We start from the raw sequence: 55,979 nt of genomic DNA, 5'->3' as shown, positions 1-55,979 counted from the left end.
GCGTCTGGCCGTTATCCCAGTTGATCAGCAGATAGTCGCTGACCTTGGAATAGAAGGTCGACAGCGAGCCCTGCCAGTCGCCGCGCCGCCAGTGGCCGCCAACGTCGAGCTGGCTGGTCTTTTCCGGGCGGGTGGCGAGGAAGGCGCTCTGGCCGGTGGCTGGGTCCTTTTCCAGCAGTTCCCAGTAGTCGGGCATGCGCTCGGCGTGGCCGAGGCCGGCGTAGACAGTCGCACCGAGTTCGGCGAGATCGCGCTCGTACCGCGCAAAACCGCTCGGCAACGTGTCGTGGCGCGTCGCACCCTTGGTCGTGTTGACCGGGCTCGTTGCCGCGCTGTAGCGGTCCGGTCGGCGGTCGGTCGCTTCGTGCCAGTCGACGCGCAGGCCGGCGATGGCGCGTGAGTCGGGCGTCAGGAATCGCGTTGCTTCGCTGAACACGCCGGTCTGCGTGAACTCGATGTCGTCGCGCCAGGGCAGCGATTCGTAGAGCGCAGTCGCGGCGGCGGCGCTGGCCTGCATCATCGCGCTGCGGTAACGGTGACGGTCGTTCTTGGCGTCGGCGCCGACGATGATCGACCACTCGCTGCTCGGCGTCAGCGTCAGCGCGAAGCGGCCGCCGACGGTCTTGCGGTCGGGGTTCATCGCCGCGTAGGACGTCGCCGTGTTGGCGTTCGGCCGCAGGCGGTAGTTGTCCATCACGTGGTCGACGTAGTTGTAGTAGGCAAGCGCCTCGACCTTGTCGACCAGCTCGGAGAGCCGGCGCCGCTCGAACTTGAGCGAGACGTTCTCGCGCGCGAACTTCGAGCCATCCATCGCTCGGTCGGCGTAGGCGGCTTCGCCGTCGCTGCGGCTGTAGGCCAGTTCGGCGAGCGTGTTGTCGTCGGGGGTGAGGCCAAAGGCGAAGTTGCTGCTCCAGCGCGTATAGGCGGAGTGGATGCGCCGGCCGTTGCCGTCCTTGTAGTCCTTGGCGTCGGCGCGCGTGGCGCCGGCGCGCAGGTAGTAGTCCGGCGTTCCTGCCCGTACCGAGAACACCTCGTCGTTGCGCCCGGCACTGCCGAGCGTCAGGCTGGCGTTGCCGCTGATGCCGGCTTCACGCAGGCGTTTCGCATCGCGCTCGAAGAGCACCACGCCGGCCGATTGCCCGGCGCCGTAGCGTACGCTCTGCGGGCCCTTGAGCACGGTGACGCGATCGTAGGCTTCGGGGTAGACGTAGGCCGTCGGCGGGTCCATGCGGCCGCCGCAGCCGCCGTAGATTTCCTGGCCGTCGAGCAGGATGCCGAGGCGCGATCCAGAAAAGCCGCGCAGCACCGGGTCGCCGTCGGTGGCGCCCTTGCGGATCACCGAAAAGCCCGGAATGCTCTTCAGGAAGTCGGCGCCGTCGTGCGCCGGTAGCGGCTGCCGCGGCGCCTTCGGGTCGGTGACGACCTTGAGCGGTTGTTCCATGCGCGGCGCAGTGACGACAACTTCGTCGAGTGGTGCCGCGTTCTGGTCTTCGGCGGCGATGGCGGAAAGGCAGGGAATCGCTGCCAGCGAGGCGGCGATGAGAGTCTTGTTCACGAGAATTCCTTTGTCTGGGGCGTGCACGCGCAGCCGCGGCCGCGTGCGGGCCGCGCTGGGCGCAACAATCGAATCGGGGGGTAAGTCGCAGGTGACGCCGGCACGCGCCGAGGTCCGCGTCAGGCGCGAAACCTGCGGCCGCGTGCGGCCCTGCTCAGGCGAGACTGGCGGGCGGGGCGGGCGGTGCGCGCGGCGAGTCTGGCCGGTGCTGCGTAAAACGCGGGCGCGGCGGGGCTTCGGGTGGCGTCGCCGGAATGCTGCGGGCAATCTCGCCGCCGAGGCAGCCCGGGTTTCCCGCGGCCAGTCCGGTGCAGACGTGCAGCTTGCACCACAGACAGTGGCTGCCGCGCTGGCCGCCGTCGTCTGAATCGGCGGGCGCCGACCCGCCGAGGGTGACCATGCCGGCGGCCGTGCATATCTGCACTGTGCCTTGTGCCGGATCGTCGGCGCTGGCTCGCCACTGCGCAATCGCCGGCGCCAGTACGGCGAAGACGAGTACGCAGGTTGCCAGCCACAGCCCGCAGCGGTGGCGGAAGGCGTGCATGTGCGCCGCTCGCATCAGCGGACGCACGCGATTGCAGGCAGGGCGCTGCGCAGATTTTTCAGGCGATTCACCAGCGAGCCCTTCCTGCCAGGGATTTTCTTCGATTCCGGCGGCACGCTTCACGACCACGCAGATGATGAGGATTGATGCCGTTTCATCGTATAACAGATGGAAACCATTCGCAACACGGTGGCCGCTGCGGCGGCAGCCGGGCGTCGACGACCGGGAAGAATCCGCTACACTGCAACAGCGTCGCCCTCATGACGGCTGCCTAGCGTTCCTGCATGGCCTGCAAGCCTTGCCAGCGGCTGTGACAGGGGGGGGATCGAACCTCGTCGCGATGCAAGGTTTGGAGAAGACCGATGCGTGCCCGTCAAACGATTCGACCCTGCGTGATCAGCCTGCTGGCCGCACTGTCGTGGCTGGTCTGCGCACAGCTGGCCTTGGCGCAGCCCGCGCAGAAAACGCTGCGCGTCGTCGGCGACGAGAACTACCCGCCCTACCTTTTCCTCAACGCCGACGGCAAGGAAGAGGGCTTCCTCGTAGACGTCTGGAAGCTCTGGGAAGCGAAAACGGGTATTCGTGTCGAGTTGAAGGCGCTCAAATGGGAGCTGGCGCAGCGAACGCTGCTCGACGGCGGCGCTGATGTCATCGAGAACATTTTCGCGACGCCGGGCCGTGCGCCTTATTACGAGTTTTCCAGACCCTACGCCGATCTGCCGGTGGCGATCTACCGTGACGTCTCGATCAGTGGCGTCACCAGCCTCAACGCGCTGCGCGGCTTCAAGGTCGGCGTCATGGAGGGCGACGCCTGCATCGAAACGCTCAAGGCCGCCGGAATCAGCAGCCTTGTCTTCTATGGCAACTACACCCGGCTGATCCAGGGCGCGATGGCGCAGGACGTCAAGGTCTTCTGCCTCGACGAATACCCGGCGAATTTCTACCTCTACCAGCAGCAGGCGAACCGGCAGTTCGCGAAGGCTTTCGAACTTGGCAAAGGCCAGTTTCACCGTGCCGTGCGCAAGGGCGATGTTGACACGCTGCGGCTGGTCGAGCAGGGCATGGCGGCGATCAGCGACGCCGAAATCGAGTCGCTGCGCGAGAAGTGGCTGCGCACGCCGACCGATTACCAGCGCTATTACGAATACGCTGGCATTGCGGTCGCCGTACTCGTGGCGGCGGCGGCTTTGCTTGCCTTGTGGATATTCACCCTGCGCCGCACGGTGGCCGAGCGTGTTGCCGACATCCGGCGTGCCGAAGATGCGCTGCTTGAGCGCGAGGAGCAGCTGCGTTCGGTCGGCAACAACCTGCCCGGCGGTTTCGTTTATCAGTACGAGCTGAGCGATTCCGGCGCAGGTTTTCGTTACATCAGCGCCGGGGTTGTCGGTCTGCTCGAATTGACGCCCGAAGCGGTGCTGGCAGATCCGGCGTGCCTGTTCGCTTGCGTCGAGCCCGAAGCCGTCGCCGGTTTGGCCGAGGCCGAACAGCGCAGCGCGCAGGAACTGACCGACTTTTCGGCGATCCTGCCGATCCGGGTGCCGTCGGGCAAGCGCAAGTGGCTGCACGTCCAGTCCCGGCCGCGCCGCCTGGCGGCCGGCGGTGTCGTCTGGGACGGGGTGGCGCTCGATGCCAGCGAGCGTATGGAAGTCCAGAACCGGCTGGCCGAGAGCGAGTCGCGCTTTCGCCGCTTGTTTGAAGACACGCGGCAGCCCATCCTGATCTACGAGGGCGAGTGTTTCGTCGCGGCCAACCGGGCCGCCCTTGATACGCTGCGCCTCGACGGGCTCGAGCAGTTTCTTGGCCAGTCGCCGGCCGACATCTCGCCCGAGTTCCAGCCGGACGGGCAGCGATCCGCGGAAAAAGTGCGGCAGGTGGTCGAGGTCGCCTATGCCAAGGGATCGAACGAGTTCGAGTGGGAACACGTTCGCGCTGACGGCGAGCCCTTCACCGTCTGGGTGCTGGTCACGCCGATCCGCATGGGCGGCAAGGATGTGCTGCATGTCGTCTGGCGCGACATCACCGGGCAGAAGAAAACCGAGCAGGAACTCGCCGACTACCGGCGCACGCTCGAGCAGCGGGTGGAGGAACGTACCGCCGAGCTCGAGGCGGCGACGGCCAGACTGAACGAGAGCAACACTCGCCTGCAAGCCATTTTTGACGGTGCCAGCGCCGGCATCATGCTGACGCGCGAGCGGCGGATCGAACAATGCAATCGCCGTCTCGAACAGATGTTCGGCTACGACTGCGGCGGACTCGACGGCCAGTTCACCCGCGTACTGTTTGCTGGCGACCGCTCCTGGGAGGAGGTCGGGGCCGAGCTTTACGCGGCTCTCGCGGCCGGCGAGGCTTACGTCAAGGAACAGCAGTCGCGTTGTCGCGACGGCAGCATGCTCTGGGTGCGCGTTTCTGCCCGAAGCCTCGTCGCCGGCGATCCGGGCCAGGGCGTCATCGGCATGCTCGAGGACATCACCGCTGCGCGCGAGTCCGCCGAAGCCCTGCGCAAGGCGACCGACGAACTGCAGGCGGTCTTCGACGCGGCCACCGTCGGCGTCATGCTGTCGCGGAATCGCGTGATCCAGCGCTGCAACCGCACCATGGAGACGCTTTTCGGCTACGCGCCGGACGAACTGCTGGGCCGGAACACGCGGATTTTCTACCCGGACGAGCAAAGCTATGCCGAGATCAGCGAGCGTCTGCTCGCCGGTGTCAGCGAGCACGGTTACTTCCGCGAAGAAAGCCAGCTGGTGAGGAAGGACGGCAGCCGCTTCTGGTGTCGCAAAATGGTGCAGGCCGTCGACCGCCTCGATCCGGACAAAGGCCTCGCCGGCACCTTTGAAGACATCACCGTCGAGCGGCAGGCGCTCGATGAAATCGTCAAGGCAAGACGGCTGGCTGAAGACGCGGCGAAAACCAAGTCCGACTTCCTGGCGACCATGTCGCACGAGATCCGCACGCCGATGAATTCGGTGATCGGCATGACGCATCTGGCGCTCAAGGCTGCGCCGCCAGCCAAGGTGCGCGACTATCTGTGCAAGATCGAATCGTCCAGCCAGATGCTGCTCGGCGTCATCAACGACATCCTCGACATCAGCAAGCTCGAGGCGCACGGCATGACACTGGAACAGATCGACTTCGATCTGGAAAAGCTGCTTGATGACGTTGCCGGACTGTTCTCCGAAAAGACCGCCAGCCGGGGCGTCGAGCTGATCATTGATGTCGATTCGCGCTTGCCGCTGCTCTTCGTCGGCGACGCCTTGCGCCTGCGCCAGGTCCTGGTCAATCTGACCGGCAATGCCGTCAAGTTCACCGAACGTGGCCAGATCAGCCTGAATGTCTTGCCGCAGGAGCTATCGGCCGACAGCGTGCTGCTGCGTTTTGAAGTGTGCGATACCGGCATCGGCATCCGGCCCGAGCAGCGCAAGAAGCTGTTCCAGGCTTTTCAGCAGGCCGATACCTCGGTCACCCGCAAGTACGGTGGCACCGGGCTTGGCCTTGCCATCGCCGAACGCCTCGTCCAGCTGATGGGCGGAACGATCGGCTTCGACAGCACGCCCGACGTCGGCTCGCGCTTCTGGTTTAGCGTCCGGCTGGACGTCAGCAAGGCACCGGAGAAGGTGCAGCGCAGGCTGCTGCAGCCCGATTTGTGCGGCCTCAGGGTGCTGGTCGTCGATGACAACGATATGGCGCGGCAGGCGATCGGCGAGATGGTGCGCAGCCTTGGCGTCGACACCGAGCTGGTCGACAGCGGCGCCGCCGCGCTGCAGGAAATCGATTTGGCCGACGCGGCCGGAAAGCCGTACGCGCTGATCCTGCTCGACTGGCAGATGCCGGGCGGTGATGGCGTTGCCGTCGCCAGGGAGATTCAGCGCCGGCAGTTGCACTCGCCGCCGGTGGTGCTGATGGTCACTGCCTTTGATCGCGCCAGAGTGATGCATGCCGCCGCCCAGGTTGGCATCCGCGATGTCCTCGTCAAACCGGTGACGCCATCGGCGCTGTTCGATGCCCTTACCGCGCAACTCGGCGGCGAGCGCGGCGCAGCGGCTGCGCTTGTGCCGTCCAAGGCTTCGCCGCTGGTTGTCATCGAGGAGCTGGCCGGAGCACGTGCGCTGCTGGTTGAAGACAACGAACTCAATCGGGAAGTCGCGACGGAATTTCTCAGCGAACTCGGGTTGCACGTCGACTACGCAGAGAACGGCGAGGTGGCGCTGCACAAGCTGCAGCAACAGGCTTACGACGTGGTCCTGATGGACTTGCAGATGCCGGTCATGGACGGCATCACCGCCGCGCGCGAAATCCGCAAGCTGCCTCTGCTGCGTGATCTGCCGATCCTGGCGATGACCGCCAACGCCATGCCCGGCGACCGCGCAATCTGCCTTGAGGCGGGGATGAACGAGCATATTGCCAAGCCGATCGATCCGGCCGATCTGGTCGATAAACTCAGGAAATGGGTCAAACCCGCTCAGCCAGGCGGGAAAGCGGAGGCGACGCACGCGCCGGCAGCCAGCCCTGAGGTGGATGCAATGGCTGCGCTCCTGCGCATCGAAGGCCTGGACGTTCGACAGGGAGTGCACAACGCGCTCGGTCGGGAGTCTCTGTATCTCCGTCTGCTCGCCCACTACTGCGCAGGGCAGTACGCTGCCGCCGAGAGTGTCGAGCAGGCGCTGCAAGCCGGCCGGATCGACGATGCCCAGCGCGTCGCCCATACGTTGAAGAGCGTGTCGGCACAGATCGGTGCGACCCGTATCAGTGATCTGGCCGGGCATCTTGAATCCTTGCTTCGCCAGAACAGCAGCGAAACAGCGATCCGCGCCCCACTCGAAGAGATTGCCCGAATCCTGCCGGGATTAATCGGCGCGATTAGCAGCCGCTTGCCGCAGATGCCCGCTCAGCCCGCCGCACAAGCGCTGGCACCGCAAAGCTGGCAAGACCTGCGGGAGAAACTGAGCGCGGCACTGATTGACGGAGACTTTTCCAGCCTGCAGCTGTTCGATGACAACGCCGGTCCGCTGCGCGCAGCCCTCGGCATTCGCTACGCTGAGGCAGCTGCGGCGGTGAGCGATTTCCGCTTTGCCGAGGCGCTGGCGATCATCGACAGCGCCGATCCCCGATTCAGCTGAGTTCGCGATCGGCCGCCATGCCGCGCATCGCCGGCGCCGGGGAGTATCCGTGGCGCCAAAGCAAAAGCCCATGTCGCAGGGACATGGGCTTTGTGAGACTTGAACCTCGGCGCTCCGGGCCAAGGCAATCGGCTATTCGCCGCTTGGGACCTACTCAGTCATCTGTTCCTGCAGTTGAGTATCAGCCATTCAACCTCCAGTCGCGTTGTTGCTATTGGGCCTGAACCAGTGATCCGGTCCCGACGCAACTCAACACTACGCCTTTAAACGGCCGTGTCTACTGCTGGATGAACGTTTTTTTGAAACGCCAGAATTAGCAGTGACTTAGCTTGAGCCCGGCTTATTGCTTGCGCGTCTGGCCGCACTCAGGGCGCCAGACAACAGCGATGCGCCGTCGTCCCCCGTTCGATCTGCAGTGTGCTGTGCTGTATGCCGAAGCGCATGCGCAGGTTTGCCGTCACCTCGTCGATGAAGGCGTCGCCGGGGTGGTCGTCGGCAATGACCAGGTGCGCGGTCAGCGCATTCTCGGTGGTACTCATCGCCCAGATGTGCAGATCGTGCACGTCGCTGACGCCGGGGAGCTGGCGCAGGCAGGCGTCGACTGCCTGCGCGTCGATGTCCGCCGGCACGGCGTCGAGCACCAGATGCACCGACTCGCGCAGCAAGCCCCAGGTGCCGGCGACGATCACGGCGACGATGACCAGGCTGACCACCGGGTCGAGCCAGTGCCAGCCGGTGAACATCATCGCCACACCGGCGACGACGACGCCCAACGAGACGGCGGCGTCGGCGAGCATGTGCAGATAGGCGCCGCGGATGTTCAGGTCGCCCTTGCTGCCCTTGACGAACAGCCAGGCCGAAATGCCGTTGATCGCGATCCCCACGCCCGCCACCAGCGTCACCGTCAGCCCGTTGACCACCGGCGCCTGGCTGAAGCGCTGCACGGCCTCCCAGGCGATGCCGCCGCAGGCGACCAGCAGGAACATGGCGTTGGCCAGCGAAGCGAGGATCGAGGTGCCGCGCAGGCCGTAAGTGAACCGTCCTGCCGGCGCGCGGCGGGCGAGGATCGCCGCGCCCCAGGCCAGCAGCAGGCCGAACACGTCGGAAAGATTGTGTCCGGCGTCGGCTATCAGCGCCGTCGAGTTGGCGATGAAACCGAAGGCAAACTCGGCGACGACGAAAGCCGTATTGAGAAAGACGGCGATGAAGAAAGCGCTGCCGGAACCGCTCGCTCCGGCGCCGTGAACATGTCCATGCCCGGCGTGGTTGCAGGTGTGCGAATGATCTGCCGTGTGAAGATGAGCCATGACGGTTTCGCCTGTCTGTGCGCTAAAGGTACTTCGTCAGTTCCCTGAACTCGCGGACGGTGTCGTCGGCCGACAGTGCGCCTTCCTTCACCGAGCGTTCAAGGCAATGGTCGATATGGTCGTGGACCAGCGCCTTCTTGGCGTTGGCGATGGCCTTTTCCACCGCCAGCAGTTGCTGTGCGATCTCAAGGCAGCCGCGCTCTTCCTCAAGCATCGTGATGATGCTTTTCAGATGGCCTTGCGCGCGTTTCAGCCGCTTGAGCACGTCCGGGTGGGTGGCATTGGTCGTCATGGTTCGACTATCATATCCTCCCGGGGGGGATATCGCCAGTGCTGCACCGAACCCGGCAAACCGAAAAGGAGATGGCAAGTGAACAGCGTCGAGGCAGTCGATCTCAAGAAATCCTACCTGCTGCTCAATCATGGCCCGGTGACGCTGGTTTCGAGCGCGCATGCCGGGCGGACGAACGTGATGGCGGCTTCGTGGGCGATGCCGCTCGATCTCGATCCGGCGAAGGTGGTCGTCGTCATCGACCGGCAGACGCTGACGCGCGAACTGATCGAAGCCAGCGGCGAGTTCGTGCTCAACGTTCCGGCGCGGGCGATCGCCGAACAGGTACTCGCCGTCGGCTCGAACTCCGGTCGCGAGCTCGACAAGTTCGCCGCCTTCGGCGTGCGCACGGCGCCGGCAAGCCGCGTCGCCGCGCCGCTGATCGAGGGCTGCGTCGGCTGGCTCGAATGCCGGCTCATTCCCGAAGCGCACAACCAGCAGCGCTACGATCTGCTCATCGGCGAAGTGCTCGCCGCCTGGGCCGACCCGCGTGTTTTCCGCAAAGGGCGCTGGAGCTTCCCGGACGACAGTCTGCGCACGCTGCATTACGTCGCTGGCGGCAGCTTCTTTGCCACCGGCGAGATGTTCGATGTGGCTTGAGCGGCTACCGCCGCCAAGGAGGCGGGCGGTGCGCGCGGCGCGGGTGGCGGAAGCGACGCAGCGCGCGTGCTAGCCTTGGTGCATGGCCACCATCTTCGACATCCTCGCCGAGCGGCGCATCGCCGATGCCGTCGAGCAAGGTGATCTCGACAACCTGCCCGGCAGCGGCAGACCGCTCGACCTCGACGACGATCTGCTCGTCAGTCCCGAGCAGCGCATGGTCAATCGCGTGTTGAAAAACGCCGGCTTCACGCCGCGCGAGATATTGCTGCGCAAGGAGATCAGCGCCTTGCGCCAGGAGATCGAAGCGACGCCGCCCGGCGAACGGCGCGCCGCTTTGCGCCGGGAGCTGATGCTGCTGCTCGTGCAGGTGAGCGGGAAAGGCTGATTAGGCGTCTCGGCTGCCTGAGTGTTCAGCTTCGTGCCCACAGTATCCAGTCGCTCACCTGCGCGCTGACCCAGGCGCCGGCGTCGAGTGGCAGGTCGTGACCGGCGCTCGGGTGTTCGGCAAAGGCGGTCTGCCAGTGGCGCGCCAGCTGCCGCGAACATTGGGGATCGACGAGTTGATCGGCGGCGCCGGCTAGCACCAGCATTGGCACCGGCGGCTTTTGCTCTGGCGCGCGGAAACGGCTGGCGGCCCACAGCTGACGCAGTGTGTTGGCGCCGGAAACGGGCCGCTGCAGATGCCAGTCGGTCCATTCCTCGACGATCTGTGCGCGCGTCGGCTCGGTGGCGTTGTTGGCAACGCCTTGGTCGATGCCGGCGAGCCGGCTGGTCAGGCGCAGGATGGCTTCTTCGCGCGCACGGGCGCTGCGGCCGGGCAGCAGAAAGCCGAGCAATGTCGGGTAGTTGCGCGGCTGCAGGCGCTGCCAGAAGGGATTGAACGGGCGCATGCTGGTGTTGATCAGCACGCAGCCGCGCAACTCGCCCGGATACTTGTCGGCCCAGGCCACGGCCACCATCGCGCCGAGCGACATCGCCAGCAGCTGGTAGGGCGGCGCGACGCCGCGCGCCAGCAGTTCGTTCCGGCACGCCTCGGCCATCGCGGCGACGCTGGCCGGGCTTTGCCGGTCGTTGAACTCGCCGTTGCCGGGCAGATCGAGCAGCGTGATTTCGGCATCGGCAAGCTCGCGGCGGAAGCGCGCGGGAAAATCGCCCCAGTGCCGGCTCTCGCGCGTCAGCCCGCGCAGGAAGATCCAGCGGCTCATGCCGGCGTCCTTCGGTACCAGAGTTTCAATGCCATTGCGCGGTGCTCGGCCAGCGCATCGCCGCTCGGCAGCCAGCGCTGGTAGGCGTTGGCCGAGCGCGCGAGGAAATCGAGCCAGGAGAGGTGGCGGCGGAGTACGCGCTGCTGGCGATGCGCGATCAGCGGGTTGAAGATGCCGTGGCGCGAGAAGAGCTGCCGCGGATTCTTCTTGATCCACAGCCACGACCCCATTTCCAGCGTCAGCGGCAGGAAGATGCGTTGCCCCGGCCCGGCTTGCGCACTGGCCTGCTGGTAGAGGTGGTCCCAGACGTCGCCGTGTGTCAGGTACTGGCGGCTCTGCGGCTCGAAGACGTAGCTGTGGTGCGCGTAGGTCTCGTCAAAGATCGACTTCAGCGCATGCACCTCGGCCAGCTGCTCGATCGGCGCCGCGGTATGCGCGTAGGGAAACCAGATGCGGTCGAGGACGCCGAATCCCGAGTGACAGTCGACAGCCAGGCTGAACGGCCGCGGCAACATCTCCTCGGCGACAACGTTGCACACCGCCTGACTCTCGATCTCCATCGGCGCGTTGAGTGGACCGCGATACCAGGGCAGGCCGCCGCTGATGCGCTGGCCGCCGACCATGAACGGTACCGGCTCTCTGGCATCGACCGGCGCGTTGCGCATCAGGTCGACGCCGCTCGGGTTGGCGCGCGTGCCGCGCCACATGCCACCCGGGTTGACCAGCGGCATGAACACCAGACGCAGCGTTTCGAGTTCGCGGTGCAGCAGGCTGTCCCAGCGCAGGCGTGCGAGTAGGCTGCGCATGTAGACGAGGACCACTTCGCTGCCGATGCGCTCGAGCCCGTGAAAACCGCCGAAGTAGCCGACCGCCGGCAGCGTCGGGTCGGGGTTGCCGAGCGTTACCGCGTAGACGGGAAAGCGCCGCTGGTCGACGCTCACCTCGCACACCGTCCGCGCGGTGAAGAGGCCCGCGCCCTCCTCGATGATGCGTTCGAGTTCGGCCAATTCGGGCAGTTCGCGATTGGGGGAGGGAGTCACGAGCATTACGCCGGAATAAGTCGGGCAAGCATACTCCCGGCGAGGCTTCGGCTTTATTACAGTGCCGCCGGTCCGCGCTGTCGCATCACTGAAACGCTGGCGTAACCTTGCCCAACTACGATGCAACACTGGCTGGAGGCTGGGGTGTCAGCGGTGCCGATGGTGGCCGACCATGTCGGCTTGTTGCGGGCTTGCCGTCATTCGCGCCGGACTTCCGGCCCGTCAGTCCTTTTGCACCATCGCCGCGGCAGGGGGTTCCCATGAGTCATCTCATCGTCAGGGCCGTTTCGCATCCGCTGGTGGCGCTCGCCGCCGCACTACTCGGCGGGCTGTTCGAATTCATCGCCCTGCAACGTTCGCGTCTGGGCACTTTCGGCGCCACCGGCAAGCGGCGCGTCGGCTAGCCCGCGGGCAGGTGTCGGCGAGGGCGTTCAATGCGCTGACGATTTGCGGCGCGCCTTCGTTGCCAGTTCTTCGAGCGCGTGAGCGAGCAGACTGCGCAGGGCGGGCACGCAGGTTTCCGGGTCCAGTTGCGGGTTGCGCACCAGCCGCATGGCAAGGCCGTCGAACAGTGCCGACAGCGCTTCGAGGGTGCCGACGCACTCTTTTTCATCGATCTCCAGGCCGCGCAGTTGCATCGCTTCGGCGAGCAGTTCGCGGAAGCGTAGCTGCACGGTCTGGTCTGCTGCCTGAACGATTGCGGCGACCGCCGGGTTGCGCGCGGCTTCGGCAACGACCTCAAGCGTCAGCGGAATGTCCTGTTCCTGCATATCCTGCTTGAAGTGCCTGAGGTCATCGACCATCGCCTCAATCAGGTCGCCACCGGCACTGTTCTTGCGGATGCGTTCGCAAAACATCAGCACCTGCTGCAGATCCTGCTCGACGATGCCGGCGATGATCGCTTCCTTGTTTGCGAAGTAGTGATAGATGTGGCCGACGCTCATGCCGGCCGCCTTCGATATCTGGACGATGCTGGTGCTGTGAAAACCGTGCAGCCGGAAGCACTCGGTCGCGGCTTTCAGGACCTGCGCCCTGCGCACTGCTGCACGCGACTGTTCGTGGTGGGTATCCGGTGTCTGGGTCATCACTTTTCTCCGACGGCATTGCGCGAGGTGTTGCCAACTGACGAGAGCATAGCCTAGAATGAACGTTCTATCTAGAATGAACGTTCATTTTGGTGCGGTCTTCGAGAACTCTTTGTCGGTGTTCTTGCCCTATCCGGCCAAATTGTCGAGTCTCTGTCGAAGGTTTCAAGCACCGAGCGTTGCGTGCTGCTTTCCCGGAAAGAAAGGCCTGTCATGAAGTTCAAGCTCAATGGAAGCTTGTCGTCCGCCATTACGCTGCTGTTTCTCGGTAGCACCCTGTTAAGTGCCTGCAGCCAGCACGACGCCGCCGCGCCGGACGCGGCGATGGCCGCGCCCGAGGTTGGCGTGCTTGAAATCCGCCCCGAGTCGCTGGCGCTGAGCACCGAGCTTCCGGGGCGTACCGTCCCCTATCTGGTCGCCGAAGTGCGGCCGCAGGTCGGTGGCATCATCGAACAACGGCTGTTCACCGAAGGCGCCAACGTCAAGGCCGGGCAGCCGCTCTACCAGATCGCCGCGACCACCTATCAGGCCAGCTACGACAGCGCCAAGGCCAGCTTGGCGAAGGCCGAAGCCAATCTCGAGACGACGCGCAACAAGGCGGCGCGCTACGAAGAACTCGTCGCCATCAAGGCGGTGAGCAAGCAGGATTACGACGACAGCCAGGCGGCGCTGAAACAGGGACAGGCCGATGTGGCGATGGCCAGGGCGGCGCTGGAAACGGCGCGCGTCAATCTCGCCTACACCCGCGTCGCTTCGCCAATCGCCGGACGCATCGGTCGCTCGACGGTAACGCCGGGCGCGCTGGTCACGGCGAGCCAGGAAACGGCGCTGGCGACGGTGCAGCAGCTCGATCCGATCTATGTCGATGTGACGCAATCGAGCGCCGATCTGCTGCGCCTGAAGCAGGATTTCGCCGCCGGCCGATTGAAGCGCTCGGGCGACACGCAGGCGGCAGTCAGCTTGCTGCTCGAAGACGGCAGCACCTATGCGCAGAGCGGCAAGCTGCAGTTCTCCGACGTGACCGTCGACAAGGGCACCGGCACGATCACGCTGCGCGCGGTCTTCCCCAATCCTCACGGCGATCTGCTGCCGGGGATGTACGTGCGCGCGGTGCTCGAAGAGGGCGTCGACGAGCAGGCGATCCTCGCGCCGCAGCGTGCGGTGAGCCGCGATACCAAGGGCAATCCGACAGCGCTGGTGCTCGATGCCGAGGGCAAGGTCGAGCAGCGCATGCTGACGACGCGCCGCGTGGTCGGTGACAAGTGGCTTGTCAGCGATGGACTCAAGGCCGGCGACAAGCTGATCGTCGACGGCCTGCAAAAGATCGCGCCGGGAATGCCGGTGAAAGCCGTTCCGCTGGCCGGTAGCGACACGAACGCCCCGGCAGCGCCGGCGGCCGCCGTGCAGCGCTGAGGAAACAGCCCATGTCCCGCTTCTTCATCGACCGGCCGATTTTTGCCTGGGTGATCGCGATCGTGATCATGCTCGCCGGCGTGCTCTCGATCCGCTCGCTGCCGGTCGCCCAGTATCCGCTGATCGCGCCGCCGGCGATCTCGATCACCGCCAACTATCCCGGCGCCTCAGCCGCGACGCTCGAAAACACCGTGACCAAGGTGATCGAGCAGAAGATGAAGGGGATCGACCACCTCGTCTACATGTCGTCGACCAGCGAATCGTCGGGGGTCACCACCATCAACCTGACTTTCGCCGCCGGTACCGACCCGGACGTCGCGCAGGTGCAGGTGCAGAACAAGCTGGCGCTGGCGACACCGGTCCTGCCGCAGGAGGTGCAGAAGCTCGGCGTGCAGGTAACCAAATCGTCGACCAACTTCCTGATGGTGATCGGTTTCGTCTCCGAGGACGGCAGCCTCAGCGACATCGACCTGAACGACTACGTCGCCGCCAACGTGCAGGACCAGATCGCGCGCGTCAATGGTGTCGGCGAAACGCAGCTGTTCGGCAGCCAGTATGCGATGCGCATCTGGCTCGACCCGGCCAAGCTGCAGAACTTCCGCCTGACGCCGGCTGACGTCAGCGCGGCGATCACCGCGCAGAACGCACAGGTGTCGGCCGGGCAATTGGGCGGCGTGCCGACGGTGCGCGGACAGCAGCTCAACGCGACGATCACCGCGCAGACGCGGCTGCAGACGCCCGAGCAATTCGGCGAAATCTTCCTGCGTACGACGAGCAACGGCGCGACGGTCAGGTTGCGCGACGTCGCGCGAATCGAAATCGGCGCCGAATACTACGACGACATTTCGCGCTACAACGGCAGGCCGGCCGCCGGCCTCGCGGTCAAGCTCGCCACCGGCGCCAACGCGCTCGAGGTCGCCGGTGCGGTCAAGGCCAGGCTTGCCGAGCTGGAGAAATTCTATCCGCCGAGCATGAAGTCGGTGCTCGCCTACGACACGACGCCCTTCGTCAAGATCTCGATCGAAGAAGTGGTGAAGACGCTGCTCGAGGCGATCGTCCTCGTTTTCCTGGTGATGTACCTGTTCCTGCAGAACTTCCGTGCAACGCTGATTCCGACCATCGCCGTTCCCGTCGTCCTGCTCGGCACCTTCGGCATCCTTGCCGTTGCCGGCTACTCGATCAACACGCTGACCATGTTCGGCATGGTGTTGGCGATCGGCCTGCTGGTCGACGACGCGATCGTCGTCGTCGAGAACGTCGAGCGCTTGATGAGCGAGGAAGGGCTGTCGCCGAAGGAGGCAACGAGGAAGTCGATGAGCCAGATCACCGGCGCCTTGATCGGCATCGCGCTGGTGCTGTCGGCGGTGTTCGTGCCGATGGCTTTCTTCGGCGGCTCGACCGGCGTCATCTACCGCCAGTTCTCGATCACCATCGTTTCATCGATGCTGCTGTCGGTGGTCGTCGCCTTGATCCTGACGCCGGCGCTGTGCGCAACGCTGCTCAAGCCGGTCGACAAGGGGCATACGGCGGGCGAGGGCGGCATGTTCGGCGGCTTCTTCGCCTGGTTCAATCGCGTCTTCGACCGCACCAACAGCGTCAGCCAGTCGGCGGTTGGCCGCATCCTCGCCGGCAGCAAGCGCTACCTGCTGATCTACGGCCTGATCGTGGTCGGTATGGGGCTGCTCTTTGCCCGCCTGCCGACGGCTTTCCTGCCCGACGAGGATCAGGGCTTCCTGATGGCCGAGGTGGCGCTGCCGGCAGGGGCGACTGCCGAGCGCACGCTTGCGGTCATGCAGCGCGTCGAGCACCATTTTCTCGAGGAGCAGAAGGATGCGGTCGATTCGATCTTCACCGTCACCGGTTTCAGCTTCAGCGGCAGCGGTCAGAGCACCGGTCTTGCCTTCATCAACCTCAAGGACTGGAGCGAGCGCAAGCAGCCGGACCTGAAAGCGGCAGCGGTAGCCGGCAAGGCGATGGCCTACTTCGCCAGCTTCCGCGACGCGCTGGCCTTTGCCTTCGCGCCGCCGGCGGTGGTCGAACTCGGCAACGCCAGCGGCTTCGACTTCCAGCTGCAGGATCGCGCCGGCCTCGGTCACGAGGCGCTGATGAATGCGCGCAACCAGTTGCTCGGCATGGCCGCGCAAAATCCGGCGCTGGTCGGCGTGCGCCCCAATGGTCAGGAGGATCGGCCCGAATACCGGATCGACGTCGATCAGGCCAAGGCCGGTGCGCTCGGACTCGAGCAGGCCGACATCAACAATGTGCTGACCACTGCCTGGGGCAGTTCCTACGTGAACGACTTCATCAACAAGGGGCGCGTCAAGCGCGTTTTCGTGCAGGGCGACGCGAGTTCGCGGATGAATCCGGAAGACCTCAACAAGTGGTACGTGCGCAACAGCGCCGGCGAGATGGTTCCCTTCTCGTCATTTGCCACTGCCCACTGGACCTACGGCTCGCCGCGGCTTGAGCGTTACAACGGGCTGGCGTCGGCCGAGATTCTCGGTCAGGCGGCGCCGGGCCTGAGCAGCGGTGACGCGATGCGCGAAATGGAGACGATGGCGGCGAAGCTGCCGCCCGGAATCGGTTTCGAGTGGACCGGCCTCTCCTACCAGGAGCGCATGTCGGGCTCGCAGGCGCCGGCGCTGTATGCGATCTCGCTGCTGGTCGTCTTCCTCTGTCTCGCCGCTCTGTACGAGAGCTGGTCAATCCCGTTCGCGGTGATGCTGGTGGTGCCGCTCGGCGTTGTCGGCGCGCTGCTGGCAACGACGCTGCGCGGGCTGTCCAACGACGTGTACTTCCAGGTCGGTCTGCTGATGACGATCGGTCTCTCGGCAAAGAACGCGATCCTCATCGTCGAATTCGCCAAGGACCTGATGGAGCAGGGAATGGGCGTCGTCGAGGCCAGCATCGAGGCGATCCGCCTGCGTCTGCGCCCGATCATCATGACTTCGCTCGCCTTCATCTTCGGCGTGCTGCCGCTGGCGCTGGCCAATGGCGCCGGCTCGGCAGCGCAGAACGCGATCGGCACCGGCGTCATCGGCGGCATGCTGAGCGCGACGCTGCTTGCCGTGCTGTTCGTGCCGCTGTTCTTCGTCAGCGTGCGGCAACTGTTCAGGAACAAGGGGGAACAGCCGGCACCGATGCCCGCCCCGGCCAGCGGCGATGCGCACAAGGAAAACTGAGATGCATAGAACACTGATAGCCAGCCTGCTCGTTGCCATGTTCAGTTCCGGCTGCGCGATGCTCGTCCCCGACTACGCCACGCCGGCCGCGCCGATTTCGCAGCAGTGGCCGGAAGCTCCGGAGAATGCCGCCGCAAGCGGCACTGTGGTGCCGGCCGAAGGCGCCGCCGCTGCGGCAGTGCAGCCGGCCGGATCGCCAGCGGCCGCCGCGATCGGCTGGGAGAGTTTCTTCACCGATCCCGGGCTGCGTCAGTTGATTGCGCTGGCGCTGGCCAACAACCGCGACCTGCGCGTCACCGGGCTCAACATCGAGAAGGCGCGCGCGCAGTACCAGATCCAGCGCGCCGATCTGTTCCCGAGCATCAACGCCTCGGTCAGCGGCAGCAACCAGCGCACGCCGGCGAGTCTGTCGGCGACCGGCAAGGTGGCGGTGACGCAGCAGTACAGCGCCGGGCTCGGTTTTGCCGCGTATGAACTCGACTTCTTCGGCCGCATCAGCAGCCTCAAGGAGCAGGCGCTCTACCAGTTCCTCGCCACCGAGGAAGCGCGGCGCAGCGCGCAGATCAGTCTCGTCGCCGAGGTGGCGAACGCCTGGCTGACGCTGGCCGCCGACAGCGAGCACCTGCTGCTGGCCGAGGACACGCTGCGCAGCCAGAGCGAGTCGTATCAGATGAGCCAGCGGCGTTTCGAACTCGGCGCGGCTTCCGAACTCGATCTGCGCCAGGCGCAGACCAGCGTCGAGTCGGCGCGCGCCGACGTCGCGCGCTACACGGCGCAGCTTGCGCTCGACCGCAACGCGCTGCTCCCGCTCGTTGGCAACGACATTCCGCCGCAGCTGTTGCGGAACCGCTCGCTCGGCAGCATCTCGGCGCTGGCGCCGATTCCGGCGGGTATCCCCTCGGCGCTGTTGCAGCAGCGCCCCGACGTGCTGCAGGCCGAGCGCCTGCTGCAGGCGGCCAATGCCAATATCGGCGCGGCGCGCGCCGCTTTCTTCCCGAGCATCACGCTGACGGCGAGCGGTGGCAACGCCAGCAACCAGCTGTCGGAGCTGTTCGCCGCCGGCTCGGGCAGCTGGAGTTTTGTCCCGAAAATCAATCTGCCGATCTTCAATGCCGGCCGCTTGAGCGCCAATCTGGCGGTGGCCAGGGTCGATGAACAGATCAGCCTTGCGCAGTACGAAAAGACCGTCCAGACGGCTTTTCGCGAAGTGGCCGACGCACTGGTCCAGCTCGCGCCGCTGAACGAGCAGCTGGCGGCGCAGCTGGCGCTGGTCGAGGCGAGCAGCGCCAGCTATCGCCTGTCGCGTGCGCGCTTCGACAGCGGCGTGGACAGCTATCTGGTGGTGCTCGACTCGCAGCGTGCGCAGTACGCGGCGCAGCAGAACCTGATCAGCGTCCGTCAGTCGTCGCTGGCCAATCAGGTCACGCTGTACAAGGTGCTCGGCGGCGGCGCGTTCTGATCGCTGTCGCGGTTTTGCCTGCGGGAGCGGCTGGCGGATTCCGCCCGCCGCCTGTCCGACAGGCTCCTGTCCGGTCGCGAAAATGCCGGCCCTTCGGGCTGCAAAGATATGCAAGCGGTGGCTCGGGCAGGCGCTTTTTCCGGCTTCTGCATGAGCTGCGCAGCGGTGTACTTGAGCCGTTTGCATATTTGCTATCATCATCGAAATAAGCGTTTCGGACAGTTTTGTTTCTTCCCGCCATGGCAGATTCTCCGCAGTCGCGCAGCGTTCCGGGCAGCTTCATTTGCCGGGAAAATGTCGCCATGACCGCCGCCGCTTGCCGGCGCAGGCAGGTCTTGAGCGCATTCCGGCAGCGCGCATCGCGTGCTTTCCTGATCGACGGTGGAAGGCGATGAAACGCCGCGACTTTCTCGGCGCTCTGGCGCTGGTGGTACTGCTTGGTGGCTGCGGCAAGGAGATCCGCTTCCCTCCCGTCGCGCCCGGCAAGACGGTGCTGGCCTTCGGTGACAGCGTCACTTTCGGCACCGGAGCCGCGCCCGGCGAGGACTGGCCGACGCTGCTCGCGCTGCAGACCGGCTGGAAGGTCGTCAATGCCGGCGTTCCCGGCGATACCGCCGAAGCCGCGCGCGAACGCTTGCGGCCGCTGCTCAAGCGGCACAATCCGGCGCTGCTGATCATCGAGATCGGCGGCAACGACTTTCTGCGCCGGCGCTCGCCGAAGGCCGTCAAGGAAGACATCCGGCGCATGATTCACGCCGCCAATCAGGCGAGCATTCCCGTCGCGCTGGTCGCTGTGCCGGAACTGTCGGTGCTCGGTGTCGTTACCAGCCGGCTATCCGATGCGCCGATCTATCAGGAACTCTCCGAGGAAGAGCTGGTACCGCTGATTCCCGGCGTTTTCGCCGACATCCTCGCTCGTCCCGAGCTTTGCGCCGACCGGATTCATCCCAACGCACTCGGCTACCAGCAGATGGCCGCCGGCATCTACGCCAGCTTGCAGAAGGTCGGGCTGACGCCGGTAGCCCGATAGTTGGGCGCGCGGCAGGCCGCGTGCGTTGCCGTTGGCGGGGGCAAATCCTTTTGTGCTTGGACGAAGCGACGGCATTTGCCGCGCATTGAGGCGCCGGCCGTGTCGGCGGCTGGTTCAGGAGCAATCGCCGACGTCCTCTTGTATGCTTCGTCTGGTCCGCCACTCCAACCGCCCGCCATGTCCAGCACGCTTCAGCAAGCCCGCACCGCCGCCGAGGAACTGATCGCCTTCATCGACGCCAGCCCGAGTCCGTGGCACGCCGTCGCCAGCTGCGAGGAGCGCCTGCGCGCCAACGGTTTCTCGCGACTGATCGAGGCAGACCGCTGGCAACTGGCCGCAGGGGGCCGCTATTACGTGGTGCGGGGCGGTGCGTCGATCATCGCCTTCGTGCTTGGCAGTCAGCCGCTGGCGGAAGCGGGGCTGCGCATCGTCGGCGCGCATACCGATTCGCCGGGCCTGCGGCTCAAGCCGAACGCTGCGCAGGCCAGCGACGGTCTGCTGCGGCTGGCGGTCGAAGTCTATGGCGGGCCGATCCTCGCCACCTTCACCGACCGCGATCTGAGTCTGGCCGGCCGCGTCGTGCTGCGTAGCGGGTCGGGCGTGGAAACGCGCCTGCTGCGCTGCGAGCGGCCGCTGCTGCGTCTGCCCAACCTCGCCATCCACATGAACCGCGAGGTCAACGAAAAGGGGCTGAAGCTCGACAAGCAGAGCGAACTGCCGCTGATCCTCGGCATGGCGGGCGCTGCGGCGTCTGCCGAAGAGGCTGGCGCGCAACTGCGCAGCCTGCTGGCCGGTGCCTTGCACGCCGAGGCGAGCGATCTGCTGAGCTGGGAACTGGCCGCCTACGACGTGCAGAAAGGCGCTTTCTGGGGTGCCGAAGAGGAATTCATCGCCGCCAGCCGGCTCGACAATCTTGCGTCCTGCCACGCCGCGCTGGCCGCGCTGCTGGCGACCGGCGTCGCTGAGGGCACCACCATCGCGGCTTTCTTCGACCACGAGGAGGTCGGCAGCGAAAGCGCTACCGGCGCCGGCGGCAGTTTCATCGCCGACGTGCTGGCGCGCATCGCCGACCAGTGCGGGCTGGACAGCGAAGACCGGCGGCGCTGTCTGGCGCGCAGCTTCTTCATCAGCGCCGACATGGCGCACGCTTACCAGCCGAACTTCCCGGCCGCCTACGAGCCCGGCCACAAGCTGCTGGTCAATGGCGGCCCGGCGATCAAGAGCAACGCCAACCAGCGCTACAGCACCAATGCCGAGACGGCGGCGCATTTCATGTGCCTGTGCGAGCAGGCCGGCGTTCCCTGCCAGCAGTATTCGCACCGCAGCAATCTCGGTTGCGGCAGCACCATCGGCCCGCTGCTCGCCGCGCAACTGGGCATTGCCAGCGTCGACGTCGGCTCGCCGCTGTGGGCGATGCACAGTCTGCGCGAGAGTGCCGGCGTGCTCGACCACGCCTGGATGATCGCCGCGCTGGCGGCGCATTTCAGCAGTCCGTCGCCGCTGCGCTGAAGGCGGGAGACTGGCGCGCCGCCGGCGTGCCCGGCAGGAGATCACTAACTTGCCGGCTGGCGCGGGCCTTTAACGAAGTTATTTACAGCTTTCACAAGCAGCAACATCTCGGCAAAGGCGCGGCACACAGGCTTACATTCTCGCTGACATCGCTTCTCCTCCGGCCCGCGTTATTCGCCTCAAGGTGCTGCACTTTGCCGGCACCGGTAGCCAGACGAATTAACCCAAGGAGAAACGAAATGCTGAAGAATGTCATCGCTCTTGCTGTTGCCGCTGGTTTTGCCACCGTTTCTTTTGCGCAGGGCACGACGCCCGCCACACCGGCGACGCCGGCAACTCCCGCTGCCAAGGTAAGCGCACCGGTGCCGGCGGCTGCTGAAAAGAAGGTCGAGGCGCCGAAGGTTGCCGAACCGGCCAAGGCTGAAGCGAAGCAGGACGCGAAGCACGAGGCCGGCGAAGCCAAGACCGAGAAGCATCACCCAGCTAAGCATGTGAAGAAGGCCGCGCATGAAGGCAAGACCGAGACGCCGGCCGCAACTTCCGCGACGCCTGCCACTCCCGCCAAGTAATTCCACGCCGCTGCTGCGGCAAAAGCAAACCCCCGGTTGAACCGGGGGTTTGCTTTTGGCTCAGTTTGTATTTCCTGCTGACCGATCAAGGCTTGGCAGCCAAATGGAGGAACAGCGCTGGCTTCGATGTCTGGCGGCCCGTGCAGTACAATGCATGCATCATTTCTTCCTGATGCCGTATGCGCACCTTACTTGTCTGCCTCCTTGCGCTGTTCAATATTCAAGCTAGTGCTGAGAACTGGCAGCAAATTGACACAGGTTTTGCTTTCGATACCGACAGCCTCAGTCAGGTCAAGGATGACGGAAGCGAGTGGGAGGCAACTTGGCGAATCTCCCGCTATGGAAGGACAACCACCACTACAGGTAGGCTCCAGTGTGGGCTGGAAATGGTCTCACCGCTGCGCTCGTTCGCTAATTGGGATGATCCAGTCATGGCCAAACTCGGTGGCACAGCCATCGACTACCTTTCACGCACCCAGCAACAGGGCAGCAAGCCGCCTAGTCCGTTGAGCGAGCAGGACACGCGTGCGGCCAATCAGTTTCCGACGCCCAGCAGCTCAGAAGGTAAACTGCTGGCCCGATTGTGTCAGTTTGATCAAGGCCCCAAGATTAAAGCGGTGAAAGAACTCCTGCGTCGTGGCTGTAAGGAGGGATCAGCCGCGTATTTGTGCCGGATGACTGACGCCGATTTTCTGGAGTATGCCAACCTAGTTTCGCGAATCCAGCTCGCCGAGTACGCGTGCAATATGGGTCGTGAGCGGCTAAGTAGCATCTCCTACGGCTGGCTCCGCGCGCTTGCGCGTTGTCAGGACAGCGCGGGAGGGTGTCGGGGCCTGCTGTCTTTGCAAGTCAGCGGGGTTTCGCAGGATCTGTCTGCCGCCATGCAGGGCGGTACTTGCGCTTATTTAGCGGGGGCGCAGGCACAGATTGACGCAGATGAAGCCAAGAATGCCGCTTGGGACACGTATCGCAAGTGTGTCAGTGCGAAAATCATCACGTTGGATGACGGTCGCTCGCCTGCGGACGTCATCGCCCGCGGCGTATTTGCGCAGTGTCGTAGCCAGTCGCCGGTTAGTAACATGTATGAGCCAGGGCAGAGTGTTATTGATTTGCTGACCGGCCGCATCTTGGAGGAACGGCAAGCCCGGCGTACCTCGCCGAAATCACGGTCGGCGCCCAAGGTTGAGGGTTAGTTCCGCTTAGGTCGCTGAGCAGAGGTGGTTTCCACTTCGCGAGGCTCGTGGCATGAGCCTTGATAGTTGGTGCGAACATAGCATTTGTTTTGGCGCATCGGCGGGGGTAAAACGCCGGCTCTGCCCACCTTTCGGCTCCTGCTGTGCGCAGTTTTCGCCGACAGCCTCGCCGCATGTAGCCTGCGCCCCGCAGGATGCGGGGCGCAGGCTACATGCGGCGAGAGCTTTACTGCGCGATCGCTTCCACAGCGATATCGATGCGCACCTCGTCGCCGACGTAGGGCGCGTACTTGCCGGCGTTGAACTCGGAGCGTTTGACTACGGTGAAGGCGTTGGCGCCGATGGCGTTCTTCTTCAGCATCGGGTGCGGCATCGCCTGGAACGAGGTCAGCGTCAGCGTTACCGGCCGGGTCACGCCTTTGAGCGTCAGGTTGCCTTCGAGCGCGACCGGCTTGTCGGCGTCGAAGAGCACCCTGGTCGATTTGAAGGTGGCGGTCGGGTACTTGGCCGTATCCAGGAAGTCTTCGCCCTGGATGTGTTCGTTGAAGGTGCCGAAACCGGTATCGACCGAGCGCGTATCGATGACGATGTCGACCGAGCCGGTTTTCGCCGCCTTGTCGAAGACGACGGTGCCGGTCGTCCTGTCGAAACGCGAGAGCTGCGTCGAGTAGCCGAAGTGGCTGTACGAGAAGCGCGGGAAGGTGTGCGTGCCGTCAACGACATAGCTTTCCGGCGCGGCGAAGGCCGGCGCGGCGAGGATGCTGCCAAGGGCAAGGGCGGTGGCGAGTTTGCTCAGGGTTTTCATGGGGTGGCTCCTGTCGGGGTGGGGAAGGGATTACTTGCCGGAAGTGGCAGTGCTACGGGCCGTGCTGCTGGCGGTAATGCGGAACTTGACCTGGATGTCGTTGGCGACGATGTCGAAAGCCGACCAGCCGCCTTCGCCGATGGCGAAATCGCCGCGGCGGAGGGTGAAGCTGCCGTCGAAGACGCCGCTATTGCCCTGCGGTGTGAACGTTGCGGGGGCGACGATGTCCTGCGTGCGCCCTTTGATCGTCAGCTTGCCGGCGACCTCGTAGCGGTTGTTGCCAAGCGCCTTGACGCTGCCCGACTCGAAATGCGCGGTCGGGAAGGCCTTGGTGTTGAACCACTGCTTGCCGGCGATTTCCTGGTCGGCATCGCTCGATCCAGCGTCGACGCTGGCCAGGTCGACGTCGAGGATCGCCTTGGCGGCGGCGGGCTTGGCCGGGTCGAAGGAGAGCTGCGCCGCAAACTTGCGGAAGTGTCCGTCCATGCTCACGCCCATCTGCTTGTAGACGAAGTTGATGGCGCTCTTGTCGGTCTGGATCTGCTGGTATTCCGCCGCGTGGGCGGCGAACGGCAGCGCCGCGGCGAGGGCGAAGGCTACAAGTGTCTTGTTCATGGTCAGGCTTTCCTTAAGTGGTCGGGCAGCATCCGCGTCAGGATGTCGTCCTTGTCGATGAAGTGATGCTTGAATGCGGCGGCGGCGTGGCCGACAACGAGGAAGAGCAGCGTGAAGTTGAGCGTCTGGTGCACGTTCTTGAGCAGATCGCCGAGCGCCGCGTCCTTGCCGAGCAGATCGGGCAGCGGCAGCACGCCGAACCACACCGTCTGGAAGCCCTTGGCCGAGCTCATCAGCCAGCCGCTGAGCGGGATTGCGATCATCAGCAGGTAAAGCAGTCCGTGCGCCGCGTGCGTGAGCAGGCGCAGTGCCGGCGCCATGCTCGCGGGCAGCGCCGGTGCCGGGTGCGTCAGCCGCCACGCCAGCCGCACGAGGATCAGCAGCAAGAGCGTGATGCCGGCCCATTTGTGCCAGGAGTAGAGCTGCAGCTTCGTCGGTGACAGCGGCAGATCGTGCATGTAAACACCGAGGGCAAAGGCGCCGGCGAGACCGAGCGCGATCAGCCAGTGCAGCGAGATCGCGGTGCGTGTGTAGCGTTGGTTCATCAGTGAAAACTCCTTTCTTCCTTGGTCGGCGACGTTTCGGCAGCGGCGTCGAGCGCCAGCCGTTCGCCGAAGACGAAGCTGTCCATCGACAGCACGCCGTGGCTGACGCCAGCGGTGAGTCTTGTTGCGTGCTGCCAGTCGTCGCCGGCGGCGCCGATCGCGAAATAGAGCGGTAGCAGGTGTTCGTCGGTCGGGTGCGCGCGGATCGCCTCCGGCGCCTGGCAGCGGTAATCGAGTAGCGCGCCGAGGTCGCCAGCGTCAGTGCGTTGCCACACCCAGTCGGCGAAGGCCTGCGCGTAGGGCTCGTCGCTCGTCGATTGGCGCCATTCGCGCAGGTTGTGCGTCAGGCTGCCCGAGCCGATGATGAGGATGCCGCGCTCGCGCAACGGCGCCAGCGCCCGGCCGAGTTCAAGCAGCACCAGCGGCGACGGGCAGCTCGGTTGTGCCAGCTGCAGCAGCGGCACGTCGGCGTGCGGATACAGATGGCGCAGTGGCACCCAGGCGCCGTGGTCGAAACCCTGCCTCGGGTTCGCCTGCGCCGGCAGCCCGGCGCGCGCCAGTTGCGCGATCACTTCGGCGGCAACATCCGGCGCGCCCGGCGCCGGGTATTGCAGGCTGTACAGCGCGCGCGGAAAGCCGCCGAAGTCATGCACCGTCGCCGGCTGTGCACTCGACAGCACTTCGCGCTGCGCGCTCAGCCAGTGTGGCGAGAGCACGAGGACGGCGCGCGGCAGCGGCAGCCGGTGGCCAAGCTCGCCGAGCAGCGGGCCGAGGCGGCCCGGTTCGAGCGCCAGCATCGGCGAACCGTGCGAAATGAACAGCGTGGGCAACTTCATGATGCGTCCTTTGCGTTTTGCCGGCGATCCAGCGCCAGCGGCAATGGGCGTACTTTATTGATTTAATTGGCGGCGATAAATCGTCTTTCCATTGATTAACTGTCAATGAATGATTGACAATAGTCGCCATGGATCGCTTCAAGGAAATGGAAAGTTTTGTCGCCGTCGTCGAGGCCGGCAGCTTTGTCGCTGCTGCCGATCTGCTGCGCGTGACCAAGGCGGCGGTGTCGCGCAGCGTGATCGAACTCGAGGAACGGCTGGGTGCGCGCCTGCTGCAGCGCACTACGCGCCGCCAGTCGTTGACCGAGGCCGGGCGCGCGTATTACGGGCGCTGCAAGCAGATTCTTGCCGAGCTGGCCGAGGCCGACAGCGCGGTCGGTGCCGTGACTGGTCACCCGGTCGGCAAGCTGCGCATCAACGCGCCGTTTTCCTTCGGCATCCTGCATCTGGCGCCCTTGTGGGGGCCGTTCATGGAACGCTATCCGGACGTCGATCTCGAGGTGACGCTCGCCGACCGGCTGGTCGACGTCGTCGAGGAGGGCTATGACCTCGTCGTGCGCATCAGCCGCCTGGCCGATTCGAGCCTGATCTACCGCCGGCTCGGCAGTACGCGCATCTTCGTCTGCGCCAGCCCCGAGTACCTCGCGCGTCATGGCCGGCCGCAATCGGTCGCCGACCTCGCCGCGCATGCGGTGATCGGCTATTCGTATGCCGCCGAAGGCGACGTCTGGCGTTTCCGCACGCCGCAGGGCGAACAGGAAGTGCTGACGCATCCGCGCCTGCGCACCAATAATGGCGATACCTGCCTGGCCGCGGCGCTGGCGCACCAGGGCCTGGTGTTGCAGCCAGACTTCATCATCGGCAAACATCTGGCCGATGGGCGCCTCGTCGATGTCCTGCCCGACTGCTGTGGTCCGGAACTCGGCATCTACGCCGTTTATCCCTCGCGCAAGCACCTGTCGGTAAAGGTCAGGGCGCTGGTGGACTTCCTCGTCGAGGCGTTTGCGGCACCGCAGTGGCAGGTTCGCGCGGGCAGCGCGGCTGGCCGCGAAGCCTGACCGCCAGCACACGCTTGCGCTGGTGGGCGCGCGGCATCGCCGTCTCCTGCCGGCGACGGCCCATGCCAGCGGCCAGCTGACGCGCGCTTGCGGGCTCTTGCTCTTATCTGGCGACGATCACCCCGCACGCCAGGCGCGCGCCCGAGTTGCCGGCTGGCTGCGTCTTGAAGTCGTCATTCGCCGCATGGATGACGACGCTGCGGCCGAGAACGTCGCCGCTCAGGCCGCCGACCGAAAGCACGCTGCTGTAGGCACTCAGGTGCGCCACGCCGGCGGCGTCAGCGAGCAACTGCGGCAGATCGCCGGCGTGGTGCTCGGTGCTATCGGGATGCCCGTGTGCTTTGCCGCCGGGGTTGAAGTGGCCGCCGGCGCTGCTGCCATCGGGCGCGCTGCAATCGCCCTTGTCATGTACGTGAAAACCATGTGCGCCGGGCGTCAGGCCGCTGATATCGGCGGTGACGCGCAGCCTGCCGTCTTCGGGGAAAAAGCGCACTACGCCGCTGGCCGTGTTGCCGGCGGTTGGCGCCACTTTTGCCTCGGCGGCGGGGTGTTCGGGAACGCTGGCGCAGCCGGCGACGGCTGCCACTGCGGCGAGTGATACAAAAAGGGAGGTCGTACGCATAGCGATGTCTCCACGGGTCCGTTTCGATTGCTGTGCCGGCCTGTCGGCGGGCGCAGGACTACGAGTTATGGCCGGTACTCACCCCGGCACTGCCGGTAGATCATTCCGAAGCCATATTCGTAAGGATGCGACAGCGTCGGGAAAGGGGCGTTCGCGAACGGGATTTTTCGCTGGCAGCGGATGTGCCGGCGCCATATCCCGACAAGTTGCGCCGGGCGGTGAATCTATTGATCCATGTCAGCCTTCTGCCGGCATATGCCAAGGAGAATGCCGCCCGGCGTACAGGTGACGCCCGGGGACTTCCCCCGCACAAAATCAACGACTACAGGGATGGCATGGACATGCAGCAAGCGCAGCCTACAGAAACAAGAATCGTGATGTCCGACCCGACCGCTCTCGGCGTATTCGGTCTGGCGATGGTGACTTTCGTCGCCGCTTCAGCCAAGTTGCACTGGACCAACGGCGTGACCTTCATCGTTCCCTGGGCGATCTTCCTTGGTTCGGCGGCGCAGATCTGGGCGTCGACGATCGACTTCAAGAAGAACAACTACTTTGGCGCGATCGTTCTCGGTGCCTACGGCCTGTTCTGGATGGCCGTGGCGATGCACTGGGCGATCAGCCTCGGCTGGTTCGGCGCGATCGACATGTCGAAGGCCGACCCGCGCCAGTTCGGTGTCGCCTGTGTCGGCTACACGATCTTCTCGCTGTTCATCATGGTCGCGGCTTTCGAGGCGAACAAGGTGTTCGGCGCGATCCTGCTGCTGATCAACGTCCTGCTGCCGTCGCTGGCGCTGGCGTCGTTCGGTATCAACCCGGCGCTGTTCGGCGATCTGGCCGCGTGGTCGGAGCTCGGCATTTCGCTGCTTGGCTTTTACGCCGCCGGCGCGGTCTTCCTCAACAGCTTCTTCGGCCGCGTCATCCTGCCGCTCGGCGCGCCGCTGGGTTTGATCAAGAAGGGCAGCGCGCAGGCCATTGCTGCTGCCGCGGCGAAGTAATCCTCTGCGGGGCGCTCAGTCTTTCAGCGCTCCGCATGCTTGCATCGCCCGGCGCCATGGTGACAGGTGCGCCAGAGTCGGGCGCTTCAGCCCGCCGGTCGTTTCGCCAGAATCGTATCGAGACGGCCGGCAAAATTGCGTGCGTCGGCGGCAGAAAACGCCGCCGGTCCGCCGGTATCGGTGCCGCCGCTGCGCAACTCGTCCATCAGGTTGCGCAGTGTCAGCCGCTCCTGGATATTGCCGGCGTCGAGCAGTTCGCCGCGCGGATCGAGTACGCGCGCACCCTTGGCGATCACTTGTGCGGCGAGCGGCACATCGGCGGTGATCACCAGATCGCCGGCCGCCGCCTCGGCGGCGATGTGCCGGTCGGCGACGTCGAATCCCGAAGGCACCTGCAGCGCGCGAATCCACGGTGAGGGCGGTACGCGCAGCAGGCGGTTGGCGACCAGCGTCAGCGGCAGCTGCGTGCGCTTGGCGGCGCGGAAGAGGATGTCCTTGATGACTACCGGACAGGCGTCGGCATCGACCCAGATATGCATGGCGAAGGGCTTCGGAGGCGGAGCGCTACAATACCACTGCCGTTTCACCACTATCGACACGACTCGCCAACCCGCCAGGACTTCGCATGCGCTTCCGTCTTTCCGTATCCCTCGACGAGGTCGAGATCAGCGCGATCCGCGCGCAGGGTGCGGGCGGGCAGAACGTCAACAAGGTGTCGAACGCCGTGCATCTGCGTTTCGACATCGCGGCGTCTTCGTTGCCGGAAGCGGTTCGAGAGCGCCTGCGGCAACTCGGTGACCAGCGCATCAGCAAGGACGGCATCGTCATCATCAAGGCGCAGGAATTCCGCAGCCTCGAGCAGAACCGCGCCGAAGCGCTCAACCGGCTCAACGATCTGGTCGCCAGTGTGGCGACGCTGCCGAAAAAACGCCGGCCGACGCGGCCGACGCGCGGCTCGGTCGAGAAGCGTCTCGAGAGCAAGTCACGGCGCGCACGCGTCAAGGCCGGGCGGCGTGGTGGCGATGAATAGCTGCGACCTTTACCTCACGTCGTACTCGAAATCGATCGCCGCCTGTTCTTCGATGACGACGCGCAGGTGGCGGTGGCCGGCGGGCTCCTTCGGGCCGATCGCCCATTCGCCGAAGATCAGGTTATCGACGGGAACGAGCTGGCGCTGGCTGACCTGGTTGCGCTTCGCCACCGGGATGCTGAGGCTGTCGCTGAGCGGGTCTTCGATCGGCTTGGCGACAGCGCCCTGAACGTATTCCTCGCGCACCGCGACGCTGCGTTTGCCACCGCGTAGCTCGATCACCCAGCCGTAGCGCTGGCCTTCGCGGTGCGGAACGACGTTGCCGGGCGTGAACACCAGATCGTCCGGCGCGCTGGCGTCGAAAGTGCCGAACTCGGCGTGGACGATTTCGACCGCCGCGCTCGGCGCTTTCGCTTCCTGACGGCTTTCCGCTTTGCCCGGCGCGGGTTCCGGTGGCGTGTCCTTGGCCGCTGGCGTCGCGGCCGCGGCGATGCCGGCGCAGAGGAGCGCCAGCAGGCCCGTGGCGAGTTGTGTTGCTCTGCTGCTCATCTTGTCCGTTCCTTGTTCTGTAGCCTGATCTGCAGCGGCGTCGCCGGCAGACCGGCGCTGGCTGTTGCGTGTCCGCTGTCGAGCGGCAGCGCGCTCTTGTCGACCACCCGGCGCAGGACGAAGCTCGAATGTACGCCGGTGACGCCGGGAATGCGCGTGATGCGGTTGAGCAGCAGTTCCTGGAAGCCGTCCATGTCGGCGACGACGACCTTCAGCTGGTAGTCGGCGTCCTGTCCGGTGATCAGCAGGCATTCGAGCACTTCGGGGATGGCGGCGACGGCGGCTTCGAAGGTATTGAAGCGCTCGGGCGTGTGCTGGTCCATCGAGATGTGGATCAGCGCCATCAGCGACAGGCCGAGCGCGCGCGCGTCGAGCTGGGCGCGATAGACGCTGATAATTCCCGCCTCTTCGAGCGCGCGTACCCGGCGCAGGCAGGGTGAGGGCGACAGGCCGATGCGTTCGGCAAGGTCCTGGTTGCTGATGCGTCCGTCTTCCTGCAGCAGCTGCAGGATCTGCCGGTCGTAGCGGTCGAGTTGCACGCGATTGCCCCCGTTTTCTTTTGCTTGGCAGGTATTTTATATATTTAGATTTAAGGCGCAATATCCTGCCGAATTCGATCGTTTTTGCCGCAACAACGCAAGCACCTGCCGGCCGCTTCGGCCTACCATTTGCCCTGTCTACCGCGCCCGTCCGGCGCGCACTTTCAGGAGCCGATCTCATGTTGCAACAGCCCGCCGCCAAGTACCACGCCTTCCCGCCGGTCCGCCTCGCCGACCGCCAGTGGCCGAACAATGTCATCTGCCGCGCGCCGATGTGGATGAGCACCGACCTGCGTGACGGCAACCAGTCCTTGTTCGAGCCGATGGATGCGACGCGCAAGATGCGTCTCTTTCACTCGCTCTGTGCGATCGGCTTCAAGGAGATCGAGGTCGCTTTCCCGTCGGCGTCGCAGACCGATTTCGACTTCGTGCGCGGCCTGATCGAAGGCCGCCATATTCCCGACGATGTCACCATCGAGGTGCTGACGCAGGCGCGCGAACACCTCATCCGGCGGACGATGGAATCCCTGCGCGGCGCGCGGCGCGCCATCGTCCATGTCTATAACGCGACGTCGAAGCCGTTCCGCGAGTTCGTCTTCGGCATGAGCCGGCAGGAAGTGATCGACATGGCCGTCTCTTCGGTCCGCCTCGTTCGCGAACTCGCCGAAGCGCAGCCGGACACCGAGTGGGTGCTCGAATACAGCCCGGAAACCTTCACCGCCACCGAACTCGATTTCGCCCTCGAAGTGTGCGATCAGGTGACGGCAGCGTGGGGGGCGACGCCCGACAACAAGGTGATCCTCAACCTGCCGACGACGGTCGAGGTGACGACGCCGAACGTTTACGCCGACCAGATCGAATGGATGCACCGCCACCTGGCGCGACGCGACAGCATCATCCTGAGCCTGCATCCGCACAACGACCGCGGCACCGCCGTCGCCGCCGCCGAACTTGGCCTGATGGCCGGCGCCGACCGCGTCGAGGGCTGCCTGTTCGGCAACGGCGAGCGTACCGGCAACGTCGATCTGGTGACGCTGGCGCTCAACCTCTATACGCAGGGAATCAGCCCTAACCTCGATTTTTCCGACATCAACGCCGTCGCGCGCACGGTCGAGTCGTGCACGCAGTTGCCGATCCATCCGCGCCATCCCTACGTCGGCGACCTCGTGTTCACCGCCTTTTCCGGTTCGCATCAAGACGCCATCCGCAAGGGTTTCTCGGTGCAGCAGCCGGGCAGTTTGTGGAGCGTTCCCTACCTGCCGATCGACCCGGCCGATCTTGGCCGCAGCTACGACTCGGTGATCCGCGTGAACAGCCAGTCGGGCAAGGGCGGCGTTGCCTGGCTGCTCGAAAACGAGTACGGCATCGTCCTGCCGCGCCGCCTGCAGGTCGAGTTTTCCGGCGTCGTCCAGGCGCTCGCCGACCGTGTCGGCGGCGAGGTCAGCGCCGACGACATCTGGCAGCTGTTTTCAGAAACCTACCTCGCCGACGCCGCCGCGCTCGCCTACGTCGAGCACCAGCTTTTCGATCATGCCGGCGCGCAGGGAATACGCCTCGGCCTTGCCGTCGATGGCAAGGCGCAGCGTCTCACCGGCGAAGGCAACGGACCGATCGACGCGGCGGTGCATGCCTTGCGCGCCATCGGCATCGACCTGCAGGTGCGCAGCTACGAGGAGCGCTCGATCGGCAGCAGCGTCGAGGGCGGCAACGCCTGCGCCTGCGCCTTCGTCGAAGTGAGCGCTCGCGGCGTCAGTGGCGACCGCTACGGCGTCGGCATCGACAGCAATATCGTCACCGCGTCGATCCGCGCGCTGCTCAGTGCCGCGCGTCGCGTCGGCCGGCAGAGCGCGGCAGCGCAGGCGGCCTGAGCAGGGCAGGCGCGGAAACTGCCCTGCGGGGCAGTGGGGCGTCAGTGAGGAGTGGCGTCAGGGAAGAGGGGGCGGTCGGCGGCGCTGAGCTGTCTGGCCGCCCCATCGATTTCCGCCGCTTGCCGTGAGAGGGGCAGCGCCGTGCCCGCCGGGCAGCGGCGGCGTTATCATGCCGCTCGCGCTTACCTTGCGGCGGTTCGCCCGCTGCCTTTCCTCCTGCCTCGAGCCTGATCATGAAAGAGAAGAAAAAGCTCTGCCCCTGTTATTCCTCGCTGCCCTATGCCGACTGTTGCGCGCCACTGCATGCCGGCGCGCCGGCAGCCGATGCCGAGAAGCTGATGCGCGCGCGCTATTCGGCCTACGCGCTGCGCCTGCCCGACTACATTCTCGCCACCTGGCATGCGTCGACGCGGCCCGAGTCGCTCGGTTTTGACGAGGGGCCGCAGGCCAAGTGGCTGGGTCTTGAAGTGCTGCGGCACACGCCGGGCGAAGCCGGAACGGCGAGCGTCGAGTTCGTCGCCCGCTGCCGTGCCGGCGGCAAGACGCATCGCCTGCACGAGTTGAGCCGCTTCGTCTGCGAAGACGGACGCTGGCTTTACGTGGACGGCGACGTGACGCCGCCCCCCGCGTAAGCGAGCGCCGACGTTCGCCGGCCCGGTCTGCCGCTCAGGCGAGCGCGCGCTGGACGATTTCGGCCACGTCGCGCGACAGTCCGGCGTGGGCTGCCAGCCGTGCCAGCGCGGCGCGCGCCTGTGCCTGGCGAGCCGCGTCGAAACGCCGCCAGCGGTCGAAGCAGCGCGCCAGTCGTGCCGCCACCTGCGGGTTGATCGCGTCGAGCGCCAGCGTCTGTTCGGCCATGAAACGGTAGCCGGCGCCGTCGGCGGCGTGGAAGCGCACATGGTTGGCGCCGAAACCACGCAGTAGCGCATACACCTTGTTCGGATTGCGCAGGTCGAAATCGTCGTGCGCGAGCAGGCGACGAACGACCGCGAGCGTGTCCGGGCGGCGACTGGTCGCCTGCGCCAGCAGCCACTTGTCGAGCGCCAGCGCCTCGTGCCGCCAGCGCGCGTGGAAGTCGGCGAGCGCCTGTTCGGCGGCGGCACCGCCGTGGTGAGCGAGCAGCACCAACGCCGCGTACTGGTCGCTCATGTTGTCGGCGGCGGCGAACTGGCGCGCGGCGAGCGCGCAGCCGGCGGCCGGGTCGGCGGCGGCAATCAGGTCGAGGCAGAGGTGGCGCAAGGCGCGCCGGCCGGCGTCGGCCGAAGTCGGCTGATAGGCGCCGGTCGGTGCGAGCGAAGCGTACAGCGTGTGCAGGCGCTCACTTAGCTGCGTGCCAAGGAAACGGCGCAGATCCATGCGCGCGGCGAACAGCGCGTCCGGATCGACGACGGCCATTTCTTCGGCCAGTGTCGCTTCCGAAGGCAGCGCCAGCGCTTCGGCGGCAAACGCCGGGTCGGCGCTGCGGCCGTCGATCACCGCGTCGAGAATGCGCGCAGCAGCGGCGGCGAAGCTTGCGGGCCAGTCCTTGGCAACTGCTTCTCGGGCGATGGCACTCGTGTCGGCGTTGTCTGGCGTAGCCGCCAGACGCGCTGCGGCGCCGAGAATCAGCCGGCTGGCAAGTTGCTGACCGGCTTCCCAGCGGTTGAAGGCGTCGCTGTCGTGCGCCATGCGCAGCGCGAGTTCGTCGTCGCTCGCCGGCAGGTCGAGACGCACCGGCGCGGAAAAATTGCGCAGCAGCGAGGGCGCCGGCGTTGCGCCGATGTTTTCGAAGATGAATTCCTGCGTTGGCGCCGTCAGTGACAAGGTGCGCGTCGTCGGCGCAGCTGCGCCGGCATCTTCGCCGACGAGGCGCAGCGGCAGGTCGGCGCCGTCGGCACCGAGCAGGCCGAGCGTGACCGGGATGTGCAGCGGCGTCACTGCGTCTTCGTCGGCCTTGGCGCCGGCGACCGGCGCCGGCGGCAGCTGCGTCAGCGTCAGCGTATAGCGCTGCGTCGCCGGGTCGTGCTGGCCTCGTGCGACGAGGCGCGGCGTGCCGGCGCGCTCGTGCCAGCGCATGAACTGCGCGAGGTCGACATTCGACGCGTCGGCCATCGCCGAAACGAAATCCTCGCAGGTCACCGCCTGCCCATCGTGGCGCGCGAAGTAAAGGTCCATGCCGGCGCGGAAGGCGTCCTCGCCGAGCAGGGTGTGGATCATGCGTACGACTTCGGCGCCCTTCTCGTACACCGTCGCCGTGTAGAAGTTGTTGATCTCGACGTAAGCCGACGGGCGCACCGGATGACGCATCGGGCCGGCGTCCTCGGGGAACTGAGCGGCGCGCAGCGTGCGCACTTCGCGGATGCGTGCGACCGAGCGCTGGTGCACGTCGGCGCCGAATTCCTGGTCGCGGAAGACAGTGAGCCCTTCCTTCAGCGACAGCTGGAACCAGTCGCGGCAGGTGACGCGGTTGCCGGTCCAGTTGTGGAAGTATTCGTGCGCGACAACGCGGTCGATGCCTTCGTAGTCGTGGTCGGTGGCGAGATCGGGGCGGGCGAGCACGTACTTGGTGTTGAAGATGTTGAGGCCCTTGTTCTCCATCGCGCCCATGTTGAAGTCGCCGACGGCGACGATCATGTAGTGGTCGAGGTCGCATTCAAGGCCGAAGCGTTGCTCGTCCCAGCGCATCGCCTGCTTGAGTGCGGCCATGGCGTGGCCGCACTGGTCGAGCTTGCCGGGTTCGACGTAGATCGCCAGTTGCACGCGGCGGCCCGAGCCGGTGGTGAATTCGTCGCGCAGCACGTCAAGCTTCGCCGCGACGATGGCGAACAGGTAGCAGGGTTTCGGGAACGGGTCTTCCCAGCGCGCCCAGTGGCGCGCTCGGCCGCCAGGCGTAACGGGCGCTTCTTCGCCGCTGCCGACCGGATTGCCGTTGGCGAGCAGCACCGGCAGACGTTCGCGCTCGGCGTGCAGTGTCACGGTGAAGCGTGCCATCACGTCGGGGCGGTCGGGGAACCAGCTGATGCGGCGGAAGCCCTGCGCCTCGCACTGCGTGAAGTAGCCGTCGGCCGAGCGGTAAAGGCCTGACAGGCGGGTGTTCTCGTCCGGGCGGATGCGCACCTGCGTGCGCAGCGTACAGGTTTCGCCGACTGCGGCGTCGGCGGCCAAGGTGAGCGTCGTTGCCGTCAGCGTGTATTGCGCGGCCGCCAGCTCGACGCCGTCGACGGCGACCGACAGCGTTTCGAGGTCTTCGCCGTCGAGTACCAGCGGTGCGTCGGCGGCGGCCTGCGGATTGCGGCGCAGCGCGAGCGTGGCGCTGACCAGCACATAATCGCGCTGGAAGTCGAAATCGAGCGCGACCTGATCAACGAGGAAAGGGGGCGGCGTGTAGTCCGCGAGCAGGATGGGGCGCGCCTGGGCGCCGGCGGCAGTGGTTGTCATGCTCGCGATTCTAACCCGGCTGCCGGCGCCGGGCCTGCCACGCGTCAGCCTCAGGCGTCGTTGCGGGCGACGACGACGCGGTTGCGCCCCGCCGATTTGGCCTCGTAAAGCGCTGCGTCGGCACGCAGCAGCGAGGTGTCACTGCCGGGATCGCCGGGGTCGATGCTCGACAGGCCGATGCTGACCGTCATGCCGACATTCTGTCCCTTGTAGCCGAGCGGGGCGCTCTCGACCGCACGCCGCAGGCGCGAGGCAAAGCTGCGCGCGGCCGCGATGCTGGCTCCCGGCAGCAGCACGGCGAATTCTTCGCCGCCGAGGCGGCCGGCCGTATCGAAGCGACGCAGTTGTCCGCGCAGGATGCCGGTGAAGTGCACCAGCATGGCGTCGCCGACGGCGTGACCAAAGCGGTCGTTGACCTTCTTGAAGTGGTCGAGGTCGAGCATCAGCACGGCGGCCTTCAGTCCGTCGTCGCGTTGCAGGCGGGCGTGTTCTTCGCTGATTCGCTCGATGAAGCGACGCCGGTTGGCCAGCCCGGTGAGCACGTCGGTGGTCGCCAGTTCGCGCAGCTCGTCTTCCATGCGCTTGCGTTCGCTGATGTCGCTTTGTGTGCCGATCATGCGCGCCGCGCTGCCGTCGTTATGGCGGCTGACCACCAGTCCGCGCGCCAGCGTCCATTTCCAGTTGCCGTCGCGACAGCGCAGGCGGTATTCAGCGACGTAATTGTCGATGTTGCCATCAAGGCAGCGTTCGAGGCATTCCATCACCGCCTCGATGTCTTCCGCGTGGATGCGTCGACGCCACTCGCCGAGCACGTCGCCGAAGGCGTTCTGCGGGTAGCCGAACATGTCGTACCAGCGCGGCGAGAGGAAGATCGAGCCGCTGCCGATATCCCAGTCGAAAAGCGCGTCGCCGGAACCGTCAATGGCGAATTTCCAGCGTTCTTCGCTGGCGCGCAGTGCCTCGGCGTCACGATGCCGCTCGATGGCAATGCTCGACAGGCGCGCGGCTTCCTCGATGCTCCATAAATCGTCGCTGGTCGGCTGATGCGGGTACGGGTAATAGACGGCAAATGCACCGAGGATCTTGCGCGATGCGCCGGGGATCGGTTGCGACCAGCAGGCGGCGAGCCCAGCGCGTTCGGCGACCTCGCTCCAGTTGCGCCAGTAGGGATGGAGCGCGATGTTTTCGGCAACGACACGCTTGCCGGTGAACGCCGCAGTGCCACAGCAGCCCTGGCCGATGCCGATGTCCATGCCGTTGATCGACTCGCAGAAAAAGTCGGGCAGATTCGGCGCGGCGCCGGTGAACAGACGATCGCCGCGCCGGTCGAGCAACATGATGCTGGCCCGGGCGTTACCGTCGGATGATTCGACGCCAAGCACGATCGCTTCGAGAATCTCGCGCAAGGCTGCGTCGCTGGCCAGCAGTTCCAGCACCTTGCTGCGTGCTTGCTCGCGTTGCTCGGTGCGCTTGCGCCGGCTGATGTCGAGCAGCGCCAGATGGCACTGCCGGATGTCGCCGCCTGCCTGACCAAGCAGCAGCAGGACGCGCCGCTCGCGCCGGCGGTTGGGGGCGAGGGCAAGCTCGCAGCTGCAGCCGGCTTCTCCGGCAAAAACGCGGGCGAGAAAGTCGGCCAGATCGGTCTGGGCTTCCTTGCCGAACAGGCTGGCGAATTTGCGTTGTCCCGGCTTGGCGCTGGTCAGACCGAGCAGTTGCATCGCGGCGCGGTTGACGAAGCTGAGGTGGCCGTCAGCATCGACAGTGCAACAACCGGCGGGGAACTGGTTGCACTGCGGGGCTTCGCTCTCCAGACGCAGTTGCAGCTCGGCCAGCGCCGCCTGCACTTCGGCATGCTCACGTTCTGTCGCGCGCAAGCGGCCGCGCAGCCGCTCGATCTCCTCGACATGAGCGCTGATCGCAGTGGCGGCGGCTGGCGTATCTGCCGCGGCGTCGCCGGCTTGTGGGTCGCTCGATCTTTCCATGATCAGTCGTTGAAAGAGTGGCGCACGGTTTCGATCTCCGGGCGCAGGGCGATGAAACGCTCCGTCAGCAGCGGGTCAAAGGCCTCGCCTGATTGGCTGGCGATCCAGTCGAGTGCGGCATCAATGGACCACGGTTCCTTGTAGGGGCGGCGTGAGGTGAGTGCGTCGAAGGTGTCGGCCAGCGCGGTGATGCGGCCGGCCAGCGGGATTTCCTCGCCGCACAGGCCTTCCGGGTAGCCTTTGCCATTCCACTTTTCATGGTGCGTGAGTGCTATGGTACGCGCCAGTTGCAGCAGTGCGCTGGCATGCTCACCGATTATTTCGGCGCCGATGCGGCAATGCTTCTTGATCTCCTCGAATTCATCGCTGGTGAGCCGGGCCGGCTTGAGCAGGATGTGGTCAGGGATGCCGATCTTGCCGATGTCGTGCAGGATCGAGGCGTTCATCAGGCGCGCGGCTGCGGTTTCGTCGAAGTCGCTGGCGAGGGCGAGCAGGCGCGCGTAGTGGCCGAGGCGAACGAGATGCTGGCCGGTCTCGTTGTCGCGAAACTCGCCGGCTCGGCCGAGGCGCTGGATGACGGCAAGCCGCGTTTCCTCGAGTTCGCGCGTGCGCGTCAGCAGGTCGGCGGTGCGCTCCTCGACCAGTGCCTCGAGGCCGCGCTGGTAGCTGTGCAGCGCCAGATGCGTGCGCACGCGGGCGAGGACCACCGGCGGACTGATCGGCTTGACCAGATAATCGGCGGCGCCGATCGAGAAGCCGTAGGCCTCGTCTTCGGTCGAGCTGCGCGCGGTGACGAAGATCACCGGAATCGCCTGCGTCGCGCTGTCGGCCTTGAGCTGTCGGCAGACTTCGTAGCCGTCCATCTCCGGCATGGTGACATCAAGCAGGATCAGCGCCGGCGGTGTCGCCGAAAAGGCCGCCTTGAGCGCCAGACGGGCGCTGCTGGCGACGCGGACGGCGTAGTGCGGCGACAGGACGCGGCGCAGGATGTCGATGATCTCCGGTGCGTCATCGACGATCAGCACTTCCACCGGCGAGCTTCTGCCGATCATTTGTGGTCCCCTTGCTTGCTGCCGGCAGCGACGGCGTCTTGACCGCCACTGCTCGTGGCTGGTGCGCCGGCGGCCGGCTCGGCCTGCCAGTCCGCCATTGCCGCCAGTGCGCTCTCGTAATCGTAGACGGCCACCAGGCGCCGTATCCGGGCGAGCGCAGCATTGCCCGGAAGCTGTTGCGCCAGTCTGTTCAGTGTTTCCTCGACCGCGCAGTCCAGATGCTCGAGCTGCTCCTGTGCGTTCGCCAGCAGGATTGCCGTCGTCTCGGCGCCCTGGTCGGCGGGCGTCGCCGGCGCCTCCGGCAGCCGGTCGATGGCCGCTATCAGCGGTTGCAGCGTTCTTTGCAGCGTGTCCTGCAAGGAGAACAGGGCATCGTTCGGTGCCTTGTTGCCGAGGGCGGTTTCCAGCGCGTGCGCGATGTCCTGCAGCGAGTTGGCGCCGAGCGAGCCAGCGACGCCGCGCAGCGCATGCGCCAGTCGCTGCGCTTCGGCACGATCACCGCTGCGCAGTGCCGCGAGCAGGGCAGCGTCGGTGTTGCGGCGATGGTCGGCAAACTTGTGCAGAATCGACAGGTAGGCGCCGACGTCGCCACCGGTGCGGTGCAGTCCGTCGCGCGCGTTGACGCCGGGTAGCGAGGGCAATGCCGGCGTCTGCCGCGCGGTCGCGGGGTCGTCTTCAAGCCCGGCGTTGCCGGCATCGGTGTCAGCGCGCGCCGGTAGCCAGCGCGCCAGCGCTTTCGCCAACGCGCCCGGGTCGACCGGCTTGGCCAGATGGTCGTTCATGCCGGCAGCGAGGCAGCGTTCGCGATCGGCGGTCATGGCATTGGCGGTCAGCGCGATGATCGGCAGGCGCGACAGTTGCGGATGGCGGCGGATCTTCTGTGTGGCCGCGTAGCCGTCGAGCTGCGGCATGTGAATGTCCATCAACAGCAGGTCACAGTCGACTTCTGCGGCGAGCAGCCGGGTGATTGCCGCTTCGCCGTTTTCGGCGATGTGGACAATGGCTCCCATTCGCTCAAGCAATTGCCCGATGACCTGCTGGTTGAGTTCGTCATCCTCGGCAACGAGAATGTGCGCGCCGGCAAAATTCGGCGTCCTGCCCGGTGCCGTTGCGCGCTCGTCGTTCCCCGAGCCTTGCTGCATGGCGCGCAGGACCGCCTGCAACAGGCGGCTGCGGGTAAATGGCTTGTGCAGGAAGGCATCGGCGTGCGCACGAGACTCGTGTTCGGGTGTGCGCTCGGCGATCGACGAGGTCAGCAGCAGACGTGGCCGGCGAATGTGGCGCGTGCTCTGCCGTTCGATGGCTGTGCGCTGGGCACGCAGTTGCGTGTCAATGACGACCAGGTCGGTTTGTGCCGGGTCGCTGATGGCGGCGATGTCGGCGGCGCTGCATTCGTCGGCCGCTTCGCGCGCGGCCAGACCGAGGGCGCGCAATTGCCTGACCAGCATGCGGCGGGTTTGCGGATGCGGATCGGCGACCACGGCGCGCAAGCCCTTCAGTCCGGCGGGCGGGGGCCGCGACGTACGCTTGTCGACGCGGAAATCGAGGGCGAAGGAGAAGGTCGTGCCTTCGCCGGGTGCACTCTGCACGGCGATGCTGCCACCCATCATGCCGATCAGGCGGCGGGTGATGGTCAGGCCGAGGCCGGTGCCGCCATAACGGCGCGACGTTGAGCTGTCGGCCTGGGTGAAGGCCTCGAACATGCGCTCGACCTGCTCGGCGGCCATGCCGATGCCGGTGTCGCTGACCGCAAAGCGCAGGCGCACGCGCTTCTCGTCGCGTTCGAGAGACTCGGCGCTGATGCGCACTTCGCCGTGTTCGGTAAACTTGATCGCGTTGCTGGCCAGATTGATCAGCGCCTGTTGCAGGCGCAGCGGATCGCCGACGACTTCTTCGGGAAGCTCGGGGTCGGCCTCGATCACCAGATGGAGATCCTTCTGCCGCGCCTCGATGGCGGCGATGGTGCCGACCTGCTCGAGCATTTCGTCGAGATTGAACGACGCCTCCTCGAACTCGAGCTTGTTCGCCTCGATTTTCGAGAAGTCGAGGATGTCGTTGAGGATGCGCAGCAGCGCCTGCGCGGCGCTGAGCGACTTGCTCAGGTAATCGGTCTGGCGCTGCGTCAGCTCGGTGCCCTGCAGACAGAGTTGGGTCAGACCGATGATCGCGTTCATCGGCGTGCGGATCTCGTGGCTCATGTTGGCGAGGAACTCGCCCTTGGCCTGGTTGGCCAGATCGGCCGCCTCCTTGGCGCGCAAGACCTGCTGCATGAGAATCTGCAGGACCGACAGCGAGAGGATCTTCATCGCGTCGATCTCGATCTTGCGCCAGGGCACCGAGCGGCCGCGCAACGTGCGCGTCCACACCGAAAAACGGTGCGCTTCATTCGCCGTCGCAGCTGCCTCGCTGCGGCTGGTCAGCGCGCTGTCGTTTGCCGTGCCGTCCGGCGCCTCCTGCGGGTCGCCAGCCCAGGTGACAGTGCGCACGTCCTCGGCGCGGAACCAGAGGATGCGCGCGTCGAAGTTGCGGTCGAGTGCGATCGCCAGCAGGCCCGCACCGATCGCGGCATAGGCGTTTGCCGGCGGAAACTGTTCGCCGAGCGCGTCGGTGCTGAAGACCAGTGCGCCGGCATGCCGGTTTTTCAGCCAGTCGGTCAGCTCGGCGAGCTGCGCCTCGCTTGGTGTCTGGCCGATCATGTAGTTGCGGCCGGCAAAACTGATGACGCCGCCGCTGACGCCGATCAGACGCAGGTAGCCGTCGGCGATCGCCTGCAGTGAGCTGCCGATGTCGCTTGAGTCGTTGATGTGTTGCGAGAGCGCGAACAGCGCTTCACGCACCTGCTCCATGTAGCGCTTGGTCGTCTGGTGCTCGATGTTGGCCAGCTTGAGTGCGATCGTCTTGCCGACGAAAGCGATCAGTTCGCGCTGCGCGAAGGAGACGTGCCGGTAGCTGGCGTTGTGGCAGACGAGCATCCCCCATAGGCGCGAGCCCTTCATCAGCGAGACGACGAGTGAGGAGCGCACACCCAGCTGGCGAAGCAGGGCCAGCTGCTTCGGTGTCGAGCTGCGCAGTGTTGCCAGGCTGAGATCGAGTGCCGTGCCGGTGAGCGGGTTGTTGGCCGGGAGCAGGCTGACTTCGCCGGCTTCGGCATCGTCAAGTACGCGTACGGGATTGCGCAGCAGGCAGTCGCGTTCAGGCGCCGGCAGACTGGCGGCGGGCAAACGTAATCCCTGCAGCGAGGGTAGAGCCGCGTTGCGGCTTTCGGCGATGGCTTCGCAGTCCCAGTGATTGTCGAAGCGGGCAACGAGAACGCGATCGAAACCGGTCAGGCGGCGCAGTTCGGCGGCGACAAAGTCGCAGTAATCGCCCAGCCGGTCGGCCTTGTCGAAATGGCGCAAGGCATCGCGCAGTGCGGCGTGCGGATTGCTGGCCGCGTCGGCCGCGCCGCTCGCCGGCAGCAATTCGACAATCTGCAGACCATCGGCGCGATGCACGACGATATTGCAGTCGCGCCCGTTGCAGCGGCCCGACAGGGATTGCGGCGAATGGGCGCTGTCCGGATCGGCGAGCGCCTGACGGATTGCCGTCAGTGTGGCGGCATCGAACAGCGTGGCGGCAGCGCAGCCATTGGCGTCAGCAGGCTCAATACCGAATAGCGTTCCGAGATTGGCGCTGGCGACGCGCACTCTGCCTTCAGCATCAAGGGCGAGCAAGGCGCCCAAGGTCTGGATGGTACGCACGGGGCTGCGATCATGCGCTGCAGCGACTGTGCTGCGCAGCTGAGTCAAACCGCTCGTGGTCTGTTCGGGCCTTGTACTACTCGGTCGGGTATCTGAAAGTCTGGGGGAATCGGAAGTTGAGGCGGGCATTCGTGGTTTGGCGGCGGCAACGACAGCCCCTTTGCCACAGATCTCCGGCTGCCGCCGGTTTACCTGGCGTCGGCCAGCAGCGGTGTTGGATGGCGTATCGGGATGCTGGCGCGGGGCGAGCGCTGTCAGAAGGATCCCGATCATCCGCCGGCGACCAAGGAGCGTCAAGCTGCACTTTTTTGCACTTTCGCCGTGCGATTCGCGAAGTCGCGCATTTTCGTACGGTTTTGCGTGCTCTGCCCACCCGTGCACGGCCGTGTCCCCGTGCCTTGCGCGGCGCGGCTTGTGTGCCGCTGGGCCGGGTCCCGCGTGGGTCGCCGGCGCAGCAGCGGATTTGATGCCGCAGGGGGTGCTTTTCATGAAGAACCGTAAAGCGCTCGGCAGCAGGGTGAGGACGGCAGGAAGTTCCGATGATGCTCATCAGTATGATAAGCGTCAAGCTGAAATCCCGATTTCCGCGGTGGTTTTTGATTTTTCTACGGAACTTCGCCGAAATCCTGAAGAGAGTGTCTATAATGCGGATTTGAATCAATGGTCTATTACAAAAGTAATAGACGGTAAGAAGTCATTCATTCCGCTTCCGGGGTGTTGGCAGTGAAGTTACTTTCCGGCAAGGCTCCGTTGGCTGCCTGTGGTGCGCTCGCAATGGTGTAAAAGCCATGAAAACAGAGCGATTTTCATTGTCAGAATGACTGCTGTCGGTGCCTTTTCCATGCCGGTTGATCAGCGCCAGGCCTGTCCCCGATAAACGCTTGTTCATCCCTCGACGAATTTATTCCGTTGGTTATACATGAGCAGTCATCAACCTCCCGGCGACAAACCACCGATCGACGCCTACTTCCGCTTCCTCAATATCAGCCAGACCATCCGACAGGAAGGGGCCTTGGCAGGGGTTGATGCAGTCGATCAGCGCCTGCTTGAATTTGTCGGTGCGTCCGAACACCGGGGCGAGCGTCTTTCGGTAACCGGTGCGATGGCCTTCAAGGCTGCGGGGGCGCCGGCAACGGTATATCGCCGTCTGCAGCGCTTGCGCGAAAGGGGCTGGATCGAGGTCTGCCCGTGCCAGGATGACCCGCGCGCCAAACTGGTAACTTTATCGGCGAGCGCGCACGACTACTTTGCGCAACTTGCCGCCGCCTTGCGGCTGGCCGACCAGAACGGCGCGCCTGATTAAAGGGCGCAGAATTTCCGCAAGTTCGGCGCGGCGCTGTCAGCGCGGCGTCGGCAAGGGCTCGCCGCGGGGAATGAACAGCAGCGCCAGTCCGTTATTGCAGTAGCGCTCGCCACTCGGCTGCGGTCCGTCCTTGAAGACATGCCCCTGATGTCCGCCGCAACGGGAACAGTGGTATTCGGTGCGCGGCATGAGCAGTTTGTAGTCGGTCTTGAACGCAACTGCTCCGGGCAGTGCTTCCCAGAAGCTCGGCCAGCCGCTACCGCTGTTGTATTTCCGGCTGCTGGCGAAGAGCGGCTGATGGCAGGCGGCGCAGATGAACGTTCCCTCGCGTTTTTCGCTGTTCAGCGGACTGCTGTGTGCAAACTCCGTTCCCTCGGCGAAAAGCACGCGGTAGCGCTCTTGCGGCAAGTCCGCTTTCCAGTCGCACGCTGTCTTCGCTGGTGCGCCGATGCCGCCCTGAGCACTCTCGCCATCGGCAACAACCGGGAGCGCCGCTTTCGGCAGCAGGCCGGTGAGTGCGGGAAAAACCGATAACAGGGGCCGACTGCGCATGATTGATCCTCTTTAGCCAAAGCCTCTCTGAGTAGGCATGCCGCCCTGAAGTTCGCGGCTGCGCAGGTGGCAGGCTGCGCCCTTTGCATCCGCCATCTCGCGTAGTCTGCTGCGGCCTCAGGGGGGCAGTACATCCCGATCGAGTATGCCGTGACGCTTGGCTGGCTTTGGCCGATAATCCCTGAGGCCAGCGGGGACATATAATCCGCCAAGCCAGAGGGACCATGTTGCGGCGTGCCGTCGGTGAGAGTGCTTGGCGACGGGCACGTGCCGCCCCCCACTGAGAAGGAGTGCAAACATGAACACGACGACCCGGAGTGCGCGCCCGCAGGCGCGTCCGGATAACAGTGGCAGTCGCGTCAGCGGTGGTCTCGGTGGGCGCGGAGTGCCCTTGCCGCCTGCCGTGTCCGGGATCCGGCGCGAATTTGATTCGATCGCCGGCAGCCTGTCTTACTACCTTGCTGCGCCCGAAGGTGCGACGGATGCTCGGCCCCTGCTGCTCATTCATAGCGTCAATGCCGCCGCCTCGGCCTACGAGGTCGGGCCGATCTACGAGCACTACGCGCGGCAGCGACCGGTTTATGCGCTCGAACTTCCCGGTTTCGGCTTTTCGGCGCGGCGCGAAATCCGCTATACGCCGCGGCTGATGACCGACGCCATCCACGCCATGGTTGGCGAGATACGCCGCCTGCATGGCGCCGCGCCGATCGACGCGCTGGCGCTGTCGCTCGGTTGCGAGTTCCTGGCGCGCGCGGCGCAGGAAGCGCCGACATCGTTTGCCTCGCTGGCGCTGATCAGCCCCACCGGCTTCGACCAGCGCGGGGCGATCGCCGGCCCGGTCGGCAGTACGCGCGGCATGCCCCTGCTGCACGGATTTTTCACCGTTCCGCTGTGGTCGCGCCGGGTTTTCGAATTGCTCACCTCCCGGCCGAGTATTCGTTTTTTTCTCGAAAAAACCTGGGGGTCCAAGGAGATCGACGAGGGCGCGCTGGAGTATTCATGGCTGACCACGCACCAGCCCGGCGCACGTTTCGCACCTTACGATTTTGTCAGCGGCTATCTGTTCAGTCGCGACATCAGCCGTATCTATCAGGCGCTGCAGATGCCGGTGTGGATGGCGCATGGCGTCCGCGGCGACTTTGTTGACTACCGCGCCGCGCCGGCATTTGCGCGCAAACCGAACTGGAAGGTGGTAAGCCTGCCGACGGGAGCGCTGCCGCACTTCGAGATGCCCGGCGAGTTCATCCGCCGCTACGACGTCTTTCTCGACACCGCGGCGGCGTCGCGCTAGGACTCCCTGCGCGGCGAAGCAAGCTGCGCTGCGGGATCGCCGCGCTGACTCCCGGCTGGCAGCGGGTGCGGCGTTGCCGCGGCAGCGCCGCCGCCCCTTAGCGCGGCGGCGTTTGCGCGAGCTTCTGTTCTATCTTTGCCAGCGGCACGGCACCGGGAATGCGCTCGCCGTCGGCAAAGAAGATCGTCGGCGTGCCGTTGATGCCGAGTTTGCGGCCGAGTTCGACATTCTTCTGCACCGCGCTGGTGTCGCAGTCGCCCTTGCCCGAAGGGCTCTTGCCGTCAATCATCCAGTCGGCCCAGGCCTTGCTGCGGTCGGCCGAACACCAGATCTGTTTCGATTTGTCGAGCGAATCCGGCGAGAGGATCGGCAAGAGGAAGACGTACATGGTGACGTTTTCCAGGCGCGTCACCTCCTTCGCCAGCCGCTTGCAGTAGCCACAGTTGGGGTCTTCGAAGGTGGCGAAGACCCGCTTGCCGTCGCCGCGCACGATCTTCAGCGCCTGATCGAGCGGCAGGTCGCTGAAACGGATCGCGGTGAGCTTCTGCATGCGCTCGGCAGTGACATTCTTCATCGTCTTGCCGTCGATCAGCGGGCCGAGAAAGATCGTCGTCAGCTTCTCGTCGGTGTAGACAATCTGCCCGTCGCTGTAGACCTCATAGAGGCCCGGGTAGGGCGTTCGTGTGACGCTGTCGATACGGGTGCCGAGTTTGGCTTCCATGCCTTTCTTGACGCTGGCTTCGTCGGCGAAGACGGGAGTGGCAAAGGCCGTGGCGAGAGCGAGGGCAAGTACGGCGGGTGAAAGGCGACGCAGCATGGTGATCGTTCCTGAAAGAGAAGCAGCGGGCGGGAAGTCTGCTGTGGCAAGCGGCAAGGCGAGTGGTGTCAGACGCCGCCAAGCGCGTAACGGACGAGCAGGTTCTTGATGCGTGGCGAGCGTTGCGTCAGCGCAAGACCTGTCTGGCGCAGGGTCGGCAGGCCGGGCAGCCGGGCATGGAAGAGGCGGTGCAGGGCGTCGGTCGTATGCGTGAACAGCAGCGTTTCTTCGCGTCGCGCGCGCTGGTAGCGGCGCAGCAGGCGTTCGTCGCCGATATCCTGCCACGGCGGCGCGGCGGCGAGCAGTTCGCCGAGCGCCGCGGCGTCCTGGTAGCCGAGGTTGATGCCGTGACCCGACAGCGGGTGAATGCCGTGTGCGGCGTCGCCGATCAGCGCCACGCGCGGCGCGATCGTTGTCGGCACGCGCAGCAGCGACAGCGGGAAAGCAGCCGCCGGCGTCAACTGGCGCAGGCGGCCAAGCGCCTTGCCGCCGGCGGTGGCGACGCGTTCGGCCAGTTCGTCGGCTGACAGCGCGAGCAAGGCTTCGGCGTGTGCCGTTCCGGTCGACCAGACGATCGAGATTCGATTGCCCGGCAGCGGCAACCAGGCGAGCACACCGTCGTCACGGAACCACTGGCGGGCAGTGCTGCGGTGCGGACGCTCGCAGGCGTAGTTGGCGACGACGCCAAGTTCGCCGTAGGGCGTCTCCTCGGCCATGAGTCCGGCGGCCTGGCGCAGCCAGGAGTCGCGCCCGTCGGCACCGACGACGAGGCGGGCTGTTAACTCGCTGCCGTCGGCCAGCGTCAGCCGCGCGTCGTCAGTGCCGCTGGCGTCGACTTGCAGTGCTCCGGGTATTGCCGGGCGGAAGATAGTGACGTTGCTCTGGCGTTTGACGTTTTCCCACAGTTCATCGGCGACGAGCGCGGATTCGAGAATCCAGCACAGCTCGTTGCAGCCGCTCTCGGCGGCCGAAAAATCGAGGCGGGCGTCACCGTCGCCGAAGATCTGCATCTCGCGCACCGCCGCCATGCGCGTCGCGTCGAGGTGCTTCCAGGCGCCGATGCGCAGCAGGAAGGCGGCGTTGGCCGGGCTCAGCGCGTAGACGCGCGCGTCCCATTCTTCCTGCTCGCCGGCGGTGGGCGAGGCTGGGATCGGTGGGCGGTTACGCCGCGGCGTATCGGGACTGCTTTCGATGACGGCAATTTTCAGCCGCGTGTCGCGCAGCGCGCAGGCCAGCGACAAGCCGGCCAGACCGCCGCCGACGATGAGAACGTCGAATTGCATGCTTATGCTCCGGCAAGCGGCGATTGTGCCCTGCGCTCTTCTTCTTTTACAAGCGCGACGGCGTGTGCTTTCATCGCGCCCATGTCTGATATCCCCTTCGCCGGCAGCGCTGCGCCGGCATTCGTGTCCGCTGCCGATGCTGCTGGACTTGCCGCTGCGCCGGCAGATGCCGAGCTCAGACCGGCCGGTGCACCGGCAGACGCCGGCGCTGCTCGCTACTTTCCGGCGATCATCTGCGCCGAATTCGACTCGCCGATCGACGCCTTGCTGGCGCTGACGGTGCCGCGTGACGAGGCGCTCGATCTGGTTGTCGCCGCCTGGCCGGAGTGGCGGCGCGAACTCGCCGCGCCTGTTTCGCCAGCGCCGCCAGACGAGCTTGCCAATAAGGTATACGTAGCTGCCGCCGCGCAGGATCTGCCGGCGCTGCTGACGCGCATTTCCGGTGGCCGCCATGTCGCGGTGATGTTGACCGCTGCCGGGCGCTGGGCCGCGTGCAACGCCTTTCCCGAGCCGCCGTGCCTGTCACTTGCCGACGCTGAAGCGCGCCTGGCGCAGTTGTTGCGCCGCCGCCGCCGCGGCTGTATCGGTCGCCTGGCATGAGCCACCGGCGCCATGCGCCGAAAAAAACAGGAAGCAAACGCGGCGTTTTGGAATAATCGCGGCCAATCGAACGATGCGAAGGATCTGCCCGCATGGCAAACCCCGGTAATACCTACACCGCCAGCGACATTGACGTGCTGCGCGGCCTCGAGCCCGTCAAGCTGCGTCCCGGCATGTACACGCGCACCGACTCGTGCGCGCACGTCATCCAGGAGGTGATCGACAACGCTGCCGACGAGGCGCTCGCCGGCTTTGCGCGGCACATCACCGTCACGCTCTATCAGGACAACTCGGTCGCCGTCGAAGACGACGGCCGCGGCATTCCGGTCGATCTGCATCCTGTGGAAAAGGTGCCGGCGGTGCAGCTGGTTTTTTGCGAACTGCACTCGGGCGGCAAGTTCCACAAGCAGGACGCGAACTCGGTCTACAAATTTTCCGGCGGTCTGCACGGCGTCGGTGTGTCGGTGACCAACGCGCTGTCGACGCGGCTGGAAGTGGACATCCGTCGCGGCGGCAAGGCCTACCGGCTCGAATTCGCCAATGGCGGCGAGATCGCCGTGCCGCTGACGACGGTGCGCAAGAACGAGAGCAGCGTCAGCGGCACGTCGGGAACGCGCGTTCGCGTCTGGCCCGACGCGAAGTACTTCGAATCGCCGCGCATTCCGCAGGACGAGATCGAGCGCATGCTGCGCGCCAAGTCGGTGCTGCTGCCCGGCGTGAAGAGCGTGCTGCGCATCGAGCAGAAGGACGGCAGTTTCGACGAGCGCGCCTGGCACTACGCCAACGGCCTCGCCGACTACCTTGCCGAGATGTGCGGCGACGCCGCGTGCATCGGCCAGATGTTCGCCGGCGAAGCTTATGCTGCCGCTGATACTGCCGAATCTTCGTTTGCCGAGGGCGAGGGCGCCGCCTGGGCGATCTGCTGGACCGAGGATGCGGGGACGCTCGGCGAGTCCTACGTCAACCTGATTCCGACGGTCAGCGGTGGTACGCATGAGGCCGGCTTGCGCACTGCGCTGTTCGAGGCCTTGAAGCGCTTTGCCGAAAGCCACGGGCTGATGAGCAAGGGCATCAAGCTGACGCCCGAAGACTGCTGGCGCAACGTGCGCTTCGTGCTCTCGGTCCGGCTGCTCGATCCGCAGTTTCGCGGGCAGGTCAAGGAGCGCCTCGATTCGCGCGAGGCGCACCGGCTGATCGTCGAGATGGTCAAGCCGCGGCTCGAATCCTGGCTGATCGCCAACATCGACTCGGCGCGCGCCATCGCCGATCTGGCGCTGAACCATGCACGGGCGCGCCTGCGCGAAGGGCAGAAGGTCGAGCGCAAGCGCTCGGCCGGCGTCAGCCAGTTGCCGGGCAAGCTGACCGAATGTGCCAGCGCCGATCCGGCAGAGTGCGAGCTGTTCCTGGTCGAGGGCGACTCCGCCGGCGGCAGCGCCAAGCAGGCGCGCAACAAGGACAATCAGGCGATCCTGCCGCTCAAGGGCAAGATCGAGAACACCTGGGAGGTCGGCGGCGACACCGTTCTCTCGAATGCCGAGGTGCACGACATCGCCGTCGCCATCGGCATCGACCCGCACGCCTTTGCTCCCGCGGCCGATGGCGATGCGGCAGCCGCCGTGAAAGTGCTGGCCAACCTGCGCTATCACACCATCGCCATCATGGCCGATGCCGACGACGACGGCCTGCACATCACGACGCTGCTGCTGACGCTGTTCTTCCGCCACTTCCCGCAGGTGATCGCCGCCGGCCATCTCTATATTGCGCAGGCGCCGCTGTTCCGCATTGACGCCGCGGCAGCGGGCAAGTCGCGGCCGGCGCGCAAGCTGTACGCGATGGACGGCAACGAACTGCAGGCCGTACTCGACCGCCTCGGCAAGGAAGGCTACCGCGACATCCGCACCTCGCGCTTCAAGGGTCTCGGCGAAATGTCGCGCGAGGAGCTGTGGGAAACGACCATGTCACCGGATACACGGCGCCTGCTGCGCGTCGAGCTGCCGACGGCAGAAGATGAATTCGGCGAAACGCAGGCGCTGTTCGGCCACCTGATGGCACGCAAGGAAGCCGCCTGGCGGCGCGACTGGATGTCGCGCGCCGGTTATCAGATCGAGGATTGAGCGACGATGTCCAGTATTGAAGAACTGCCGCGCGAGGGCGTTTCCATCGGCAGCTTTGCCGAACGCGCCTACCTCGCCTACGCCATCATGGCGGTCAAGGATCGCGCCATTCCGATGGTGCACGACGGCCAGAAGCCGGTGCAGAAACGCATCCTGTTCAGCATGTGGGAGGCCGGGCAGAAGTCCGACAGCAAGCCGGTGAAGTCGGCGCGCGTTGTCGGCGACGTGCTCGGCAAGCTGCATCCGCACGGCGACACCGCGGTGTACGACGCGATGGTGCGGCTGGCGCAGGATTTCACCGTGCGCTACCCGCTGATGGACGGGCAGGGCAATTTCGGCTCGCTCGACGGCGACTCGCCGGCGGCGATGCGCTACACCGAAATCCGTCTGGCGCCGATCGCCGAGTTGCTGCTGTCCGAAGTCGACCGCGGCACGGTCGATTTCCAGGACAACTACGACGGCTCCTTCCAGGAACCGAAGGTGCTGCCAGCGCGCCTGCCGTTCACCCTGCTTAACGGTGCTTCGGGTATCGCCGTCGGCATGGCCTGCGACCTGCCGCCGCACAATCTGAAAGAAGTAGCGGCGGCCTGCGTCGCCTATATCCGCAACCCGGAGATCAGCGTCGGCGAGCTGATGACGCACCTGCCCGGACCGGATTTCCCCGGTGGCGGCAAACTGATCTCGCCGGAGGCCGACATCCTCTCGGCCTACGAGTCGGGGCAGGGGTCATTGCGCGTGCGTGCGCGCTACGAGTTCGAGGAGATGGCGCGCAACCAGTGGCAGGTGGTGATCACCGAATTCCCTCCCGGCTGCTCGGCGAAGAAGGTGCTCGAGGAACTCGACGCGCTGGCCGACCCGAAGCTGAAGGACCCGAAGAAGGACAAGCTGAAGCCGCAGCAGCTGGTGGCGAAGCAGCGTGTGCTGTCACTGATCGACAACGTGCGCGACGAGTCGGACAAATCGACCTCGGTGCGTCTGGTGATCGAACCGAAGAACTCGAAGGTCAATCGCGACGAGCTGATGACCTTCCTCTTTGCCGGCACCAGTCTTGAATCGTCGGTGAAGATCAACCTCACCGTCGTCGGTCTCGAAGGCAATCCCTCGCGCAAATCGCTGAAGATGCTCGTTGGCGAATGGGCGAGCTTCCGCCTGACGACGGTGACGCGTCGCTGCCAGTTCCGGCTCGACGAGGTCGACCGCCGTCTGCACATCCTCGACGGGCGCAAGATCGCCTTCCTGCACATCGACGAGGTGATCCGCATCATCCGCGAGAGCGACGAGCCGAAGGCGGCGCTGATGAGCGCCTTCGGCCTGTCCGAAACGCAGGCGCAGGACATTCTCGAAATCCGTCTGCGCCAGCTGGCGCGCCTCGAATGGATCAAGCTGGAAAAGGAAGCGGCCGAGCTCGCCAAGGAGAAGGCGAAGCTCGAACGTCTGCTCAACTCGCCGAAAGCGATGCGCGAGGCGATCATCGGCGAGATCGAGGCCGATGCCACGCGCTACGGCGACGCCCGGCGGACCGTGATCGAAGAGGAGGCTTCGTCGTCGTCCGGGCTGCCGGTGGCCGCGGTTGCCGACGAACCGGTGACCGTCATCCTGTCGAAGAACGGCTGGCTGCGCGCGCGCCCCGGCCATGGCGTCGACCTCGCGCAGGTCGGCTTCAAGCCCGGCGACGAACTCCTTGCCGCGTTGGAGACGCGCACCGTGCTGCCGGTGGTGCTGCTCGACAGCGACGGTCGCAGCTACTCGTTCCAGGCGTCCGAGGCGCCGACCGGCCGCGGCGACGGTATTCCGATCACCTCACTGATCGAGGTGCAGAACGGCGCGCGCCTGCTCTACCTGCTCGGCGGCGACCTTGAGAGCAAGTACCTGTTTGCCGGCCAGGGCGGCTACGGTTTTGTCAGTGCGCTGAAGAATCTGGTGGCGCGGCCGCGTTCGGGCAAGACCTTCCTCACGCTCGACGACGGCGAGCTGCCGCTGCCGCCGCTGCTTCTGCCGGCCGACACGCGCGGGCTGTGGATCGGCGGCAGCACGACGAGCGGCCGCTTCCCGGTCTTCCCCTTCGCCGAAATGCGCGAGCTGGACAAGGGCAAGGGCGTCAAGCTGGTCGGCCTCGAACCGGGCGCGACGCTGGCGATGCTGCTGCCGCTGCACGGCGACCGCGTCGTCCTGCAGCTCAACATCCGTGGCCGCATCATGCCGCTGGTGCTCGCCGGCGATGAGCTCGACCAGCACCGTGTGCATCGCGGCGCCAAGGGAACCTGCCTGCCCAAGCAGGGCGTCGTCGTCGGCGTCGGGCCGGTGGTGAAACGTAGCGAAGACAAGTAACCCGGCGCACCGTCCTGCCTCGCGCGCCGGCCGAGTGCCGAGTGGGCCGTCAGGCGCGGCGGTGCGCTGATCGGGCTGCCGGCAAGGCGCTGGCGGCGCAGCTCCCGACTTGTCTTCGCGGCGCTGCGGCGACCTTGCGGCCATCTCACCAGCGCCGGAAAACAAAAGGCCAAGCTCGAAAGCTTGGCCTAAGTGTTTGAATTTTTGGTGGTGATGGGCAGAATTGAACTGCCGACCTATGGGTTATGAATCCATCGCTCTAACCAACTGAGCTACATCACCATCTAGGGCGCAAGATTATACGGGCGAGGGCTGCTCTCGGTCAATCTTCCCTTGTGCATCGCTCCTCAAGCGTGCGTTCGTTGTTTAGTCTCTGCCCCGATCAGTCCTTTCATTGTCCTTGCTGTTGGCTAAGGCTTTGTTGTGGTTGGGCTTTGTCTGGCGGGAGATTGACTTCAGCAGTCCGGCCGCTAGACTCGCCCTTGCTTGCGCTGGCGCGCCAGCGTTTCTCTTCAATGATTTGATTTTCTTCTATTCTGTTCGGGACAAGTTTATGGATACCCTCGCGGTCGTACTGGAAGCACCGGAAAGTCTTTCTCTGCGGCGCCTGGCGCTGACGGCGCCGGGTGATGAGGATGTCGTTGTCGATATCGACTGGAGCGGTATCAGCACCGGCACCGAGAAGCTGTTGTGGACAGGGCGCATGCCGCCTTTCCCCGGGCTGGGTTATCCGCTGGTGCCGGGTTACGAGTCGGTCGGTCGCGTCATCGCTGCCGGCGAGCGTTCGGGGCGCGCGGTCGGTGACTATGTCTTTGTTCCCGGCGCGAAGTGTTATGGCGAGGTGCATGGCTTGTTCGGCGGCGCTGCAGCGCGTGTTGTCGTTCCGGGTGCGCGCGTCATCCCGTTCAGCGAACAGTTGGGCGAGCAGGGCGTCCTGCTCGCACTGGCGGCGACGGCGTATCACGCGCTCGTTGGCGGTGAGTTGCCGGAACTGATCGTCGGTCATGGCGTGCTCGGCCGCTTGCTGGCGCGTCTGGCCGTCGTCGAGGGCGGCAAGCCGGTGGTCTGGGAGCGTAATCCGCAGCGCATGCAGGGCGCCGAGGGCTATGCCGTGATCGATCCGGCGACCGACACGCGCAAGGACTATCGCGTCATCTGCGATGTCAGCGGCGATCCGTCGCTGCTCGATACGCTGATCGGCCGCCTGGCACGCGGTGGCGAGGTCGTTCTTGCAGGTTTCTATGACAAGCCGTTGTCGTTCAATTTTCCGCCGGCGTTCATGCGAGAGGCGCGTCTGCGCGTCGCTGCCGAGTTCCGTGACCCCGATCTGGCGGCAGTGAAAGCGCATGTCGAGAGTAGTCGCCTGTCGCTCGCCGGGCTGATCACGCATCGCCTGGCTGCAGCGGAAGCGCAGGCGGCGTATCGCACCGCTTTTGGCGATGCGGGCTGCCTGAAGATGGTGCTCGACTGGCGGAACAGCCGCTGATTCCGGATGTGCCGCGATGGTTCCGTACTTTCTGCGCCTGTCCGCAAAAAATGTTTGACTTTCATTTTTTGCGGAGTAGACTGGCACCGTCTGTTACACAAACGATACAAATTGTTTGAAACAGCGTTACAGTCGGTGTCGGGGAGCGATGCCGGCTATCCGCCGGGTGATGCAAGTCACCTTGGTAATCCTTGCCGCGCGGGAGATGCGCGGTTTCAGCCGAAAGGCTCATCAGGAGGTATTTACTGTGGCAGATGCTAATAAAGTTTGGCCGACCGGCCTGACCGTGGCAGAAGCGGAAGAGCTTCACACGTACGTCACCAACGGTTTTCGCGTTTTCGTTGGTATCGCGGTTGTTGCACACGTTCTCGTGTTCGCAGCGCATCCGTGGGGCAGGGGCGGCGCCCTGGTTGCCCAGACCGTTCTGCCGTTTCTGAGCTAGGAGATAAAACATGACTAACGGAAAAATCTGGTTGGTTGTCAAGCCCACCGTTGGCCTCCCCATCGGGATGCTCTTCGCAGCTCTGCTCGCCGTTCTGATCCACGGCCTGCTGTTCGTTGATGGCCGCCTGAAGTCGTGGTGGAGCGAGTTCCCCGTTGCCAAGCCGGCCGTCGTTTCGGTCCAGGCTGCTCCGGCTCCGGTTGCTGCTGAAGTCAAGTAATAGCGATAGCTGTAAGAGAGGGGTGAGCTGGCGGTGCCATCTTGCCCCTTTTTTCGTCGTTCGCGCCGCCTTGGGGTTGGTAGTGGCGACAGTGATTCTGCAGTAGCAGTGGTGGTGCATCGGCTGGCAGTTTGAAGGTCGGGCCGTTTTGGGTTCGATTTCGAGTTTCCCGTGGTGCCTGCCTCCACGGAAATCCCCGCCGCGCGGGATGTGCGCGGTAACGGCCGCAAGGCCTATCAGGAGGTTAAACAACTATGGCTGAAGATAGGAAATCCCTGTCCGGGCTGACGGAGCAGGAAGCCCAGGAGTTCGGAACCCTGTACACGCAGGGCGTCGCTTTTGTTGCGGTTATCGCGATCGTCGCACACGCACTGGTGTGGGCGTGGCGTCCGTGGCTTCAATAAGCTTTTGACATCTGTCAGAAAGGAGTATGGACATGGCTGCTGCTCAATGGAAACTTTGGTTGGTTCTGGACCCGCGCACGGTGATGATCGGCACGGCGGTTTGGCTGGGCGTTCTCGCTCTGCTGATTCACTTCCTTTGCCTCGGTACCGAACGCTTCAACTGGATCGACACCGGCCCGAATCCGAACAAGAAGGTCGCTGTCATGCAGGTTCCGGCGACGCCGGCACCGGCTTCGCTGGTTGCCTAGCAAGAGTCGTTTGCCGAAGGAATCGGGCGGGGCGGGTGAAGGGTGCTCGCGCCCGTTCGTTTCCGGGAGCGCTATAAGGAGGCAGCCAGGGGCATG

General features: G+C 65.4%; 49 protein-coding genes and 1 tRNA gene (1 of these 50 running past the window's edge). 27 read left to right on the top strand and 23 right to left on the bottom strand.

The genetic code is table 11. The annotated features are described in order from the left end of the window. Together GGD90_RS02905 and GGD90_RS02900 are read right to left on the bottom strand one after the other, a co-directional pair. On the bottom strand, positions 1–1,555 hold the 5' portion of the coding sequence (locus tag GGD90_RS02905; RefSeq protein ID WP_228273670.1) for a TonB-dependent copper receptor. The gene continues 500 nt to the left of window position 1, outside the view; the window shows 1,555 of its 2,055 coding nt (coding positions 1–1,555); its start codon is at positions 1,553–1,555; its stop codon lies off the left edge, out of view. A 154-nt stretch (positions 1,556–1,709) separates the two neighbouring features. Continuing rightward, a complete protein-coding gene (locus GGD90_RS02900) occupies positions 1,710–2,099 on the bottom strand; it encodes a DUF2946 family protein (protein WP_184414907.1) in 390 nt (129 codons plus the stop codon). Between the two features lie 362 nt (positions 2,100–2,461). On the opposite strand from GGD90_RS02900, the gene GGD90_RS02895 reads away from it, so the two are divergent. Beyond that, positions 2,462–7,216 (top strand): response regulator, encoded by a 4,755-nt coding sequence (locus GGD90_RS02895; RefSeq protein WP_153115774.1) that lies wholly within the window; start codon positions 2,462–2,464, stop codon positions 7,214–7,216. A 365-nt stretch (positions 7,217–7,581) separates the two neighbouring features. Here GGD90_RS02895 and GGD90_RS02890 read toward each other — a convergent pair whose 3' ends face one another. Both GGD90_RS02890 and GGD90_RS02885 read right to left on the bottom strand, forming a co-directional pair. Then, a complete protein-coding gene (locus GGD90_RS02890) occupies positions 7,582–8,523 on the bottom strand; it encodes a cation diffusion facilitator family transporter (protein ID WP_153115773.1) in 942 nt (313 codons plus the stop codon). Positions 8,524–8,545: 22 nt separating this feature from the next. After that, complete coding sequence (locus GGD90_RS02885; RefSeq protein ID WP_153115772.1) at positions 8,546–8,815, bottom strand: metal-sensing transcriptional repressor; 270 nt, start codon at positions 8,813–8,815, stop codon at positions 8,546–8,548. A 78-nt stretch (positions 8,816–8,893) separates the two neighbouring features. Between GGD90_RS02885 and GGD90_RS02880 the strand changes: the two genes are divergently transcribed. Beyond that, a complete protein-coding gene (locus tag GGD90_RS02880; protein ID WP_228273669.1) occupies positions 8,894–9,454 on the top strand; it encodes a flavin reductase family protein in 561 nt (186 codons plus the stop codon). Positions 9,455–9,536: 82 nt separating this feature from the next. Continuing rightward, positions 9,537–9,842, top strand: a complete 306-nt coding sequence (locus GGD90_RS02875; protein WP_153115770.1) for a DnaJ family domain-containing protein — start codon at positions 9,537–9,539, stop codon at positions 9,840–9,842. Positions 9,843–9,867: 25 nt separating this feature from the next. On the opposite strand, the gene GGD90_RS02870 is transcribed toward GGD90_RS02875, so the two are convergent. Together GGD90_RS02870 and GGD90_RS02865 are read right to left on the bottom strand one after the other, a co-directional pair. Further along, a complete protein-coding gene (locus tag GGD90_RS02870; RefSeq protein ID WP_153115769.1) occupies positions 9,868–10,662 on the bottom strand; it encodes an alpha/beta fold hydrolase in 795 nt (264 codons plus the stop codon). After that, positions 10,659–11,702 carry a M14 family zinc carboxypeptidase gene (locus GGD90_RS02865; RefSeq protein WP_228273668.1) on the bottom strand — a complete coding sequence of 348 codons (1,044 nt, stop codon included), beginning with the start codon at positions 11,700–11,702 and terminating at the stop codon, positions 10,659–10,661. The genes GGD90_RS02870 and GGD90_RS02865 overlap by 4 nt, the downstream gene beginning before the upstream one ends. A 260-nt stretch (positions 11,703–11,962) precedes the next feature. Between GGD90_RS02865 and GGD90_RS02860 the strand changes: the two genes are divergently transcribed. Then, positions 11,963–12,106, top strand: coding sequence for a hypothetical protein (locus GGD90_RS02860; RefSeq protein WP_153115767.1), 144 nt, complete (start codon positions 11,963–11,965; stop codon positions 12,104–12,106). A gap of 27 nt (positions 12,107–12,133) precedes the next feature. Here GGD90_RS02860 and GGD90_RS02855 read toward each other — a convergent pair whose 3' ends face one another. Beyond that, positions 12,134–12,787, bottom strand: coding sequence for a TetR/AcrR family transcriptional regulator (locus tag GGD90_RS02855; protein ID WP_153115766.1), 654 nt, complete (start codon positions 12,785–12,787; stop codon positions 12,134–12,136). 213 nt (positions 12,788–13,000) lie between these two features. On the opposite strand from GGD90_RS02855, the gene GGD90_RS02850 reads away from it, so the two are divergent. The 7 genes from GGD90_RS02850 (at position 13,001) to GGD90_RS02820 (ending at position 23,142) form a co-directional block, all read left to right on the top strand. Beyond that, positions 13,001–14,200 carry an efflux RND transporter periplasmic adaptor subunit gene (locus GGD90_RS02850; RefSeq protein ID WP_153115765.1) on the top strand — a complete coding sequence of 400 codons (1,200 nt, stop codon included), beginning with the start codon at positions 13,001–13,003 and terminating at the stop codon, positions 14,198–14,200. A gap of 11 nt (positions 14,201–14,211) precedes the next feature. Continuing rightward, positions 14,212–17,382 (top strand): efflux RND transporter permease subunit, encoded by a 3,171-nt coding sequence (locus GGD90_RS02845; RefSeq protein ID WP_153115764.1) that lies wholly within the window; start codon positions 14,212–14,214, stop codon positions 17,380–17,382. A gap of 1 nt (position 17,383) precedes the next feature. Next, on the top strand, positions 17,384–18,841 hold the full coding sequence (locus GGD90_RS02840) for an efflux transporter outer membrane subunit (RefSeq protein ID WP_153115763.1): 1,458 nt from the start codon (positions 17,384–17,386) through the stop codon (positions 18,839–18,841). Between the two features lie 391 nt (positions 18,842–19,232). Beyond that, positions 19,233–19,871 carry a GDSL-type esterase/lipase family protein gene (locus tag GGD90_RS02835; RefSeq protein ID WP_153115762.1) on the top strand — a complete coding sequence of 213 codons (639 nt, stop codon included), beginning with the start codon at positions 19,233–19,235 and terminating at the stop codon, positions 19,869–19,871. Positions 19,872–20,048: 177 nt separating this feature from the next. Then, complete coding sequence (locus GGD90_RS02830) at positions 20,049–21,380, top strand: M18 family aminopeptidase (RefSeq protein WP_153115761.1); 1,332 nt, start codon at positions 20,049–20,051, stop codon at positions 21,378–21,380. 239 nt (positions 21,381–21,619) lie between these two features. Then, on the top strand, positions 21,620–21,949 hold the full coding sequence (locus GGD90_RS02825) for an amine oxidase (RefSeq protein ID WP_184414906.1): 330 nt from the start codon (positions 21,620–21,622) through the stop codon (positions 21,947–21,949). A 179-nt stretch (positions 21,950–22,128) separates the two neighbouring features. After that, on the top strand, positions 22,129–23,142 hold the full coding sequence (locus GGD90_RS02820) for a hypothetical protein (protein WP_153115760.1): 1,014 nt from the start codon (positions 22,129–22,131) through the stop codon (positions 23,140–23,142). A 226-nt stretch (positions 23,143–23,368) separates the two neighbouring features. On the opposite strand, the gene GGD90_RS02815 is transcribed toward GGD90_RS02820, so the two are convergent. Genes GGD90_RS02815 through GGD90_RS02800 form a run of 4 tightly spaced genes read right to left on the bottom strand, consistent with a single transcriptional unit; the run spans position 23,369 to position 25,943 of the window. After that, complete coding sequence (locus GGD90_RS02815) at positions 23,369–23,947, bottom strand: YceI family protein (protein WP_153115759.1); 579 nt, start codon at positions 23,945–23,947, stop codon at positions 23,369–23,371. Positions 23,948–23,977: 30 nt separating this feature from the next. Continuing rightward, entirely contained in the window at positions 23,978–24,562 is a 585-nt protein-coding gene (locus GGD90_RS02810) for a YceI family protein (RefSeq protein WP_153115758.1), read from the bottom strand. A gap of 2 nt (positions 24,563–24,564) precedes the next feature. Beyond that, positions 24,565–25,107, bottom strand: a complete 543-nt coding sequence (locus tag GGD90_RS02805) for a cytochrome b (protein ID WP_153115757.1) — start codon at positions 25,105–25,107, stop codon at positions 24,565–24,567. After that, on the bottom strand, positions 25,107–25,943 hold the full coding sequence (locus GGD90_RS02800; RefSeq protein WP_221227643.1) for a DODA-type extradiol aromatic ring-opening family dioxygenase: 837 nt from the start codon (positions 25,941–25,943) through the stop codon (positions 25,107–25,109). The genes GGD90_RS02805 and GGD90_RS02800 overlap by 1 nt, the downstream gene beginning before the upstream one ends. 128 nt (positions 25,944–26,071) lie before the next feature. Here GGD90_RS02800 and GGD90_RS02795 point away from each other — a divergent pair, with 128 nt between their 5' ends. After that, a complete protein-coding gene (locus GGD90_RS02795) occupies positions 26,072–27,001 on the top strand; it encodes a LysR family transcriptional regulator (protein WP_153115755.1) in 930 nt (309 codons plus the stop codon). Between the two features lie 103 nt (positions 27,002–27,104). Here the strand turns inward: GGD90_RS02795 and GGD90_RS02790 are convergent, their stop codons facing one another. Then, entirely contained in the window at positions 27,105–27,623 is a 519-nt protein-coding gene (locus GGD90_RS02790; protein WP_153115754.1) for a superoxide dismutase family protein, read from the bottom strand. Positions 27,624–28,000: 377 nt separating this feature from the next. On the opposite strand from GGD90_RS02790, the gene GGD90_RS02785 reads away from it, so the two are divergent. Next, entirely contained in the window at positions 28,001–28,618 is a 618-nt protein-coding gene (locus tag GGD90_RS02785) for an acetate uptake transporter (RefSeq protein ID WP_233448492.1), read from the top strand. An 86-nt stretch (positions 28,619–28,704) separates the two neighbouring features. On the opposite strand, the gene GGD90_RS02780 is transcribed toward GGD90_RS02785, so the two are convergent. Further along, entirely contained in the window at positions 28,705–29,157 is a 453-nt protein-coding gene (locus tag GGD90_RS02780) for a YaiI/YqxD family protein (protein ID WP_153115752.1), read from the bottom strand. Between the two features lie 86 nt (positions 29,158–29,243). On the opposite strand from GGD90_RS02780, the gene arfB reads away from it, so the two are divergent. Continuing rightward, positions 29,244–29,648, top strand: coding sequence for an alternative ribosome rescue aminoacyl-tRNA hydrolase ArfB (arfB, locus tag GGD90_RS02775; protein WP_153115751.1), 405 nt, complete (start codon positions 29,244–29,246; stop codon positions 29,646–29,648). A gap of 9 nt (positions 29,649–29,657) precedes the next feature. Here arfB and GGD90_RS02770 read toward each other — a convergent pair whose 3' ends face one another. Both GGD90_RS02770 and GGD90_RS02765 read right to left on the bottom strand, forming a co-directional pair. Continuing rightward, on the bottom strand, positions 29,658–30,197 hold the full coding sequence (locus GGD90_RS02770; RefSeq protein ID WP_153115750.1) for a hypothetical protein: 540 nt from the start codon (positions 30,195–30,197) through the stop codon (positions 29,658–29,660). Continuing rightward, positions 30,194–30,736, bottom strand: a complete 543-nt coding sequence (locus GGD90_RS02765) for an Lrp/AsnC family transcriptional regulator (protein WP_153115749.1) — start codon at positions 30,734–30,736, stop codon at positions 30,194–30,196. The genes GGD90_RS02770 and GGD90_RS02765 overlap by 4 nt, the downstream gene beginning before the upstream one ends. Positions 30,737–30,915: 179 nt before the next feature. Between GGD90_RS02765 and leuA the strand changes: the two genes are divergently transcribed. Both leuA and GGD90_RS02755 read left to right on the top strand, forming a co-directional pair. Further along, entirely contained in the window at positions 30,916–32,604 is a 1,689-nt protein-coding gene (leuA, locus tag GGD90_RS02760) for a 2-isopropylmalate synthase (RefSeq protein WP_153115748.1), read from the top strand. Between the two features lie 233 nt (positions 32,605–32,837). Beyond that, on the top strand, positions 32,838–33,236 hold the full coding sequence (locus GGD90_RS02755; protein ID WP_153115747.1) for a YchJ family protein: 399 nt from the start codon (positions 32,838–32,840) through the stop codon (positions 33,234–33,236). Between the two features lie 34 nt (positions 33,237–33,270). Here GGD90_RS02755 and pepN read toward each other — a convergent pair whose 3' ends face one another. From pepN to GGD90_RS02735, 4 genes are read right to left on the bottom strand one after another with little or no spacing between them, the layout of a single operon-like run. Then, positions 33,271–36,021: an aminopeptidase N gene (gene pepN / locus GGD90_RS02750; protein WP_153115746.1), complete on the bottom strand. Its 2,751-nt coding sequence runs from the start codon at positions 36,019–36,021 to the stop codon at positions 33,271–33,273. 50 nt (positions 36,022–36,071) lie between these two features. Further along, complete coding sequence (locus GGD90_RS02745) at positions 36,072–38,003, bottom strand: sensor domain-containing diguanylate cyclase (protein ID WP_153115745.1); 1,932 nt, start codon at positions 38,001–38,003, stop codon at positions 36,072–36,074. A 2-nt stretch (positions 38,004–38,005) separates the two neighbouring features. Continuing rightward, positions 38,006–39,055: a response regulator gene (locus tag GGD90_RS02740; protein WP_153115744.1), complete on the bottom strand. Its 1,050-nt coding sequence runs from the start codon at positions 39,053–39,055 to the stop codon at positions 38,006–38,008. Then, positions 39,052–42,795 carry a response regulator gene (locus tag GGD90_RS02735; protein WP_184414905.1) on the bottom strand — a complete coding sequence of 1,248 codons (3,744 nt, stop codon included), beginning with the start codon at positions 42,793–42,795 and terminating at the stop codon, positions 39,052–39,054. The genes GGD90_RS02740 and GGD90_RS02735 overlap by 4 nt, the downstream gene beginning before the upstream one ends. Before the next feature lie 487 nt (positions 42,796–43,282). Between GGD90_RS02735 and GGD90_RS02730 the strand changes: the two genes are divergently transcribed. Further along, positions 43,283–43,522 (top strand): hypothetical protein, encoded by a 240-nt coding sequence (locus GGD90_RS02730; RefSeq protein WP_153115742.1) that lies wholly within the window; start codon positions 43,283–43,285, stop codon positions 43,520–43,522. Between the two features lie 192 nt (positions 43,523–43,714). Further along, positions 43,715–44,098, top strand: coding sequence for a helix-turn-helix domain-containing protein (locus tag GGD90_RS02725; RefSeq protein ID WP_153115741.1), 384 nt, complete (start codon positions 43,715–43,717; stop codon positions 44,096–44,098). Between the two features lie 36 nt (positions 44,099–44,134). Here GGD90_RS02725 and msrB read toward each other — a convergent pair whose 3' ends face one another. Beyond that, the gene (gene msrB / locus GGD90_RS02720; RefSeq protein WP_153115740.1) at positions 44,135–44,650 is read right to left on the bottom strand and encodes a peptide-methionine (R)-S-oxide reductase MsrB; all 516 of its coding nucleotides are present in this window, start codon (positions 44,648–44,650) and stop codon (positions 44,135–44,137) included. Positions 44,651–44,948: 298 nt separating this feature from the next. Between msrB and GGD90_RS02715 the strand changes: the two genes are divergently transcribed. Then, positions 44,949–45,941: an alpha/beta fold hydrolase gene (locus tag GGD90_RS02715; protein WP_153115739.1), complete on the top strand. Its 993-nt coding sequence runs from the start codon at positions 44,949–44,951 to the stop codon at positions 45,939–45,941. Between the two features lie 97 nt (positions 45,942–46,038). On the opposite strand, the gene GGD90_RS02710 is transcribed toward GGD90_RS02715, so the two are convergent. After that, positions 46,039–46,758, bottom strand: coding sequence for a DsbC family protein (locus tag GGD90_RS02710; protein ID WP_184414904.1), 720 nt, complete (start codon positions 46,756–46,758; stop codon positions 46,039–46,041). 68 nt (positions 46,759–46,826) lie between these two features. Further along, the gene (locus tag GGD90_RS02705; protein ID WP_153115738.1) at positions 46,827–48,041 is read right to left on the bottom strand and encodes a UbiH/UbiF family hydroxylase; all 1,215 of its coding nucleotides are present in this window, start codon (positions 48,039–48,041) and stop codon (positions 46,827–46,829) included. An 81-nt stretch (positions 48,042–48,122) separates the two neighbouring features. Here GGD90_RS02705 and GGD90_RS02700 point away from each other — a divergent pair, with 81 nt between their 5' ends. From GGD90_RS02700 to parC, 3 genes are all read left to right on the top strand, one after another. After that, positions 48,123–48,641, top strand: a complete 519-nt coding sequence (locus GGD90_RS02700; RefSeq protein ID WP_221227642.1) for a hypothetical protein — start codon at positions 48,123–48,125, stop codon at positions 48,639–48,641. Positions 48,642–48,733: 92 nt separating this feature from the next. Beyond that, positions 48,734–50,755, top strand: coding sequence for a DNA topoisomerase IV subunit B (locus GGD90_RS02695; RefSeq protein WP_153115737.1), 2,022 nt, complete (start codon positions 48,734–48,736; stop codon positions 50,753–50,755). A gap of 6 nt (positions 50,756–50,761) precedes the next feature. Further along, the gene (gene parC, locus GGD90_RS02690) at positions 50,762–53,083 is read left to right on the top strand and encodes a DNA topoisomerase IV subunit A (RefSeq protein WP_153115736.1); all 2,322 of its coding nucleotides are present in this window, start codon (positions 50,762–50,764) and stop codon (positions 53,081–53,083) included. 205 nt (positions 53,084–53,288) lie between these two features. Here parC and GGD90_RS02685 read toward each other — a convergent pair. Further along, positions 53,289–53,365, bottom strand: a tRNA-Met gene (locus tag GGD90_RS02685). A 271-nt stretch (positions 53,366–53,636) separates the two neighbouring features. On the opposite strand from GGD90_RS02685, the gene bchC reads away from it, so the two are divergent. From bchC to pufA, 5 genes are all read left to right on the top strand, one after another. Continuing rightward, on the top strand, positions 53,637–54,569 hold the full coding sequence (gene bchC, locus GGD90_RS02680; RefSeq protein WP_153115735.1) for a chlorophyll synthesis pathway protein BchC: 933 nt from the start codon (positions 53,637–53,639) through the stop codon (positions 54,567–54,569). Positions 54,570–54,717: 148 nt separating this feature from the next. Then, positions 54,718–55,011, top strand: coding sequence for a light-harvesting antenna LH1, beta subunit (pufB, locus tag GGD90_RS18190; RefSeq protein WP_200385603.1), 294 nt, complete (start codon positions 54,718–54,720; stop codon positions 55,009–55,011). 10 nt (positions 55,012–55,021) lie between these two features. Further along, on the top strand, positions 55,022–55,231 hold the full coding sequence (locus GGD90_RS02670) for a light-harvesting protein (protein ID WP_153115734.1): 210 nt from the start codon (positions 55,022–55,024) through the stop codon (positions 55,229–55,231). 254 nt (positions 55,232–55,485) lie between these two features. Then, entirely contained in the window at positions 55,486–55,635 is a 150-nt protein-coding gene (gene pufB, locus GGD90_RS18385; protein ID WP_153115733.1) for a light-harvesting antenna LH1, beta subunit, read from the top strand. A 32-nt stretch (positions 55,636–55,667) separates the two neighbouring features. Continuing rightward, the gene (gene pufA / locus GGD90_RS02660; RefSeq protein ID WP_153115732.1) at positions 55,668–55,883 is read left to right on the top strand and encodes a light-harvesting antenna LH1, alpha subunit; all 216 of its coding nucleotides are present in this window, start codon (positions 55,668–55,670) and stop codon (positions 55,881–55,883) included. Positions 55,884–55,979: the final 96 nt, after the last annotated feature.

Origin of the sequence: Rhodocyclus tenuis, assembly GCF_014197755.1 — a bacterium.
Taxonomy (GTDB): domain Bacteria; phylum Pseudomonadota; class Gammaproteobacteria; order Burkholderiales; family Rhodocyclaceae; genus Rhodocyclus; species Rhodocyclus tenuis.
Note: the sequence above shows the minus strand (reverse complement) of the source record. Positions and strands in the feature narration are given on the sequence as shown.

What these genes read in the sequence shown, in the direction of transcription:
- msrB (WP_153115740.1), bottom strand. Translation starts at nt 44,650, where the DNA reads ATGCGCAGTCGGCCCCTGTTATCGGTTTTTCCCGCACTCACCGGCCTG.
- GGD90_RS02745 (WP_153115745.1), bottom strand. Translation starts at nt 38,003, where the DNA reads ATGGAAAGATCGAGCGACCCACAAGCCGGCGACGCCGCGGCAGATACG.
- GGD90_RS02725 (WP_153115741.1), top strand. Translation starts at nt 43,715, where the DNA reads ATGAGCAGTCATCAACCTCCCGGCGACAAACCACCGATCGACGCCTAC.
- GGD90_RS02855 (WP_153115766.1), bottom strand. Translation starts at nt 12,787, where the DNA reads ATGACCCAGACACCGGATACCCACCACGAACAGTCGCGTGCAGCAGTG.
- GGD90_RS02705 (WP_153115738.1), bottom strand. Translation starts at nt 48,041, where the DNA reads ATGCAATTCGACGTTCTCATCGTCGGCGGCGGTCTGGCCGGCTTGTCG.
- GGD90_RS02700 (WP_221227642.1), top strand. Translation starts at nt 48,123, where the DNA reads ATGTCTGATATCCCCTTCGCCGGCAGCGCTGCGCCGGCATTCGTGTCC.
- GGD90_RS02870 (WP_153115769.1), bottom strand. Translation starts at nt 10,662, where the DNA reads ATGAGCCGCTGGATCTTCCTGCGCGGGCTGACGCGCGAGAGCCGGCAC.
- GGD90_RS02785 (WP_233448492.1), top strand. Translation starts at nt 28,001, where the DNA reads ATGTCCGACCCGACCGCTCTCGGCGTATTCGGTCTGGCGATGGTGACT.
- GGD90_RS02695 (WP_153115737.1), top strand. Translation starts at nt 48,734, where the DNA reads ATGGCAAACCCCGGTAATACCTACACCGCCAGCGACATTGACGTGCTG.
- GGD90_RS02900 (WP_184414907.1), bottom strand. Translation starts at nt 2,099, where the DNA reads ATGCACGCCTTCCGCCACCGCTGCGGGCTGTGGCTGGCAACCTGCGTA.
- GGD90_RS02800 (WP_221227643.1), bottom strand. Translation starts at nt 25,943, where the DNA reads ATGAAGTTGCCCACGCTGTTCATTTCGCACGGTTCGCCGATGCTGGCG.
- GGD90_RS02860 (WP_153115767.1), top strand. Translation starts at nt 11,963, where the DNA reads ATGAGTCATCTCATCGTCAGGGCCGTTTCGCATCCGCTGGTGGCGCTC.
- GGD90_RS02845 (WP_153115764.1), top strand. Translation starts at nt 14,212, where the DNA reads ATGTCCCGCTTCTTCATCGACCGGCCGATTTTTGCCTGGGTGATCGCG.
- GGD90_RS02755 (WP_153115747.1), top strand. Translation starts at nt 32,838, where the DNA reads ATGAAAGAGAAGAAAAAGCTCTGCCCCTGTTATTCCTCGCTGCCCTAT.
- GGD90_RS02840 (WP_153115763.1), top strand. Translation starts at nt 17,384, where the DNA reads ATGCATAGAACACTGATAGCCAGCCTGCTCGTTGCCATGTTCAGTTCC.
- GGD90_RS02805 (WP_153115757.1), bottom strand. Translation starts at nt 25,107, where the DNA reads ATGAACCAACGCTACACACGCACCGCGATCTCGCTGCACTGGCTGATC.
- GGD90_RS02895 (WP_153115774.1), top strand. Translation starts at nt 2,462, where the DNA reads ATGCGTGCCCGTCAAACGATTCGACCCTGCGTGATCAGCCTGCTGGCC.
- GGD90_RS02770 (WP_153115750.1), bottom strand. Translation starts at nt 30,197, where the DNA reads ATGAGCAGCAGAGCAACACAACTCGCCACGGGCCTGCTGGCGCTCCTC.
- GGD90_RS02780 (WP_153115752.1), bottom strand. Translation starts at nt 29,157, where the DNA reads ATGCATATCTGGGTCGATGCCGACGCCTGTCCGGTAGTCATCAAGGAC.
- arfB (WP_153115751.1), top strand. Translation starts at nt 29,244, where the DNA reads ATGCGCTTCCGTCTTTCCGTATCCCTCGACGAGGTCGAGATCAGCGCG.
- bchC (WP_153115735.1), top strand. Translation starts at nt 53,637, where the DNA reads ATGGATACCCTCGCGGTCGTACTGGAAGCACCGGAAAGTCTTTCTCTG.
- parC (WP_153115736.1), top strand. Translation starts at nt 50,762, where the DNA reads ATGTCCAGTATTGAAGAACTGCCGCGCGAGGGCGTTTCCATCGGCAGC.
- leuA (WP_153115748.1), top strand. Translation starts at nt 30,916, where the DNA reads ATGTTGCAACAGCCCGCCGCCAAGTACCACGCCTTCCCGCCGGTCCGC.
- GGD90_RS02670 (WP_153115734.1), top strand. Translation starts at nt 55,022, where the DNA reads ATGACTAACGGAAAAATCTGGTTGGTTGTCAAGCCCACCGTTGGCCTC.
- GGD90_RS02850 (WP_153115765.1), top strand. Translation starts at nt 13,001, where the DNA reads ATGAAGTTCAAGCTCAATGGAAGCTTGTCGTCCGCCATTACGCTGCTG.
- GGD90_RS02835 (WP_153115762.1), top strand. Translation starts at nt 19,233, where the DNA reads ATGAAACGCCGCGACTTTCTCGGCGCTCTGGCGCTGGTGGTACTGCTT.
- pufB (WP_200385603.1), top strand. Translation starts at nt 54,718, where the DNA reads ATGCCGGCTATCCGCCGGGTGATGCAAGTCACCTTGGTAATCCTTGCC.
- pufA (WP_153115732.1), top strand. Translation starts at nt 55,668, where the DNA reads ATGGCTGCTGCTCAATGGAAACTTTGGTTGGTTCTGGACCCGCGCACG.
- GGD90_RS02890 (WP_153115773.1), bottom strand. Translation starts at nt 8,523, where the DNA reads ATGGCTCATCTTCACACGGCAGATCATTCGCACACCTGCAACCACGCC.
- pepN (WP_153115746.1), bottom strand. Translation starts at nt 36,021, where the DNA reads ATGACAACCACTGCCGCCGGCGCCCAGGCGCGCCCCATCCTGCTCGCG.
- GGD90_RS02875 (WP_153115770.1), top strand. Translation starts at nt 9,537, where the DNA reads ATGGCCACCATCTTCGACATCCTCGCCGAGCGGCGCATCGCCGATGCC.
- GGD90_RS02730 (WP_153115742.1), top strand. Translation starts at nt 43,283, where the DNA reads ATGAAGAACCGTAAAGCGCTCGGCAGCAGGGTGAGGACGGCAGGAAGT.
- GGD90_RS02825 (WP_184414906.1), top strand. Translation starts at nt 21,620, where the DNA reads ATGCTGAAGAATGTCATCGCTCTTGCTGTTGCCGCTGGTTTTGCCACC.
- GGD90_RS02815 (WP_153115759.1), bottom strand. Translation starts at nt 23,947, where the DNA reads ATGAAAACCCTGAGCAAACTCGCCACCGCCCTTGCCCTTGGCAGCATC.
- GGD90_RS02795 (WP_153115755.1), top strand. Translation starts at nt 26,072, where the DNA reads ATGGATCGCTTCAAGGAAATGGAAAGTTTTGTCGCCGTCGTCGAGGCC.
- GGD90_RS02820 (WP_153115760.1), top strand. Translation starts at nt 22,129, where the DNA reads ATGCGCACCTTACTTGTCTGCCTCCTTGCGCTGTTCAATATTCAAGCT.
- GGD90_RS02810 (WP_153115758.1), bottom strand. Translation starts at nt 24,562, where the DNA reads ATGAACAAGACACTTGTAGCCTTCGCCCTCGCCGCGGCGCTGCCGTTC.
- GGD90_RS02830 (WP_153115761.1), top strand. Translation starts at nt 20,049, where the DNA reads ATGTCCAGCACGCTTCAGCAAGCCCGCACCGCCGCCGAGGAACTGATC.
- GGD90_RS02710 (WP_184414904.1), bottom strand. Translation starts at nt 46,758, where the DNA reads ATGCTGCGTCGCCTTTCACCCGCCGTACTTGCCCTCGCTCTCGCCACG.
- GGD90_RS02740 (WP_153115744.1), bottom strand. Translation starts at nt 39,055, where the DNA reads ATGATCGGCAGAAGCTCGCCGGTGGAAGTGCTGATCGTCGATGACGCA.
- GGD90_RS02715 (WP_153115739.1), top strand. Translation starts at nt 44,949, where the DNA reads ATGAACACGACGACCCGGAGTGCGCGCCCGCAGGCGCGTCCGGATAAC.
- pufB (WP_153115733.1), top strand. Translation starts at nt 55,486, where the DNA reads ATGGCTGAAGATAGGAAATCCCTGTCCGGGCTGACGGAGCAGGAAGCC.
- GGD90_RS02885 (WP_153115772.1), bottom strand. Translation starts at nt 8,815, where the DNA reads ATGACGACCAATGCCACCCACCCGGACGTGCTCAAGCGGCTGAAACGC.
- GGD90_RS02790 (WP_153115754.1), bottom strand. Translation starts at nt 27,623, where the DNA reads ATGCGTACGACCTCCCTTTTTGTATCACTCGCCGCAGTGGCAGCCGTC.